General features: G+C 71.0%; 56 protein-coding genes (1 of these 56 cut by a window edge). 30 read left to right on the forward strand and 26 right to left on the reverse strand.

What is annotated here, in order from left to right; genetic code table 11:
* The 3 genes from F9C41_RS37850 to F9C41_RS37860 form a co-directional block, all read right to left on the reverse strand.
* Positions 1-977: ABC transporter substrate-binding protein (locus tag F9C41_RS37850; protein WP_230690316.1), on the reverse strand; the 977-nt coding region annotated here is incomplete at its 3' end.
* A gap of 297 nt (positions 978-1274) precedes the next feature.
* Complete coding sequence (locus tag F9C41_RS37855; protein ID WP_155391672.1) at positions 1275-2327, reverse strand: LacI family DNA-binding transcriptional regulator; 1053 nt, start codon at positions 2325-2327, stop codon at positions 1275-1277.
* 242 nt (positions 2328-2569) lie between these two features.
* The gene (locus F9C41_RS37860; RefSeq protein WP_155391673.1) at positions 2570-6061 is read right to left on the reverse strand and encodes a discoidin domain-containing protein; all 3492 of its coding nucleotides are present in this window, start codon (positions 6059-6061) and stop codon (positions 2570-2572) included.
* Positions 6062-6353: 292 nt separating this feature from the next.
* On the opposite strand from F9C41_RS37860, the gene F9C41_RS37865 reads away from it, so the two are divergent.
* Together F9C41_RS37865 and F9C41_RS37870 are read left to right on the forward strand one after the other, a co-directional pair.
* A complete protein-coding gene (locus F9C41_RS37865; protein ID WP_155391674.1) occupies positions 6354-7760 on the forward strand; it encodes a GH1 family beta-glucosidase in 1407 nt (468 codons plus the stop codon).
* Positions 7761-7965: 205 nt separating this feature from the next.
* The gene (locus tag F9C41_RS37870; RefSeq protein WP_155391675.1) at positions 7966-9228 is read left to right on the forward strand and encodes an FAD-binding protein; all 1263 of its coding nucleotides are present in this window, start codon (positions 7966-7968) and stop codon (positions 9226-9228) included.
* Positions 9229-9298: 70 nt separating this feature from the next.
* On the opposite strand, the gene F9C41_RS37875 is transcribed toward F9C41_RS37870, so the two are convergent.
* Positions 9299-10120 (reverse strand): Sir2 family NAD-dependent protein deacetylase, encoded by an 822-nt coding sequence (locus F9C41_RS37875; RefSeq protein WP_155391796.1) that lies wholly within the window; start codon positions 10118-10120, stop codon positions 9299-9301.
* Positions 10121-10322: 202 nt separating this feature from the next.
* Between F9C41_RS37875 and F9C41_RS37880 the strand changes: the two genes are divergently transcribed.
* The 4 genes from F9C41_RS37880 to F9C41_RS37895 all read left to right on the forward strand — a co-directional run bounded on the left by F9C41_RS37880 (position 10323) and on the right by F9C41_RS37895 (position 14535).
* Entirely contained in the window at positions 10323-12068 is a 1746-nt protein-coding gene (locus tag F9C41_RS37880) for a glycosyl hydrolase family 18 protein (RefSeq protein WP_230690318.1), read from the forward strand.
* Positions 12069-12219: 151 nt separating this feature from the next.
* Positions 12220-12639, forward strand: coding sequence for a hypothetical protein (locus F9C41_RS37885; RefSeq protein WP_155391676.1), 420 nt, complete (start codon positions 12220-12222; stop codon positions 12637-12639).
* 367 nt (positions 12640-13006) lie between these two features.
* Positions 13007-13870, forward strand: a complete 864-nt coding sequence (locus F9C41_RS37890) for a hypothetical protein (protein WP_155391677.1) — start codon at positions 13007-13009, stop codon at positions 13868-13870.
* Between the two features lie 98 nt (positions 13871-13968).
* Positions 13969-14535: a GNAT family N-acetyltransferase gene (locus F9C41_RS37895; protein ID WP_155391678.1), complete on the forward strand. Its 567-nt coding sequence runs from the start codon at positions 13969-13971 to the stop codon at positions 14533-14535.
* Positions 14536-14639: 104 nt separating this feature from the next.
* Here the strand turns inward: F9C41_RS37895 and F9C41_RS37900 are convergent, their stop codons facing one another.
* On the reverse strand, positions 14640-15386 hold the full coding sequence (locus F9C41_RS37900; protein WP_155391679.1) for an alpha/beta hydrolase: 747 nt from the start codon (positions 15384-15386) through the stop codon (positions 14640-14642).
* 54 nt (positions 15387-15440) lie between these two features.
* Positions 15441-16415 carry a GlxA family transcriptional regulator gene (locus F9C41_RS37905; protein ID WP_155391680.1) on the reverse strand — a complete coding sequence of 325 codons (975 nt, stop codon included), beginning with the start codon at positions 16413-16415 and terminating at the stop codon, positions 15441-15443.
* 70 nt (positions 16416-16485) lie between these two features.
* Between F9C41_RS37905 and F9C41_RS37910 the strand changes: the two genes are divergently transcribed.
* On the forward strand, positions 16486-17775 hold the full coding sequence (locus F9C41_RS37910; protein WP_155391681.1) for an APC family permease: 1290 nt from the start codon (positions 16486-16488) through the stop codon (positions 17773-17775).
* Between the two features lie 87 nt (positions 17776-17862).
* Here the strand turns inward: F9C41_RS37910 and F9C41_RS37915 are convergent, their stop codons facing one another.
* The 4 genes from F9C41_RS37915 to F9C41_RS37930 all read right to left on the reverse strand — a co-directional run bounded on the left by F9C41_RS37915 (position 17863) and on the right by F9C41_RS37930 (position 21209).
* Positions 17863-18732, reverse strand: coding sequence for a hypothetical protein (locus tag F9C41_RS37915; RefSeq protein ID WP_155391682.1), 870 nt, complete (start codon positions 18730-18732; stop codon positions 17863-17865).
* A 76-nt stretch (positions 18733-18808) separates the two neighbouring features.
* Positions 18809-19300, reverse strand: a complete 492-nt coding sequence (locus F9C41_RS37920; protein WP_155391683.1) for a ribonuclease FAU-1 family protein — start codon at positions 19298-19300, stop codon at positions 18809-18811.
* Positions 19301-19402: 102 nt separating this feature from the next.
* Positions 19403-20362 (reverse strand): hypothetical protein, encoded by a 960-nt coding sequence (locus F9C41_RS37925; RefSeq protein WP_155391684.1) that lies wholly within the window; start codon positions 20360-20362, stop codon positions 19403-19405.
* A gap of 64 nt (positions 20363-20426) precedes the next feature.
* Positions 20427-21209, reverse strand: a complete 783-nt coding sequence (locus F9C41_RS37930) for an SGNH/GDSL hydrolase family protein (protein ID WP_155391685.1) — start codon at positions 21207-21209, stop codon at positions 20427-20429.
* Positions 21210-21367: 158 nt separating this feature from the next.
* Here F9C41_RS37930 and F9C41_RS37935 point away from each other — a divergent pair, with 158 nt between their 5' ends.
* Complete coding sequence (locus tag F9C41_RS37935) at positions 21368-21967, forward strand: putative glycolipid-binding domain-containing protein (protein ID WP_196280130.1); 600 nt, start codon at positions 21368-21370, stop codon at positions 21965-21967.
* A gap of 7 nt (positions 21968-21974) precedes the next feature.
* Here F9C41_RS37935 and rnhA read toward each other — a convergent pair whose 3' ends face one another.
* Both rnhA and F9C41_RS37945 read right to left on the reverse strand, forming a co-directional pair.
* The gene (gene rnhA, locus F9C41_RS37940; RefSeq protein WP_155391686.1) at positions 21975-22439 is read right to left on the reverse strand and encodes a ribonuclease HI; all 465 of its coding nucleotides are present in this window, start codon (positions 22437-22439) and stop codon (positions 21975-21977) included.
* Between the two features lie 129 nt (positions 22440-22568).
* Positions 22569-23018, reverse strand: a complete 450-nt coding sequence (locus F9C41_RS37945; RefSeq protein ID WP_155391687.1) for a DoxX family protein — start codon at positions 23016-23018, stop codon at positions 22569-22571.
* 288 nt (positions 23019-23306) lie between these two features.
* Between F9C41_RS37945 and F9C41_RS37950 the strand changes: the two genes are divergently transcribed.
* Positions 23307-23585, forward strand: a complete 279-nt coding sequence (locus F9C41_RS37950; protein WP_155391688.1) for a hypothetical protein — start codon at positions 23307-23309, stop codon at positions 23583-23585.
* 116 nt (positions 23586-23701) lie between these two features.
* Here F9C41_RS37950 and F9C41_RS37955 read toward each other — a convergent pair whose 3' ends face one another.
* From F9C41_RS37955 to F9C41_RS37985, 7 genes are all read right to left on the reverse strand, one after another.
* Positions 23702-25027 carry a wax ester/triacylglycerol synthase family O-acyltransferase gene (locus F9C41_RS37955; RefSeq protein WP_155391799.1) on the reverse strand — a complete coding sequence of 442 codons (1326 nt, stop codon included), beginning with the start codon at positions 25025-25027 and terminating at the stop codon, positions 23702-23704.
* 186 nt (positions 25028-25213) lie between these two features.
* The gene (locus F9C41_RS40920) at positions 25214-25450 is read right to left on the reverse strand and encodes a CsbD family protein (protein WP_191840013.1); all 237 of its coding nucleotides are present in this window, start codon (positions 25448-25450) and stop codon (positions 25214-25216) included.
* Between the two features lie 65 nt (positions 25451-25515).
* Positions 25516-25941, reverse strand: coding sequence for a cytochrome c oxidase subunit 4 (locus tag F9C41_RS37965; protein ID WP_155391689.1), 426 nt, complete (start codon positions 25939-25941; stop codon positions 25516-25518).
* A 101-nt stretch (positions 25942-26042) separates the two neighbouring features.
* Positions 26043-26408, reverse strand: coding sequence for a hypothetical protein (locus F9C41_RS37970; protein WP_155391690.1), 366 nt, complete (start codon positions 26406-26408; stop codon positions 26043-26045).
* Positions 26409-26423: 15 nt separating this feature from the next.
* Positions 26424-27206 (reverse strand): metallophosphoesterase family protein, encoded by a 783-nt coding sequence (locus tag F9C41_RS37975; RefSeq protein ID WP_155391691.1) that lies wholly within the window; start codon positions 27204-27206, stop codon positions 26424-26426.
* Positions 27203-27466, reverse strand: a complete 264-nt coding sequence (locus F9C41_RS37980; protein WP_155391692.1) for a BON domain-containing protein — start codon at positions 27464-27466, stop codon at positions 27203-27205. The genes F9C41_RS37975 and F9C41_RS37980 overlap by 4 nt, the downstream gene beginning before the upstream one ends.
* On the reverse strand, positions 27460-28110 hold the full coding sequence (locus F9C41_RS37985) for a nucleotidyltransferase family protein (RefSeq protein WP_230690319.1): 651 nt from the start codon (positions 28108-28110) through the stop codon (positions 27460-27462). Before F9C41_RS37985 ends, F9C41_RS37980 begins: the two co-directional genes overlap by 7 nt.
* Positions 28111-28172: 62 nt before the next feature.
* On the opposite strand from F9C41_RS37985, the gene F9C41_RS37990 reads away from it, so the two are divergent.
* From F9C41_RS37990 to F9C41_RS38055, 14 genes are all read left to right on the forward strand, one after another.
* On the forward strand, positions 28173-28853 hold the full coding sequence (locus tag F9C41_RS37990; protein ID WP_230690320.1) for an NAD(P)H-binding protein: 681 nt from the start codon (positions 28173-28175) through the stop codon (positions 28851-28853).
* Positions 28854-28926: 73 nt separating this feature from the next.
* Complete coding sequence (locus F9C41_RS37995) at positions 28927-29502, forward strand: YdeI/OmpD-associated family protein (RefSeq protein WP_155391693.1); 576 nt, start codon at positions 28927-28929, stop codon at positions 29500-29502.
* A 75-nt stretch (positions 29503-29577) separates the two neighbouring features.
* Positions 29578-29979, forward strand: coding sequence for an OsmC family protein (locus F9C41_RS38000; protein ID WP_155391694.1), 402 nt, complete (start codon positions 29578-29580; stop codon positions 29977-29979).
* Positions 29980-30112: 133 nt separating this feature from the next.
* Positions 30113-30520 carry a DUF1622 domain-containing protein gene (locus tag F9C41_RS38005; RefSeq protein ID WP_155391695.1) on the forward strand — a complete coding sequence of 136 codons (408 nt, stop codon included), beginning with the start codon at positions 30113-30115 and terminating at the stop codon, positions 30518-30520.
* A complete protein-coding gene (locus tag F9C41_RS38010) occupies positions 30517-30795 on the forward strand; it encodes a DUF1622 domain-containing protein (protein ID WP_155391696.1) in 279 nt (92 codons plus the stop codon). Before F9C41_RS38005 ends, F9C41_RS38010 begins: the two co-directional genes overlap by 4 nt.
* Positions 30796-30882: 87 nt before the next feature.
* Positions 30883-31419 carry a hypothetical protein gene (locus F9C41_RS38015; RefSeq protein ID WP_155391697.1) on the forward strand — a complete coding sequence of 179 codons (537 nt, stop codon included), beginning with the start codon at positions 30883-30885 and terminating at the stop codon, positions 31417-31419.
* 150 nt (positions 31420-31569) lie between these two features.
* A complete protein-coding gene (locus F9C41_RS38020) occupies positions 31570-32688 on the forward strand; it encodes a Dyp-type peroxidase (RefSeq protein WP_155391698.1) in 1119 nt (372 codons plus the stop codon).
* Positions 32685-33491 (forward strand): family 1 encapsulin nanocompartment shell protein, encoded by an 807-nt coding sequence (locus F9C41_RS38025; RefSeq protein ID WP_155391699.1) that lies wholly within the window; start codon positions 32685-32687, stop codon positions 33489-33491. Before F9C41_RS38020 ends, F9C41_RS38025 begins: the two co-directional genes overlap by 4 nt.
* Positions 33492-33601: 110 nt before the next feature.
* The gene (locus F9C41_RS38030) at positions 33602-34384 is read left to right on the forward strand and encodes an SDR family NAD(P)-dependent oxidoreductase (RefSeq protein ID WP_196280131.1); all 783 of its coding nucleotides are present in this window, start codon (positions 33602-33604) and stop codon (positions 34382-34384) included.
* On the forward strand, positions 34362-34760 hold the full coding sequence (locus F9C41_RS38035; protein WP_155391701.1) for a hypothetical protein: 399 nt from the start codon (positions 34362-34364) through the stop codon (positions 34758-34760). Before F9C41_RS38030 ends, F9C41_RS38035 begins: the two co-directional genes overlap by 23 nt.
* Positions 34761-34828: 68 nt before the next feature.
* The gene (locus F9C41_RS38040; RefSeq protein WP_196280132.1) at positions 34829-35338 is read left to right on the forward strand and encodes a SigE family RNA polymerase sigma factor; all 510 of its coding nucleotides are present in this window, start codon (positions 34829-34831) and stop codon (positions 35336-35338) included.
* Entirely contained in the window at positions 35325-36524 is a 1200-nt protein-coding gene (locus F9C41_RS38045; RefSeq protein ID WP_155391703.1) for a sialidase family protein, read from the forward strand. The genes F9C41_RS38040 and F9C41_RS38045 overlap by 14 nt, the downstream gene beginning before the upstream one ends.
* A 204-nt stretch (positions 36525-36728) precedes the next feature.
* The gene (locus tag F9C41_RS38050) at positions 36729-38135 is read left to right on the forward strand and encodes a family 2B encapsulin nanocompartment shell protein (RefSeq protein ID WP_155391704.1); all 1407 of its coding nucleotides are present in this window, start codon (positions 36729-36731) and stop codon (positions 38133-38135) included.
* Between the two features lie 92 nt (positions 38136-38227).
* The gene (locus F9C41_RS38055) at positions 38228-39265 is read left to right on the forward strand and encodes a family 2 encapsulin nanocompartment cargo protein polyprenyl transferase (RefSeq protein WP_155391705.1); all 1038 of its coding nucleotides are present in this window, start codon (positions 38228-38230) and stop codon (positions 39263-39265) included.
* Between the two features lie 165 nt (positions 39266-39430).
* Here F9C41_RS38055 and F9C41_RS38060 read toward each other — a convergent pair whose 3' ends face one another.
* The 3 genes from F9C41_RS38060 to F9C41_RS38070 are packed head-to-tail and all read right to left on the reverse strand — an operon-like array spanning position 39431 to position 41287.
* Entirely contained in the window at positions 39431-39970 is a 540-nt protein-coding gene (locus F9C41_RS38060; RefSeq protein ID WP_196280133.1) for a DUF1697 domain-containing protein, read from the reverse strand.
* The gene (locus tag F9C41_RS38065) at positions 39967-40779 is read right to left on the reverse strand and encodes an Fpg/Nei family DNA glycosylase (RefSeq protein WP_155391707.1); all 813 of its coding nucleotides are present in this window, start codon (positions 40777-40779) and stop codon (positions 39967-39969) included. The genes F9C41_RS38060 and F9C41_RS38065 overlap by 4 nt, the downstream gene beginning before the upstream one ends.
* Positions 40780-40831: 52 nt before the next feature.
* The gene (locus tag F9C41_RS38070) at positions 40832-41287 is read right to left on the reverse strand and encodes a MarR family winged helix-turn-helix transcriptional regulator (protein ID WP_155391708.1); all 456 of its coding nucleotides are present in this window, start codon (positions 41285-41287) and stop codon (positions 40832-40834) included.
* Between the two features lie 93 nt (positions 41288-41380).
* On the opposite strand from F9C41_RS38070, the gene F9C41_RS38075 reads away from it, so the two are divergent.
* On the forward strand, positions 41381-42157 hold the full coding sequence (locus F9C41_RS38075; RefSeq protein WP_230690321.1) for a pirin family protein: 777 nt from the start codon (positions 41381-41383) through the stop codon (positions 42155-42157).
* 202 nt (positions 42158-42359) lie between these two features.
* A complete protein-coding gene (locus F9C41_RS38080; protein WP_155391710.1) occupies positions 42360-43109 on the forward strand; it encodes a DUF2071 domain-containing protein in 750 nt (249 codons plus the stop codon).
* Between the two features lie 279 nt (positions 43110-43388).
* Here the strand turns inward: F9C41_RS38080 and F9C41_RS38085 are convergent, their stop codons facing one another.
* The 4 genes from F9C41_RS38085 to F9C41_RS38100 all read right to left on the reverse strand — a co-directional run bounded on the left by F9C41_RS38085 (position 43389) and on the right by F9C41_RS38100 (position 48212).
* Complete coding sequence (locus F9C41_RS38085) at positions 43389-44867, reverse strand: MGH1-like glycoside hydrolase domain-containing protein (protein WP_155391711.1); 1479 nt, start codon at positions 44865-44867, stop codon at positions 43389-43391.
* Positions 44864-45775 carry a carbohydrate ABC transporter permease gene (locus F9C41_RS38090; RefSeq protein WP_155391712.1) on the reverse strand — a complete coding sequence of 304 codons (912 nt, stop codon included), beginning with the start codon at positions 45773-45775 and terminating at the stop codon, positions 44864-44866. The genes F9C41_RS38085 and F9C41_RS38090 overlap by 4 nt, the downstream gene beginning before the upstream one ends.
* Before the next feature lie 27 nt (positions 45776-45802).
* Positions 45803-46771 (reverse strand): carbohydrate ABC transporter permease, encoded by a 969-nt coding sequence (locus F9C41_RS38095; protein WP_155391713.1) that lies wholly within the window; start codon positions 46769-46771, stop codon positions 45803-45805.
* 130 nt (positions 46772-46901) lie between these two features.
* Positions 46902-48212 (reverse strand): ABC transporter substrate-binding protein, encoded by a 1311-nt coding sequence (locus F9C41_RS38100; RefSeq protein WP_196280134.1) that lies wholly within the window; start codon positions 48210-48212, stop codon positions 46902-46904.
* A 394-nt stretch (positions 48213-48606) separates the two neighbouring features.
* On the opposite strand from F9C41_RS38100, the gene F9C41_RS38105 reads away from it, so the two are divergent.
* From F9C41_RS38105 to F9C41_RS38125, 5 genes are all read left to right on the forward strand, one after another.
* Positions 48607-49629, forward strand: coding sequence for a LacI family DNA-binding transcriptional regulator (locus F9C41_RS38105; protein WP_155391715.1), 1023 nt, complete (start codon positions 48607-48609; stop codon positions 49627-49629).
* Positions 49630-49668: 39 nt separating this feature from the next.
* Positions 49669-51099 carry a GH1 family beta-glucosidase gene (locus tag F9C41_RS38110; RefSeq protein WP_155391716.1) on the forward strand — a complete coding sequence of 477 codons (1431 nt, stop codon included), beginning with the start codon at positions 49669-49671 and terminating at the stop codon, positions 51097-51099.
* Between the two features lie 151 nt (positions 51100-51250).
* The gene (locus F9C41_RS38115; RefSeq protein ID WP_155391717.1) at positions 51251-53614 is read left to right on the forward strand and encodes a glycoside hydrolase 5 family protein; all 2364 of its coding nucleotides are present in this window, start codon (positions 51251-51253) and stop codon (positions 53612-53614) included.
* A gap of 172 nt (positions 53615-53786) precedes the next feature.
* Entirely contained in the window at positions 53787-55244 is a 1458-nt protein-coding gene (locus tag F9C41_RS38120) for a GGDEF domain-containing protein (protein ID WP_155391718.1), read from the forward strand.
* Between the two features lie 36 nt (positions 55245-55280).
* Positions 55281-55819 carry the 5' portion of a DUF1345 domain-containing protein gene (locus F9C41_RS38125; RefSeq protein WP_155391719.1) on the forward strand. Its footprint extends 142 nt past the window's final position, so 539 of the gene's 681 nt are visible here — the first part of the coding sequence; its start codon is at positions 55281-55283; its stop codon lies beyond the right edge, outside the window.

Here is a 55819-nt window from a genome sequence, read left to right on the forward strand (position 1 = left end):
TGCACGTTCTTACCCTGCTTGGGCAGCGTCAGGAACGAACCACCCCAGTTACCGCCACCACCAGGAACCGCAGCGATGTCCCACTTACCCGAGGAGTCCTTCGCCTGGCTCTGGATGTAAGCCATCATCCACGACGGGCACGCCAGCGTCACGAACGAACCCTTGGCCATACCGGCGTTCCAGTCCGCCGACCACGGCGCGATCTTCGCCGACAGACCCTTGTTGATCGCATCGATCGTCAGATCCCAGGCCTTCTTGACGCCGGGGTTGGTCTCCACGACGACCTTGTCCGCGTCGTAGATACCCACCGGCTGCTGACCCAGGATCGAACGGTAGATGATCGTCGGGCCGTCCATCCAGGAGGAGCCCTTGATGTTGGCGTTCTTGAACTTCACGCCCGTGGCGATGTACTCCTCCCACGTCGGCCAAAGCTTCGACACGGCCTCACGGTCGGTCGGCAGGCCCGCCTTCTCGAAGATGTCCCGGCGGTAGCACATCGCCATACCACCGACGTCAGTCCCGAGGCCGACGACCTCGCCCTTGGCCGAGGAACCCTGCTGCCACTTCCACGCCGGCCACTGCGACTTGATGTCGTTGGCACCGTAGTCGGTCCAGTTGTAGAACTTGCCCGGGTTGGCCGTGAACTGACCCGCCCAACCCTCCTCGATCGCCTCGATGTCCGCGGCGCCGGTGTTGGTGGCCAGGTGCGCGGCCAGGTTCTTGTGGTGATCCTCAGCCTTCGTGATCCGCTCCACGATCTCCACATTCGGATTCGCGGCCATGTACTCCTTGTACAAGTCCTTGTACCCGAACTCACCGAACGTCGCGATCGTGAGCTTGACCTTCTCACCCGGCTTCGCCGGGTCGTCACTGCCACCGCAGGCCGCGGTGCCGAGCACGAGCGCGGTCGCGAGCAGCGGGCCCGCGACCATGACGGCGCGGCGGCGCAGGCTTCCGCCGTTGAGGGCTGGACGCATGCTTTTCCTCCAAACACAGGAAGGGATGGTGCGTTCTTTTGGGGTAACGTGCTGAGGAGCTTCGTGAGAGCGCTCTATCGGAGAGCGCTCTCCCACGCCAGAGCATCGCCCCGCGGTCCGGTCCTGTCAAGAGTCAGTTGCCGTGCTGTTACAGGAACAGACATCCGCGCAGGTAGCAACAGTCCCATCAATACGATCAACAGAAGTTGATCATGAAGTTGTGGGCGCGACACACCGCCGACCCGTGCCATAAGTTCATGATCGACGGGAAACGGCTTTCCGGTGCGGCGGGGTGGGTCAGGCTGAGGCGCGCTGGACCAGGTCGGGGTCGAAGATGACGCTGGTCGTGCGGTTGGCGCGCGAGTCGATGCGGGTGAGCAGGAGGCGCGCCATCTCGGCGGCCATGTCCTCGACCGGCTGGCGCACGGTGGTCAGCGGAGGGCGGCTGGACAGGGCCGCGCTGCTGTCGTCGAAGCCGATGACGGCGACGTCGTCCGGCACCGACTTGCCGTGGTCGCGCAGCACCATCATCGCGCCCTGGGCCATCACGTCGCTGGCCACGAAGACGCCGTCCACCTCGGGGTGCTCGGTGAGCAGGCGCTCCATCGCGCGCTCGGCGCCCTCCTGGGTGAAGCCGCCGTCGTAGGACGGCACGTACGCCACGCCCTGCTTGGCCATCGCCTCGCGGAAACCGTTGAGGCGGTCCACGCCGGCCGGCATGTCCACCGAGCCGGAGATGGTCGCCACGTGCTGGCAACCGCGCGCGACGAGATGGTCGGCGGCCAGCTTCGCGCCCTGGTAGGTGGCGACGTCGACGTAGCTGATCGGCATCGGCGCGGCCGGGCGGCCGTACAGGACCGCGGGCACGCCCGCGTCGGCGAGCAGCTGCGGCAGCGGGTCGTGCGGGTGCAGCGACAGCACCACGACGCCGTCGACCTGCCCCTGGCGCACGTCCGAGACGACCTTGGCGCAGGCGTCCTCGTCACCGGCCAGCACCAGTGCCAGGTGCACCCCGGACGGCCGCAGCACGCTGAGCACCCCGCCGACCACCCGGCCGAAGAACGGGTCGGAGAAGAAGCGGCCGAGGAACGGGTCGTCCGCGGCGCGGTTCTCCGCCTCGGAGACGACCAGGGCGATCGCGCCCGTACGGCCGGTGACCAATGATCGCGCCGCCCGGTTGGGCACGTAGCCGGTGGCGGTGACCGCGTCCCAGACGACCTTGTGCAGCTGCGGGTCGACGTTGCGGATGTTGTTGATCACCCGTGAGACGGTGGCCCTGGACACGCCCGCCACCTGGGCGACGTCCTCGAGCGTCGGCAGCCGCTGTGCCGGCGTCTGGTCACTGGTCATGAACGTCTTTATAGCACAAAGGGAGAGCGCTCTCCGCTCCCGACCTGCGTGGACTTGAGCCGTTTCCCGGGCCGGGCGCGGCCGCCGGGCATGATCACTCGACATGCCAGGCAGCTGGGCGAATGGCGCTTCAAGATACGCCCAGCTGCCTGGCAAGTCGAGTGATCACGAAACGGCGAGCGGTGATGGTGCGGCGGGCGGGTCGATGCCTCCACCCGCCGCACCCGGTGAGCGGTCCGGCGTCAGCTCTGGTAGACGCCGAACTCCCACAGTGAGAAGCCGTACGCGGTGGCGCGTTCCACGCCGTTCATACGGACATAGCGGCCGGTCGCGGTGACCGGGAGGATGTCGAACCCGCCGTTGCCGGCGGTGGTCGAGTAGACGGTGTTCCAGTTGGTCCCGTCGTTGGAGACCTGGATCTGGTAGGACTTGGCGTACGCCGCCTCCCAGCCGAGCAGGACGTTGTTGAACGTCCTGACCGAGCCCAGGTCCACCTGGAGCCACGCCGTGGTCAGCCACTCGCTGGCCCAGCGGGTGCCGTAGTTGTTGTCCACGGCGTAGGAGGGCAGCTGCGGCCCGTTGGTGCCGGTCGGCTGGTACGTCGACGCGGTCGCCGGGCGGCCCTGGGCGATGTTCGTGCCCGGCACCGTCGGCGCGACGACCCGGATCGACTTCTGCTCGATGCCCACGTTGCCGTGGCCGTCGAACACGTACACGTAGATCTTCCAGACGCCCATCTGCTGCGGCGCGGTCACCGAGAACTCGTTGCTGCCGCCCAGCTGGGTAAACCGCACGTTGTCGAAGCCGCGGTTGCCGTTGATGTGCTTGTTGCTGTACATCAGGTTGTAGCGCAGCAGGTCGCCCTGCGGGTCGCTGGCGCCGACGTACAGCGTGAACTGGCCGCCCGCGGGGACCGAGGTCTGGTTCGACAGGGTCAGGCTGGTGATCTCCGGCGGGGTGTTCGCCGACGGCGTGCCGCTGTAGGCCTGCTTGAGCGCGTGCCACCCGTGCCGGCGCCAGCCGCCGGTCAGCGTGTTGAGCCATACGCCGCCGAAGTCGTTCTCCAGGCCGTAGTGGAACTCGGTGCCACCCAGCGCGACACCCGGGTGGCTGAGCAGCGCGTTCCAGCTCGCCGTGTACTGCGCCCGCTTCTGCAGGTCGGTCGGCTCCAGGGGCACCCCGTTGATGTCGTTGGGCACCTCCCACTCACCGTCCGGGCCGCCCTCGGTGAGCACGTACGGCTTGGTGTAGCCGCCGTCGATCCAGGCCTGCTTGAGGCCGCCGACCGCACCGTAGGAGTTGATGCCGTAGACGTCCAGCGCGGGCGCGTTGTTCTTGTAGTACGGCCACGCGCCGACCCACGCGTCGGTCGAGGTGACCGGGTGGTTGGGGTCCGCGGCGTGGATCGCCACGGCGACCTCGTTGACGAAGGCGGCGTACGCGTTGCGGCGCGCCTCGACCTCCGCGGCCGGCAGCCCGAAGTCCTGCATGGTGAGCAGCACCTCGTTGCCGACGTCCCACATCAGCACGCCCTGGTTGTTCTTGAGCGTGTTGACCCGGGCCACGATCTCGGCCTTGACGCTGTTCTTGTACGCGGTGTCGTTGACGTAGTCCGCGCCCTGGTTGAGCCAGTGCCCGACGATCACCTTGAGGCCCTGCCGGGCCGCGGTGTTCAGCAGCACCGGGGTCTGCGTGTCGTCCACACCCCAGGTGCGGATCGTGTTGACGCCCATGTTCTTCAGGTCCCGCATGTAACCGTCGGCGGCGCCCTGCGGCGGGCCGTAAGTGAGGCCCTTGACCAGGAACGGCGCACCGTTGACCTGGAGCTGCCAGTTGCCCTGCGTGCCGGTGATGCGCACGACGCTCGGGCCGCCCGGGATCGCCGGGTCGGTCATCGCCGGCGCGGTGCTGCCGGTCTGCCTCGACACGGTCACCTTGTCGACGGCGAGCACGCCGCCGGAGGTGGTCTCCGCGGTCGGCACGGTCTCGCCCGCGACGGCGTTCGGGTAGAGGCCGCCCATCGCCAGGTCGAGCCGCAGGTAGAAGCCGTGGTGCACGGCGGCCTGCCAGGCAGCGACGCCGACCTGGCTCTCCCGCACGACCCAGGTCTGCCGGCCGTCGAGGTAGAAGCGGATCTCCTCGTCGGTCTTGGTGCGGTCGATGACCTGCGCGTACTCGTGGAACGCGGTCTGGCAGCCGAGGCAGGTCGCCAGGCCCGAGGTGCGCCCGTTGTACTCCCCGCACGGACCGTCGGGGGCGGTGCCGCAGTGCAGGGTGTTCGACAGCTGGCTGCGGCCGTTGACCCCGCTCATGATGTCGGTCTCGCCGACGCCCGGCCAGTTGTTGAAGTTGCCGCGGTAGGCGGCGCCGGTGGCCCGGAACGCGGGCCAGTAGCCCAGGCCGTTGGCCACGTTGGGCTGCTGGATCACGGCGGAGAAGCGCAGCAGCTCGCCCGGCTGCGGGGCGAAGTCGGTGCGCTGGGTCTCCAGCCGGCCGGAGGTCCACGCGCCCGCGCCGTCACGGATCGCCTTGATGTTCAGCTTGCCGTCACCGGTGAGGTAGACGTTGGCGGTGGAGTTGCTGGCGGTCTCGACCTCGCCGGTCCCCCAGTTCGCCGCGCCGCCCGGATACTGCGTGCCGGTGCGCATGAGCCAGTTCGCCCCGCTCGGCGAGGTGTTCGCCGCGCCGTCGAAGTTCTCCTCCCAGACCGTGGTCCAGTTGCCCGACGGGCTGGGGCTCGGGCTGGTCGGCGTGCTCGGGCTGGGCGACGGGGACGTCACGACACCGCCGGTGAAGACCTTGAACTCCCACAGGGAGTAGCCGTAGCCGTTGGCGCGGGTGGTGCCGTACATCCGGATGTACCGGCCGGAGCCGCCGACGTTGAGGGTCTGCGTGCCGCCGGTGCCGGTGGTGGTGCTGTAGATGTTCGTCCAGCCGCCGGTGCCGGTGGCCGAGGTCTGCAGCTGGAAGGCGGTCGCGTACGCGCCCTCCCACTGCAGCACGACCTGGCAGATGCTCTGCGTGCTGCCGAGGTCGACCTGCAGCCACTGCGGGTCGGCGTACAGGCTGGACCAGCGGGTGCCGGCGTTGCCGTCGACGGCCGCCGAGGCCGGGGTGCCCGCGTTCTCGACCGACGAGGTCGTGGCGGTCTTGCCCTGGGCGACGTTCGTGGTGCCGCAGGCGCCGGGGTTGCTGCTCGGGCTCGGCGCGGGGCCGAACGAGCCGATCACCTTGAACTCGAACAGCGAGTAGCCGTAGCCGGCGTTGCGCACCGTGCCGTACATGCGCACGTACCGGCCGGAGCCGGTGACGTTGAGGGTCTGCGTGCCGCCCGGACCGGTGGTGGTCGTGTAGATCGGGGTCCAGTTGACGTCGTCGGCCGAGGTCTGGATCTGGAACGAGCGCGCGAACGCGCCCTCCCACTCCAGGATCACCTGGCTGATCGACGCGGTCTGGCCGAGGTCGATGCGGATCCACTGCGGGTCGGCCCACTGGCTGCCCCAGCGGGTGCCGGAGTTGCCGTCCACGGCGTTGGCCGCGGCGAGGTCGGCGCCCTGGACCGAGGACGCGGTGACGGGCTTGCCCTGCGAGATCAGCGAGTCGGCGGCGCTGGCGCTGGTGAAGGGGATGACGAGCGCGAGGGACGAGATGACCGTGGTGACCGCGACGGGTATGGCTATCCGCCAGCGGCGGGCGATGTGCCGCGCACCCGGGCGGTGACTGACGGGGGTCATGGGGCTCCTACCTGTTGCAACGGGGAGAGCTCCGGCCGGAGGGCCGTGAGGTGGAGAGCGCTCTCCGAGTGTTACGCCGATATTTCTCCGCTGTCAAGACAGCGACCCTCGACTATGCCGAACTGTCCGCATGAGACTGGTTTGTAAGCCGTCTCGTCGATTCCCTCATCGCCTCGCGGTCATTCGCTCTTGACATCGACGGGCCGTTGCCGGGAGCCTGGGACTCATTCGGAGAGCGCTCTCCACCGCGTTTCCCGTCGCGCTCCCCCGCCGTTTCCACGAAAGGGAACCCATGCCCACCCAGACCGAGGCACCAGCCGCAGCTACCGCGCAGGAGCTGCGGTTTCCCCCCGACTTCTGGTGGGGTGCGGCGACCGCCGCGTACCAGATCGAAGGCGCCGTGGCGGAGGACGGCCGCACCGCGTCGATCTGGGACACCTTCTGCGCCACCCCGGGCCTGGTCGCCGAGGGCCACACCGGCGAGGTCGCCGCGGACCACTACCACCGCTACCGCGACGACGTCGCGCTGATGCGCGAGATCGGGCTGTCGGCGTACCGGTTCTCGGTGTCCTGGCCGCGGGTGCAGCCGGGCGGGCGCGCCGGGGAGAACCCGGCCGGCATCGCCTTCTACGACCGGCTCGTCGACGAGCTGCTGGCCGCCGGGATCAAGCCCGCGGCCACCCTCTACCACTGGGACCTGCCGCAGGAGCTGGAGGACCGCGGCGGCTGGACCGCCCGCGACACCGCGCTGCGCTTCGCCGACTACGCCGCCGTCGTCGCCGCGCGCCTGGGCGACCGGGTGCAGCTGTGGTGCACCCTCAACGAGCCGTGGTGCTCGGCCTTCCTCGGCTACGGCGCGGGCTTCCACGCCCCCGGCCGGCGCAATCCCGCCGACAGCCTGCTCGCCACCCACCATCTGCTGCTGGCACACGGCCTGGCCGTGCAGGCGTTGCGCGCGGCGGTGCCGTCGGCGCAGGTGTCCATCGCCCTCAACCAGGGCGCGGTGCGCTCGCTCACCGATTCGGCCGCCGACCGCGACGCCGCCCGCCGCATCGACGGCCTGCTCAACCGGATCTACCTCGACCCGATCATGACGGGGGTATACCCGGCCGACGTCGTGGCCGACACCGCGTCCGTGAGCGACTGGTCGTTCGTGCGCGACGGGGACCTGGCCGTGATCGCCGCGCCGATCGACGCGCTGGGCGTCAACTACTACGCCCCCGACCTGGTCAGCGCCGCGACAACGCCGCACGAGGAGCCCTCGGTGTATCCGGCCAGCCAGGACATCACCTTCCACCAGACTCCCGGCCCGCGCACCGAGATGGGCTGGACCGTCGACCCGACCGGCCTGCGCGACGTGCTGACCGCCGTGCACCGCCGGTACCCGGACCTGCCGCTCTACGTCACCGAGAACGGGGCCGCGTACGACGACAAGGTCGACGCCGACGGCCGGGTCCGCGACGGCGAGCGCATCGCCTACCTGCGCGCCCACCTGGCCGCCGCACACGAGGCGATGACCGCCGGGGCCGACCTGCGCGGCTACTTCGTGTGGTCGCTGCTGGACAACTTCGAATGGGCGTTCGGCTACGGCAAACGCTTCGGCATCGTCCGCGTGGACTACGACACCCAGCAGCGGCTGCTGAAGGACAGCGCGCACTGGTACCGCGATGTGATCAGCGCCGGCGGCATCGCGGCCTGACACCCTCCCGGGGCTGGGACGGTGTCAGCACCGGGCGGCGTCGCCACCTCTCAGGCGACGCCGCCCCCTTCTCATCGCAACTCTCAAGGAGTCGCGCCTTCAGGGGCGTCCTGACGGCGCGACTCCTTGAGAGTTGCGCCGGGGTGGGGTCGGGATTCCGGGTGGTGGTCTCCGGGGCGGAGGATGTGATCTAGGCTCACGTGTCATGGCGACCGACGGGACCAACTGGGCCGGCAACGTCACCTTCAGCGCGGCACGGCTGCATCGGCCGTCCAGCGTGGACGAGCTGCGGGCGGCCATCGCGGGGGCGCGCCACGTGCGGGCGCTGGGCACCGGGCACTCGTTCAACCGCATCGCGGACACCCCGTACGACCTGGTCACCGTCGCTCGGCTGCCGCGGGTGGCCGAGCTGGACCGGGCGCGCTCGACGGTGCGGGTCTCGGCGGGCACCCGCTACGGCGAGCTCGCGCCGTACCTGCACCGGCACGGTTACGCGCTGCACAACCTGGGTTCGCTGCCGCACATCTCCATCGCGGGCGCGGTCGCCACGGGCACCCACGGCTCCGGCGACCGCAACGGCAACCTGGCCACCGCGGTCCGCGGCATCGAGCTGGTCACCGCAGACGGTGACCTGGTCACCGTCGACCCGGCCGAGCTGCCGGGCAGCGTGGTGTCGCTCGGCGCGCTCGGGGTGGTGACCGCGCTGGACCTCGACGTCGTGCCGACCTTCGACGTGCGCCAGCACGTGTACGAGCACCTGCCGCGCGCCGCCCTGGAGGAGCACTTCGACGAGGTGTTCGGTGCGGCGTACAGCGTCAGCCTGTTCACCCGCTGGCGTGGGCCCGACATCGAGCAGGTGTGGCTCAAGCAGCGCGCCGACGCCGAGCCGCTCGGCGCGGACCTGTTCGGGGCGCGACCCGCCGACGGCGCGCGGCATCCGATCGTCACCATGTCGCCGCTGCACTGCACGGCGCAGCAGGGCGTGCCCGGCCCGTGGCACGAGCGGTTGCCGCACTTCCGGCTCGACTTCACCCCGAGTGCGGGCGACGAGCTGCAGTCGGAGTACTTCGTGCCGCGCTCGCGGGCGTTGGAGGCGTTTGCCGCGCTGGACGAGATCGCCGACCGGATCGCGCTGGTCGTGCAGGTGTCCGAGGTCCGCAGCATCGCCGCGGACGAGCTGTGGCTGAGCCCGGCGCAAGGCCGGGACAGCATCGCGTTCCACTTCACCTGGATCGCCGACGAGGCCGCGGTCGCGCCGGTGGTCGCCGCGGTCGAGGACCGCCTGGTCCCGCTGGGCGCGCGCCCGCACTGGGGCAAGGTCTTCGGCATCGACCCCGACCTGGTCCGCGCCCAGTACCCCCGCCTGGCCGCCTTCGCCGCCCTGGCCACCCGCCTCGACCCGGCCGCCAAGTTCCGCAACCGCTTCCTCGACCGCTACCTGCCGCCAGCTGCTCCCCCCGCCCGTTGATCATGAACTTGTGGCAGCGACACGCCGTCGAACCTGCCCATAAGTTCATGATCGACGCGGGTGGGGTGGGTCAGGCGAGGGTTTCGGTGAGGCGGTGGCCGGCGAGGTGGTGGACGAGGGCGGGGAGGGCCTGACCTAGGGGGGCGTCGAGGGTGAGGGTGGCCTGGGCGTCGGAGCGGGTGGCGCCGCGGTTGACGATGGCGACGGGGATGCCGAGCTTGACCGCGCGGATGACGAAGCGGCGGCCGGACATGACGGTCAGCGACGAGCCGAGGACCAGCAGCAGGCGGGAGCGTTCGACCAGGTCGAAGCACTGCTGCACGCGGGTGGGCGGCACGGTTTCGCCGAAGAAGACCACGTCGGGCTTGAGCATGCCGGCGTCGCAGCCTGCGCAGTCGACGGTGCCGAAGCCGGCCAGCTCGTCGTCACCGAACTCGACGTCGCCGTCGGGGTGCACGGCGGTGATCCGGGCCGAGAAGCCCGGGTTGACGCGGTGCAGCCGCCGGTCCAGCTCGGCGCGCGGGGTGACGTCGCCGCAGCCGAGGCAGATCACCCGATCCAGGCTGCCGTGCAGCTCGATGACGCCCTCGGCCCCCGCGGCCTGGTGCAGGCCGTCGACGTTCTGGGTGACGATGCCCGACAGCAGCCCGTGCCGCTGGAGCGCCGCGACGGACTGGTGGCCGGTGTTGGGCGAGGCGCGCGCGATGGTCCGCCAGCCGAGGTGGCTGCGCGCCCAGTAGCGCACCCGGGACTGCGGTTCACGGGTGAACGCCTGATAGGTCATGGGGGCGTGGCGGCGCTGCACGCCATCCGGCCCGCGATAGTCGGGAATGCCGGACTCGGTGGACAATCCGGCACCGCTGAGGACGGCGACGCCGCCCTCGGCCATCATCGCGGCGAGCTCCGCGACGCGCTCTTTCGTGGCATGCACCCTGCCATGCTGCCTCGGTGCCCGGCCCGCGACCAGCGGCGGGTGTCACGGTCGCAGCGCGGCGCAATAGATCATTGATGACCGTCTTTACTATTAGGTTTGTTTAATTTATGTTGGCGATTACATGAAGTCAGCCTGCATCCCCCAAGGTAGGTGGTAGCTCATGAAACGCCCCGTTCAGAGCCTTCGCACCCGGATATTCGCGGCCGCGGCCGCCACCGTCGTCGCGATGGGCGCATCACTGGCCATCTCCTCTGCCGCCTCGGCGGCCAACCTGATCGCCAACCCGGGCCTGGAGACCGGCAGCCTGTCCCCGTGGAGCTGCAGCGCCGGGCTCGGCAGCGTCGTCACGACCCCCGTGCACGCCGGCACCCGAGCCCTGCAGGGCTCCCCGAGCGCCGGAAACCACGCCCAGTGCAGCCAGACCGTCACCGTGCTGCCCAACACCGCATACGTGCTCAGCGCCTGGGTGCGCGGCGGTGGCGGCTACGTCTACCTCGGCTACACCGGCGGCACCGAGACCTGGAACCCCGCCGCGGCCAACGCCTGGACCAAGCTCAGCCTGAACCTCACCACGGCCGCCGGGCAGACGTCGCTGACCGTCAACGTGCACGGCTGGTACGGCCTGTCCGCGTACCAGGCCGACGACTTCTCCCTGGACGGCCCCGGCACCCCGCCCAGCAACCCGCCGACCCCGACCGTCGCGCCCAGCTCGCCGCGGCCCAGCGCCTCCTCCTCCCCCTCGTCCTCGCCGCCGCAGCCGTCCCCGTCCGGCCCGACCGCCCCGCCCGGCGGCAAGAAGCTGCTCGGCTATTTCGTGAACTGGGGCGTCTACCAGCGCAACTACCACGTCAAGAACATCGCCACGAGCGCGTCGGCCGGCAAACTGACGCACATCAACTACGCGTTCGGCAACGTGACCAACGGCCAGTGCGTGATCGGTGACTCCTACGCCGACTACGACCGCGCCTACACCGCGGCCGAGAGCGTGGACGGCGTCGCCGACACCTGGGACGCGGGCGCGCTGCGCGGCAGCTTCAACCAGCTGCGCAAGCTCAAGCGGCAGTACCCGAACATCAAGGTCCTGTGGTCGTTCGGCGGCTGGACCTGGTCCGGCGGTTTCACCCAGGCCGCGCAGAACCCGACCGCGTTCGCGAACAGCTGCTACAACCTGGTCGAGGACCCGCGCTGGGCGGATGTCTTCGACGGCATCGACATCGACTGGGAGTACCCGAACGCCTGTGGCCTGTCCTGTGACAGCAGCGGGGCGCTGGCCTTCCGCAACGTGTCGCAGGCCCTGCGCAACAGGTTCGGCAGCAGCTACCTGGTCACCGCCGCGATCACCGCGGACGGCACCAACGGCGGCAAGATCGACGCGACCGACTACAACGCCGCGGCGCAGTACCTGAACTGGTACAACGTGATGACGTACGACTACTTCGGTGCGTTCGCCGCGCAGGGCCCCACCGCCCCGCACTCGCCGCTGACCTCGTACTCCGGCATCCCGACGCCCGGGTTCTACTCGGACGCGGCCATCCAGAAACTCAAGAGCAAGGGGGTGCCGTCGGCGAAACTGCTGCTCGGCATCGGCTTCTACGGCCGCGGCTGGACCGGCGTCACCCAGGCCGGGCCGGGCGGCACGGCCACCGGGGCGGCGCCGGGCACCTATGAGGCGGGCATCGAGGACTACAAGGTCCTCAAGAACAGCTGCCCGACCACCGGCACCGTCGCGGGCACGGCATACGCCAAGTGCGGCAGCAACTGGTGGAGCTACGACACCCCGTCGACCATCAACGGCAAGATGTCGTACGCCAACAGCCAGGGCCTCGGCGGCGGCTTCTTCTGGGAGCTGTCCGGCGACACCACCAACGGTGAACTGATCACCGCCATGCGCAACGGCCTCGGCTGACGCGTTTCGTCCCACCACATCGGAGCGGCAGGCGCCTTTCCCACGGGGCGCCTGCCGCTCTCCCGTCCCCGGTGGACGGACCACCTGGCCGAACGGTCGGCGCAGGCGCTTGCGTACCATCTCGGCAGCCCTTCGTCACCAGGAGTAGCCGATGTCGACCGCGGAATCCCCGGCCCCGCTGAAGCGCACCAGCACGATCGTCACCATCGTGGCCACGGTCCTGGGCACCGTCCTGGCGTACCTGTCGCTTGCCGCCGCGGTGAAGTGGCCGCCGTTCTCACCGTCCCCGTCGGTCGCCGTGGTGAAGGGCGCGCACCCGCGCAACGACAACTGCCCCGGATCGTCCTGCGCCTTCGTCAGCGTGCGGCTGGAGAACTTCGCGCCGGGCAGCGTCGTGCGGTGCACCTTCACCAGCGCGGAGGGTGCCGAGTTCTTCGGGCCCTATGATGCGCTGATCGACGACGAGGGCAACCACGCCGGTCAGAGCACGAACTACTACGGCCAGCCCGCCGGCTGGGTGAGCGCCATGTGCGGCGAGGCGACCGGCTCGCTCAAGCCCTGGGGCAACTGACCGGTCCGGACGGTGACCGCTTGATCCGCCGTGGGACCGGCGTCCCACGGAGTGGAAGAAACCGACCTGCATCACGTGATCTCTGACACTTTTCGCCAGCTCCGCGAACCACGGTCAGGAACAGTGCCGACGGGTCGAGCGGGCATGTCCCATCTCGACCGAGCCGCGTGTGCGGCAAGCCGATGACCTGTGCATGCACTGCCGCTGAGGAGGGCGTTCCGGTGGCATGCCGGGCCGGTCGCCGCCGCCCTCCCCCCGCGACCGCCCGCCGCGGCGACACCTCCACCGCATCGCGTCGATGGCGCGCGGGGCCTACGGTGCTCAGTCGTTGGTTTGAACCCCGCAGATCAGGTGAATGGATCCACACGTGAGCGACCCCTACGCCCAGCCTCCCGGCCAGCCCGACCCGTACGGCCCCCCGAGCGACCCGTACGCGCAGCCGGTCTCTCCTCCGCCCGCGCAGCCGTACGGCGCGCCGGGGCACCAGCCGTACGGCGGCCAGCCGGCCTACGGCCAACAGCCCTACGGGCAGCCCGGCTACGCGCAGCAGCCGCCGGCCAAGTCCAAGAAGGGCCTCATCATCGGCATCGTCGCCGGTGTCGTGGTGCTGCTGCTGCTCCTGTGCGGGGTCGGCGTCGCACTGCTCGTCAACGCCGACGACGACCCGGTCACCCCGACCACGCCCACGCGCTCCTCGGCACCCGGGACGTCCGCGGCGGCCCCGCCGCCGGGCAACAACAACGCGATCACCGCGGACTCCTCCAGCGACTTCGGCGACGTGTGCCAGGGCGGCGCGATCCTCAACGCGGCCGAGTACACCACCCCGGCCTCGGCCAAGGCGTACGTCTTCGGCAACAGCCCGACCCGGCTGACCAGCTGGAGCTCCAAGTCCCTCGACTCGCGGGCGTCCTACTACGCGAAGTCCGCGGACTACGCGCAGGTGAGCGTCGTCGGCTGCCTGAGCTACGTCGAGGGCAGCGAGGCCGCCGGGCAGAAGTGCCCCATCAAGGCCAGCGACGGCACGAAGCTGACCGTGGACTACCTGTCCTCGCGCTACTCGCTGACCTTCCACAACGCCAGGACCGGCGAGAAGATCGGCGACGGCGGCACCGTCAACGCACCGGCCAACCGCTGCCCGTCCTTCCTGACCTACAGCAAGGAGACGCTGAAGTCGTACGCGTCGCCGGACAGCGCCTCGATCGACGCCGCGGTCAAGAAGATGCTCTCCTGATCATCCTGCCCGGCCTGGACGGCCGCGTCCCGCCACCGGGACGCGGCCGTCGCTATTTCTCGAGGCGCGTCATGCCGCGCGTATGCGAGGATGCGCCGGTGGCGAGCTACCTGGAGACGTCGCGGCTGATCCTGCGCCGGTTCACCGCCGATGACGTGGACGCGCTGTACGACCTCGACGCCGACCCGGCGGTCACCCGGTTCATCAACGGCGGCAGGCCCACGCCCCGCGCGGAGATCCGCGACGAGCTGCTCCCCCGGTTCCTCGCCCAGTACGACGAGGTCCCCGGTTTCGGCCGGTGGGCGGCGATCGAGAAGGCGACGGGGGCGTTCCTGGGCTGGTTCGCGCTGACCGCCGAACCGGACGAGCCGGGCACCGCCGAGCTGGGCTACCGGCTCCGGCGGGAGGCCTGGGGCCGCGGATACGCCACCGAGGGGTCGCGGGCGCTGGTCGACAACGGCTTCACCGAGCTGGGCATGCGCCGGGTCACCGCGAACACGATGACGGTCAACACCGGCTCGCGGCGGGTGATGGAGAAGACCGGCCTGCGCTTCCTGCGCACGTTCTTCCTCGACTGGCCGGACCAGATCGAGGGCGGCGAGCACGGCGACGTGGAGTACGAACTGCGCCACGAGCAGTGGGCGCAGGACCGGGCCGCCCGCTGAAGCACCGCCCGCCGCGGGCTCCCGTCCCCCGGGCGGCCCGGTCCGAGCCGGCAGGGCCGGTGGCGGCCGGCCGGTCCGCCGATCCGGCCGGCCGCCTGCCGGTGCTACGCGGTGGCGGCTGCCGGGTCGGTCAGGAAGGCCAGCAGCAGCGTGTTCATGGCGTCGTCGAGCAGTCCGACGCCGTGGTAGGAGGACGCCGGCAGCAGCAGCTTCTTGTTCGTCGAGACCGACAGCCCGTGCAGTTCCCGGGCGGCGTCGGCGAACCGGGCCTCGTTGGCCCCGGCCGCGATGATGACCGGCACGGCCAGCTTGGCCACGGCGGTGCGGGCGTCGGCGTCGTACACGGTCGGCGCGGACAGGCTGACCACGCCGTTCACCGGCGGGGTCACCCCCGCAGCCGCGGCCAGGGCGATGGTGCCGCCGCGCGACGCCCCGACGACGAAGACCCGCTTGGCTCCGGTGGCGCGCAGGTGTGCCACCGCCGCCTGCGCGAACTCGACCGCGTCGCGGGAGTCGACGTCCACCGCCAGCGCCCGGTGGCCCTTGCCGGTCACCAGCGCGGCGAAGCTCGACCACTGGCACAACCCGGCGTCGGCCTGGTGCAGCAGCACCACGCCGGTCTCGCCCTGCCCGGTCTGCCACGCGGCGGTCAGGTCGTGCTTGGCGTTCTCGATCGCGACGAGCTGGCCGCGGTCGCTGACGCAGGGCGCATCGGCGTCGTCGATCACCCGCTGGCGCGCGGCCGCGGCCGGGTCGGGCGGCGACGCGGGCTGCTCCCCGCCACAGGCGCCAGTGCCGATCACCATCGCGGCCAGCGCCACCAGCGCGGCCGTTCTCCACGTTGTCCTCATACCCACCTCGATCCGGTGGGTACGTGATCCCGTGGGGTCCTTTCCTAAAGTTTCCTAACTGTTATCTGCGCACGCCCGGCGGCGGAACGTCTGGCGGTAGGTCTGCGGGGAGATCGAGGTGAACCGGCGGAAGTGCTGGCGCATGTTGACCGCCGAACCGAAGCCGGTGCGCCAGGCGATGCGCTCCACCGGCTCGTCGGTGGTCTCCAGCAGCTCCTGTGCCCGGCGGATGCGCTGCTCGAGGACCCACTGCAGCGGGCTGACCCCGAGGTTGTCGCGGAACCGGCGGGCGAACGTCCGCGGGCTCAGCTGCGCCTGCCTCGCCAGGTCGGCCACGGTCAGCGGCTGGTCGAGGCGGTCGCGGGCCCAGTCGAGCACGGGCGCGATCTCCGACTTGGCCTCGCCGCGCGCCAGCGGGTGGGCGAACTGCGCCTGGCCGCCCTCGCGGTGCGGCGGCACCACCATGCGCCGGGCCACCTCGTTGGCCACCGCCGCGCCGAAGTCGTTGCGCACCAGGTGCAGGCACAGGTCGATGGCGGATCCGGTGCCCGCCGAAGTGAGCACGTCGCCCTCGTCGACGTAGAGCACCTCCTGGTCGACCTTCACCTCGGGGAAGCGGTTGGCGAAGTCGACGATGTTCATCCAGTGCGTGGTGGCCCGCCGCCCGTCGAGCAGGCCGGCCGCGGCCAGCACGTATGCGCCGCTGCAGATGGAGGCGATGCGCGCGCCGCGGGCGTGCGCCCGGCGCACCGCCTCGACGACGGCCGGCGGGGGCCCGCACTGCACCATCCGGTTGCAGGCGGGAATGATCACCGTGTCGGCGTCGTCGAGCCCTTCCAGGCCGTACTTCGGCTGCACGGTCAGCCCGCCGCGCACCGACAGCAGGCCGGGCTCGGCGGCACACAGGCGTAGCTCATACCAGGGATCCACCAGGTCGGAGCGGTCGATGCCGAACACCTCGCACGGCACCGCCAGCTCGAACACCGGGATGTCGTCGGTCAGGGCCAGGGCGACCACGTGCCGCTTCATGGCAGGATCCTATCGCACTGCGGCATTCCTGCCACTGTTGTGATCACCCCGGACAGGACACGCTCTAACCATGACCGAGACCCTCCACCGGCCGCAGGCACCCACTGCAGCCACTCACCCGCACGCCGGACGGCTCACCACGGCCCAGGGCGCGGCGCTCTACGTCGGCGCGGTGCTCGGCACCGGCGTCATCGCGCTACCCGCGCTGGCCGCCCAGACCGCCGGACCCGCCTCGCTGATCGCCTGGCTGGGCCTGGTGCTGCTGTCCATCCCGCTGGCCATGACCTTCGCCGCGCTCGGCGCCCGCCACCCCGACGCGGGCGGCGTCTCCACCTACGTCCGGCTCGCCTTCGGACCCCGGGCCGCCGGGGCGATCGGCTGGTGCTTCTACTTCGCGGTGCCCGCCGGGGCCCCCGCCGCCGCCATGTTCGCCGGGGCGTACGTCGAGGCCGCGCTCGGCGGCGGGCAGCGCACCGTGCTGCTCACCGCGGCCGTGCTGATGCTCGCGGTCACCGTCACCAACGTCTTCGGGGTCACCGTCTCCGGCCGCGTCCAGCTGGTGCTCGCGGTGCTGCTGGTCGCGCTGCTGCTGACCGCCGTGATCAGCGCCGCTCCGCACGGCGACACCGCCAACCTGCGGCCGTTCGCGCCGCACGGCTGGCTCGCCGTCGTGCCTGCGGCCGCGCTGCTGGTGTGGAGCTTCGCCGGCTGGGAGGCGATCACGCATCTGGCCGCGGACTTCCGGCGGCCTGAACGCGACCTCCCCCGCGCCGCCGCCATCGCGGTCGCGGTCGTCGGCGTGCTGTACCTGGCCGTGGCCGGGGCGGGCATCCTGGTGCTCGGCCCGGACGCCACCGCGGACGCGCCGCTGGCCCGGCTGCTGGCGATCGGGCTCGGCGGGCCGGCGAGCGCACTGGCCGCGGCGGCCGCGCTGCTGCTGACCTTCGGCACCATGAACGCCTACTACGGCAGTGCCGCCAAGCTCGGTGCGGCGCTGGGCCGCGACGGTGCGCTGCCCGCCTGGCTGGCCCGCGGCGCGACCGCCGGTGACGTGCCCCGGCGCAGCCTCGCCGTCATCTCGGGCCTGTCCGCGGTGTCCATGGCCGTGGTCGCGCTGACCGGCACCGGAGCGGAGCCGCTGGTTCTGCTGTCCACCGGGGCGTTCGTCGCGGTGTACGCCCTGGGTGCCGCGTCGGCGCTGCGGCTGCTGCCGCGCGGCTCGGCCGCCCGCAAGCACGCGATGGTCGCGTTGATCGCGGTCGTCGGCCTGCTGGCCACCACCGGCTGGTATCTGCTCTGGCCCCTGGTCCTGACCGCCGGTGCCCTCCTCTACCACCGCCACCGCATCACCCGGCCTTGACGGCCGACCGCCCACCTGGGCGAAGCTCCGTCCGCGCCGGGGAGGCAGCGTGGACGGAGCTTCGTCATCGGGCCGCGGGCGGCTCGGTCACTTGCCGAGCGACTCGCAGCCGGTCTCGTCGGGCAGCAGCGGGCGCAGGGTGACGGTCCAGTCCTTGCCGCCCGAGGTCCACTTGGTGATCGCGGTCGCCTTGGCCGCGGCCGCGAGCACCGCGGGTGCCTCCTTGTCGGCCACCACACAGCCCAGGCTCAGGCCCTCGCCCAGCGAGGCGCCGGGCAGCGCCGGGCCGGGCCAGGCCACAGCGGGGCCGGCGTCGACGCCCGCGCCCGGGTCCTGCCACGCGGCGGCGACGGCCGCGACCTTGGTCGGGGTGTACTGCTCGACCGGGCCGACCTTGCCGGCGCCGAGCGAGGTGTCCAGGTCGGTCAGCTCCTTGATCAGGTCCAGCAGCTTGCGCCGCGCCTGCTCCTGGGCGGGGGTCAGCCCGGCGTTGGTCATGTCGTCGAGCAGCGCGTACGCCTCGGTCTTCTTGACGCCGTCGGCGGTGGTGACGACGATCCGGGTGTTCGGCAGGTCGGTGACGCCCGGGGTGCCGAGGTCGGTCGGCTGGCCGACGCCCGCCCGCAGCGCCTTGGCGACCAGCGACTGCACGTCGCCGCTGGAGATCCGGCGCACCTGGATGTTGGGCAGCGCGCGGCCCGGATACTCCATGGTGGTGGGACCCTGGGTGATCACACGGCCGTCCGCGTACACACTGACCGCCGGGAGCCGGGTCAGGTTGACCGTCGCGGGCACGAAGCCGCCGACGTGGTCCACGCGCAGCGCGACCGTGTCGCCACCGGGGAACGAGAAGCCGCCGCCCTCGCCGTCGGCGGCGTCGGTCGGACGCCCACACCCGGCAGCCAGCAGCACGAGCGACGCGAGCGCCACCCGCAGTCCTAGAGTCGTAGCCTTCATGCCCCTGTGACCGCGCCGGTCGCGGTTCGGTTCCCGACCCTCGGGCAACTTTTCGCCCACACCCGCCGGCGCGGCGTCAGCCCAGGTCGGCGAAGCCGCCGGCGGCCAGTTCCGCCAGCTCGTCCAGCGCCTGCCAGGCCCGCGCCGCGGTATCGGGTTCGCGTTCGGTCAGCCCGCTGGCGAGGAACTCGTCCTCGTCCAGGCGCAGCGGCGCACTGCCGTCCGCGGGCACCCACAGGTCGAGGTCGAGGTCCTCGACCTCCAGCACGCCGCCGCGGAGCACCGCCGGGCGGGCCACGTCGCAGTACCAGCCTTTGCGGACGCCGGACGCGTCACGGACCTCCTTGACGGCGTACCAGCGGTCGCGCCAGAAGTGCTCGGTGAAGACGTCACCCTGCCCGAAGCGTACGAAGCCGAAGTCGCGGGCCTGCGTGCCCGCCCACGGCGCCCGGACCACGAGGTGCGCGCCGTCGTCGGCGAGCACGTCCGCGGTGTAGCGGATCTTCTCCCGGCCCTCCTTGAGCAGGAGCACCTCGATCCGGCCGCCCGCGGCCAGCGCCTGCCCCATGGTCCTACTCCCCTGCCCGCCGCGGGCCGGTTCCCGAGCCCGCCAGAATGATCTCCAGCTGACGCAGCGTACCGGGCACACGGCGGCGCGCACCGGGGTTTTTCACCGTCCCATCACGGCGTCCACGGTCCGGGCCAGCTCGTCGGCGGTCAGCCCGACGTCCAGCATGGCCCGCATGCCGCCGACGTCGCGGACGTACAGCTGGTCCACGTCGAGGCCCGCCTCGGCCAGCGCGGAGCGCACCGGCCACAGGTCGACCAGCCGCCGGGCCAGCTCGCGCAGGCCGGGCTCGACCAGCACCGGCGGCACCTCGTCGAGCACGTCGGGGCACAGCGCCACCTGCCGGGTGTGCGCGTCGCCCCAGAAGTCGAGCGTCCACCCCGGCCAGAGCGCCGGCCAGTCGTCCCGCAGCCCGCGCAGCGGCCGGATGCTCCACAGCCCGGCGGTGCGCTTCGCCGGGTCCAGGTGCAGCCCGGCGCCGGGGATCTCGTCGCACCACTCCAGCGGCTCCCCCGCGGCGAGCCAGTCGACCAGTGCCGGACCCGCCCGGAACGGCTGCTCGCCGGCCAGGTCGGGGCTCAGGCCATACGCCCGGCAGCCCTGCTCGCCCGCGACGGTCACCAGCGCCGCCAGCGGCAGCTCGGGGTCGTGGCCGGCGTAGTGCGGCAGCCGTGGCGCGTCGTGCGGCACCCGAACCGCAGTGGGGTCGCCTCCGGTGAAGGCGATCAGGTCGGCGAGGCCGTCATAGGCCCAGCGGATCTCCCAGCCGGACCAGGTGCGGCGGAAGGCGTCGAGGACTGCGGCGCGGTAGGCGTAGTCGCCGAGCAGGTCGGCGAACAGCAGCAGCACGCGGCGGTCGGTGTCGATCAGCACGCCGCCCGCGCAGAGCGGGTCGGTCAGCCACTCGCCGGTCACGTGCTCGCCCAGCTGCGCGAGCCACCGCAGCACCACGTCCGGGCCCGGCACGAACAGGTAGTCGAGGCTGTCCCCGGCGCCGCCGCCGTGGAAGTAGAGCGTGTGCGAGCCGTCGCGGATCACGACGTAGTTCACCCTGGAACCCACCCGCGCAGGTTAGTGCGGCATCGACGACCGCACCAGCCTGCGCGAGGACACACTTCGACGAACGTCAGGCGCGCAGCGCGGTCTCCACGACGCCCGCGTACCCGACGTGCCCGGCCTTGTTGGGGTGGTAGGACTCCCCTGTGGGCCAGGACGTGCCGTTGATCCACTCGACGTCGTCGCAGACCGCATGGCCGGTGAACGGGCCGCGGGCGTCGACGAAGCCGAAGCCGCGGGCCGCGGCGCGGGCCTTGATCGTGGTGGCCAGCAGGTCGGCGGCGGCGTTCAGTTCGGCCTGCTCACCGGGTGAGATCCGAGCGATGGCATTGCACTCCTCCCCGTTGAACAGCCGCGGGTAGCCGACCACGACCACGGTCGCGTTCGGGGCGAGGTCGCGGATGCGGGTGTAGAGCTGGTCGAGCTGGCCGGGCAGGGTGTTGCGGATGTAGGTCTCGGCCTTGTCGATGTCGCCCCAGCAGGTGTACGGCCAGGGCTTGGCGCACTGGACGATCACCGCGGACCAGCCGATGTCGTTGCCGCCCGCGCTCACCGTGACGTAGCGGGTGGCGGCGTTGAGGCTGCCCAGCTGTCCGCTGAGGATGGCGGGGATCTTCGCCCCGGCGCAGGCGGCGAAGGTGAGGGTCGCGCCGAGCCGGGCGGCGTCGAGCACCGGGTAGGCGCTGTTCGAGCGCTGGCAGGTCGCATCGAAGTAATCGCGGGTGCCGGTGCCCGAGGCGTAGGAGTCGCCGAGGGCGGTGTACGCCGGGGCGGCGGCGTGGGCGGGCGTGCCGAGCAGGACGAACGAGAGCGCTGCCAGCATGGGTACGGCGGCGCGGAGCGGGAACACCATGTGGGCTCCATCACGGGGGTGTGGGTGGGTGCGCACATGCTGTCAGAAACATTCAGGAACGTGAAGATACCTTGGTGGAAATCTTCGCCGGCCGAGCACTGTGGACGCGAACGGGCGAATTCGCCCTACGAGCGCCGCGGCGTGACTAACCTCAGGGCATGAGCCCGTTGCCGCGCGCCCTGCTGTGGGACCGGATGGTCGAGGTCGGCACCGACATCGCCCTCGTCGATCTGCGCCCCGAAAAACTCCTCGCCCACGGCCAGGTGGTCGCCGCCGAACCGGTGCCGCACGCCTGCCGCTACACGCTGACCACGGTGGACGGTTTCGCCACCGACACCATGACCGTCGAGTCCGAGGGCGCCGGCTGGCAGCGCGAGGTGCGGCTGGAGCGCTCCGGCAACTCGTGGCGGGTCATCACCAGCGAGCAGGGCAAGTTCGGTTCCGTGCAGCTGCCCGGCATCGTCGACCCGGGCCGGCTGGCCGGGGTGCTCGACGTGGACCTGGAGGCGACCGCGCTGACCAACACGCTGCCGATCCGGCGGCTGGGGCTGCTGGGAGCCGAGCCGGGCACCACGCACACCGTGCCGATGGCCTGGATCCGGGTGCCGTCGTTGCAGGTCATCCCGGTGGAGCAGACGTACACGGTGATCGACGCGGACACCATCCGCTACTCGTCGGGCAGTTTCACCGCCGACCTGACCGTCGACAAGGACGGCTTCGTCGTGAACTACCCGGGTTACGCCAGCCTGGTGGTCTGAGGGGCGGTCAGCGGGCCGTCGCGCGCGCCTCGGTCATGCCCTTGTTGGCCAGCGCGTCGGCGCGCTCGTTGCCGGGGTCGCCGGCGTGCCCGCGCACCCACCGCCACTCGACGGTGTGCCGGGCCACCGCCTCGGCCAGGCGCTGCCACAGGTCGGCGTTCTTGACCGGCTTGCGATCCGAGGTCAGCCAGCCGTTGCGGCGCCACCCGTGCATCCACTTGGTGATGCCGTCGCGCACGTAGGTGCTGTCGGTGTGCAGGTGCACGGTGACCGGCCGGGTCAGCGCCTCCAGCGCCGAGATGGCCGCGGTCAGCTCCATCCGGTTGTTCGTCGTCGGCCCCGGGTCCCCGCCGCACATCTCCCGCTCGTGCCCGCCGTACCGCAGGATCGCCCCCCACCCGCCGGGCCCCGGATTCCCCGAGCACGCCCCGTCGGTATAAACCACCACAACCTGCCCGTCACCCTCGCCCACCCCGGCACCGTACCAGCCCCCACCCCCGACGATCTTGCACGAACGGTGGGGACGACACGCGTGTACCAGTCATATGGGCAACAGTTCACGCAAGATCGTCGCGATCTTGCGCGGGCCCGGGGGGCCGGGTTACGGGATGGTTTTGGGGCCGTGGGCGGCGGGGGTGCGGTTGGCGGCGATGGCGTGGTCGATGCTGTAGAGGCCGGCGCCGACGGCGGCGAGCAGGAGGCTGCCGACGCCGAGGGCGATGACGAGTTCGGCGCCGCCGGAGTTGACGAACAGGCCGTGGCCGATGTGCACGGTGAAGAACGCGCCCAGCATGTCGAGGAAGAGCAGCACGCCCGCGATCGGCACGGCCAGCCCGACGATCAGCAGCGCCCCGCCGAAGAATTCGACGATCCCCGCGTACCAGGCGGACAGAGTGGGCAGCGGCACACCCATCGCCTTGAAACCGGCTGCGGTGGGGCCGAGGCCGATGGTGAACAGCTTCTGCCAGCCGTGGGCGAAGAAGACGATGCCGATGCCGAGCCGGGCGATCAGGATCGCCAGGTCGCGGATCTGCGCGGGAAAGACGAACATCACGCCACCTCCGGCCGAACACGTGCGATGTATGGCATGAACATCACTTTTTCATACCTATGACGGTGTTGACGGTGATATCGGCGATCGCCGAGGGCGAACGACACGCGCGTCGACCACGGATGAGTCGCCCGGGTGCCCGCCGCGTTCGCGGGCATGGTGAGATGCGGTGGTGCGTACGGGTCGTCAGGATCGCGCCCGGTTCGCGGAGCCTGTTGGCATCGCTGCCGTTTCGGCTTACCCTGACGTGGCTGTATGAACATCAACCTGGGGAGAACGGAGGACCCGATGTCGTCCGATCGTCTGATCAACCGGCGCTTCGAGTACAACGGTCACCACTGCACGGTGGCCGACTACGACGGCAGCAAGCGCCTCGCGATCGTCATGGACGACCAGCCGCATGTGGTCTACTCCGTCAACATCGACCTCAGCGATCGCAACATCGGGCGACAGCTCGACCTCTACCTCTCCGACGGGCAGTACTACGCCTGGCCGGCCCGCGGGCGCGGCACGCCCCCCGCGCTGCTCACCCCCGACGCGATGGTGGAGCGCACCAAGGACCTGTGACGGTCGCGCACCGTTCGGACGGCTCGAACAACGCCATCCTGCGCTTCTCTCGCAGCGCTGCTAACAAGGGCACCTTCTAAAACGCGGAGCGTCAAGAGGGCGCCCTTGCTTGCTTTTCAGGCGTCGAGTTCGGCGAGGGCGATGGGGAGGGCTTCGGTGAGCTTCTCCATGTCGGGCAGGGCCGCGCCGTCGGCGTAGAGGCCGATGTGGACGCCGTCGCGGTAGCGCGACAGGCCGATGGCGAGCGCGTGGCCGCTGGCCAGCGGGGCGATCGGGTACAGCTCCTCCAGCCGTGCGCCGCCCAGGTGCAGCGGCAGCGGCGGCAGCGGCACGCTGGTCACCACGATGTCGAACAGCAGCGGCGCGGCGTGCGCGGCGAACGGGGCGGCGAGCCGGTTCAGCGCCGACGGCAGCATGCCCGCCAGCACCGGGATCGCGCCCGCGCCCCGGCGCGGACCGGCCGCCTTGTTGCGGTCCATGGCCTCGCGCACCAGGGTCAGCCGGCGGGCCGCGTCGGGCTCGCCGACCGGCAGATCCAGCAGGTACGCCGAGAGCTGGTTGGCGTCGTCGCTGCCGCCCGAACGCACCCGCTGGCTGGCCGGGATCAGCGCGCGCAGCACGTCGACCGGACGGTCGTGCCCGATCAGCCAGTGCCGCAGCGCCCCGGCGACCACCGCCAGCAGCAGGTCGTTGAGCGTGCCGCCGTGCTTGCGGCGGATCCGCTGCAGCTCGCGGGTCTCCAGGCTGACGAACGCGGCCCGGCGGGTGCCCGACGGGGCCGCCAGCAGCGGGCTCGGGGCCGGCGCGCGCATCCGCCCGACGATCGCCGACGCGATGTCGAACATGGTGCCGGCCCGCCCGACGACGTCACCGACGACGTGCTCGGGACGGCTGATCAGGTCGGCGCCGTGGCGCGCCAGCGACGACAGCGCCGACGGCGCGCTCTCGCGGGGCCGCGGCGGTTCGGCGGCGAGCAGGTCCCCGCCGTCGAGCAGGCCGAGTCCGATCCCGACCGCGCCCTGCCCGTCGCACAGCGCGTGGTGCATCTTGGCCAGCAGCGCGAAGCGGCCACCGGCGAGCCCGCTGACCAGGTGCAGCTGCCACAGCGGGCGGTTGCGGTCCAGCGGGGCGGTCATCAGGTCGGAGACCAGCGCGGCCAGGTCGTCTCGGCCGCCGGCCTCCAGCCGGTGGTGCAGGATGTGGTTGCGCGCGTTGAAGACCGGGTCCTCGCTCCACGCCGCGCCGCCGAGCACGGTGGGGCCGACCTTGCGGCGCATCCGGGGCACCCGGCTCGCCCGCTCGACCAGCAGCGCGACGAGTTCGTCGGGGCGCACGGATTCGGCCGGGTGGAACACCGCGACCGCGCCCAGGTGCATGGGCGAGGCGGTGTTCTCCAGGCACAGAAAAGACATGTCCAGAGCGCTGAGCCGCCCGTCCTCCATGGTCACCCTCGCGTCGTCGTCGTGGGACGTGGTCGGTTCGCCGAGCGGCAGCTCTGCCGCTTCGAGGCGACCTGACCTTGATACAACGTCTGAGACCACGTTAAGGCTGCGGTTTGTCGACGGTGTTACAGGCCTGTATGAAGGTGTCGCCGGACACCCCCGGAATGCATCACCGCTGGTGGATTGCTAGGCGTCGTCGCGGCGCTCCAGGCGCAGCCGCTCGTCGTGGGTGATATGTCCCGTGGCTTCCTGTGCCTTGGCGACGTCCTTGGCCCGCTGCCGGGCCTCGTCCTCGTCGACCGCGGCCACCCGGGCCCGCCCCTCCTGCTCCCAGCGCTGGTTGTGAGTGACCTTGCCGGCTACCTCCTCGGCCTTGCCGACCACCCGTTGCGACATGTTGTGGATCTTCTCGTCGAATCCCATGGCCCCCCGCCCCCGCTCCGCTGGGCGCGACTGCGTCACACCTCGATTGTCGCGCGATCCGCGCGTCAGTGCTCGGCTGTCCGCCGGGTGCCCGTGTAGTACTCGAACAGCAGCGCCGACGCCGCCACGATGGTCGCGATGATCCCGAGACCGATCAGCCACCACATCCAGAACACCAGCCCCAGCGAGGCGATCAGGGCCGCGAGCGCGATGCCGAACGGCCAGTAGCTGCCGGGGCTGAAGAAGCCGATCTCCCCCGCCCCCTCGGCGATGTCGGCGTCGCCGCGGTCCTCCGGGCGCAGGTCGATGCGGCGCGAGACGAACCAGAAGTAGCCCCCGCACATCAGGCACAGCAGGCCGCTGAGCGTCAGCGCGGTGGTGCCGATCCAGTCGTACTGCGGCAGCGCCGCCCCGCTCCAGAACCAGTACACCGCGGCGGTCACGAACAGGAACGCGGCCACCCCGAGAAACAGCCGGTACTCGGTCTTCATCGCGATCCCCCGGTCGACGGAAACGGTGAGGCGGGTGCGGGGGGCGTCTGCAAACTAGCATCGGCCCTGCGCACCCGCCCGGGTTCCGGCGGTTCGGCGTGTCAGCCGACGAAGTGCTCGGCCTGCTCCTTGCTGTGGCCGAGCTGGCGGCGCAGTGAGGAGACCGCCTCGTCCACCGGGTGTCCGCGCAGCAGCTCCGCCACCGCGAAGCCGGCCAGCGCACCGAGCCCCGCCGCGGCCACCACCCAGCCCCAGCGGACCGGGGCCGGCCGGCCCGCGAGCGCGTCGAGGGCCAGCGAGGCCCGGTGCCGCGCCTCGGAGCCGGTGTCGGACAGCGCCCCGCGCACGCTGCCCGCCTTCTCCCTCGCCCGTTCGGCTGCCACGTCTCGGGTGCTGCCCAACCCGTGCAGGAACTCGTTCCATGTGGCCGAGGCGACACTGTCGTTGTTCCGGGTACGGAGGAACATCATGATCTCCTGACGTCAGACGTCGTGCGACAGCGAGTCGATACCCCGCCCGGCACCCTGCGAAACGGGCGTTCGCCCCGGTGAGGCCGCATCCAGCTGGTAGACGCTGTACGCCTGGCGGATCACCGGGTGCGCCACGTTGCGCACGCGCACCCCGCCCGGGGTGACGCCGCGCTCCACGCCCGCGTGCGCGTGCCCGTGCACGGCCAGCGCGGTCGGCGCCGAGTCGATCGCCTGGCCCAGCAGGTAGGAGCCCAGGAACGGGTAGATCTCCAGCGGCTCGCCCAGCAGCGTGTCCGGCACCGGCGCGTAGTGCGTCAGCGCCACCAGCACGTCCGCGTCCAGCGACAGCAGGGCGGCCTGCAGGCGGGTCGCGGCCTTCTCCGTCGTACGCACGAAGTCTTTGATCTCCTGCTCGCCGAACATGGACGCGCAGCGCCCCGCGAAGCCGCCGCCGAAGCCCTTGATCCCGGCCACGCCGAACTTCACGTCGCGGCAGCTGATGGTGATGCCCTCGCCCTCCAGCACGGTGATGCCGCCCGCGGCCAGCACCTTGGTGACCTCGTGCTGCTGGTCGCTGTGGTAGTCGTGGTTGCCCAGCACGGCCACCACCGGCACCGGCAGGTCGCCGAACTCGCGGGACACGCACTCGGCCTCGTTGACGGTGCCGTGCCGGGTCAGGTCGCCGGCCAGCAGCAGCACGTCGGCGCGCTCGCCGAGCTGTTCCAGGGAGGGGCGGTACCGGCCGAGCACGTCGACGTCCATGTGCACGTCGCCGACCGCCGCCACCCGGATCACGTGATCACCTCCGGTTCGGACGGACCGGCCACCGCCGTAACCACGATGTCGTTGCACACGTGCTTGTCCGGGAACATCGCCGCCACCCGCTCGCCGATCGCGTCCCGGCGGTGCGCGGTCTCGACCTGGCCGCGCAGCAGCACCGCCCCGTCCCGGCGGATCACCTCGATGCCCTGTTCGCAGATCGTGCCGTCCTCGGTCAGCATGCGGTGCACCTCGGCGTCGGCGTACTCGTCAACCACCCTGGGCTCGCTCACCATGCCCCCGTCCTGTCGGCTCCGGCAGGCACCGACGCCTGCCCGTTCTCGGGTTGCTCCGGCCGCGGCTTCTCGTGCGGCCCGCCCTCGCCCGCCGGAGGGATGATCTCCAGCAGGCTCAGCAGGTAGAGGCACGCCTCGGCGTACACCGAGTGGGCCGTGTCGCGCCGGACCTGGTCCCAGTCGATCTGCTCGCGCAGCGAGCGGGCCAGCGGCAGCGCCCGGGAGTAGTCGCAGTGGTGCTGGGAGAAGGTCAGCAACTTGTGCTCCATCAGCATGGTCGCCGACAGCACGGGGATGTGCAGCGCGCCGACCGGCACGATCGAGCTCTCCGCCAGCACCTCCTCGGTCACCTGACGCTGCACCGGCCGGAAGATCAGATCCACCAGCCGGTCCTCGTCGTACACCTTCACCAGCCAGTCCTCAGGGGGGCGCTCGGTGCGGAAACCCTCCTCGGCGTACGCCTGCAGCGTCCGTTCGACGTCCTCCTCGCGGATCACGAAGTCCACGTCGTGCTCGCTGGAGGTGCCACCGCGGGCGTAGACGGCGAAGCCGCCCGCCAGCGCGAACGGCACCTCCGCGCGGCGCAGCACGCTGGCCGCACGCTTCATCGTCTCCAGGAGCTCTGCACTGATCTCGCTGAGCATGGGGTCGCTATACCCGACGTGTGTTCGTCTCACACATCGCCGGGCACGTTAACCTCACGGACGTGACCGAAGAGGCCGGGACCGGCATGAAGGTGATCGTTTTCGGGGCGACCGGCATGGTCGGCCAGGGCGTGCTGCGCGAGTGCCTGCGCGACGACCGGGTGGCGCAGGTGAGGGTGGTGGGCCGCACCCCCATCGGGCAGCACCACCCCAAGCTGACCGAGATCGTCCGCGACGACCTGTACGACCTGTCTCCCGTCGCCGCCGACCTGGCCGGCTACGACGCCTGCTTCTTCTGCCTGGGCGTGTCCGCGGCGGGCATGAGCGAGGCCGACTACACCCGCATCACCTACGACCTCACCACGGCCGTCGCCGGCACCCTCGCCGAGGTCTCCCCCGGTATGCGCTTCGTCTACGTCTCCGGCAGCGGCACCGACAGCACCGAGCACGGCCGGATGATGTGGGCCCGGGTGAAGGGCCGCACCGAGAACGCCCTGCTGGCGATGCCGCTCGACGCGTACATGTTCCGACCCGGCTTCATCCAGCCCCGCCACGGCATCACCTCCAAGACCGGCTGGTACCGCACCCTGTACAAGATCACCGGCCCCCTCTACCCCCTCCTCGCCCGGATCCCCGGCCTGGCCACCACCACCGACCAACTGGGCCGCGCCATGATCCACGTCGCCATCGCGGGCGCCCCCACCCGCACCCTCACCAACCGCGACATCAACGCCCTCCCCTGAACCGCCCCGCCTTGCCTGACCAGGCGCCGCCCAGCCGGCGCAAACTGTCGGACGGGCGTGTTTGACTGGCCCGATGGCCGCTGACGCCCCCACCCTGACCTTCGCCGACGCCGTCGCCTTCGAGCAGTGGCTCGCCGCCCAGCCCGCCGACAGCGCGGGTGTGTGGCTCAAGCTGGCGAAGAAGGCCTCCGGCGTGCCGTCGGTCGACTACTCCCAGGCCCTCGACGTGGCCCTGTGCCACGGCTGGATCGACGGGCCGAAAGCCGGCGTCGACGAGGTGTACTGGCTGCAGAAATTCACCCCGCGCCGGGCCCGCAGCCGCTGGTCGAAGATCAATCGCAACCGGGTGGCGGCGCTGATCGAGCAGGGCCGGATGCGGCCCGGAGGGCTGGCCGAGATCGAGCGGGCGCAGGCCGACGGGCGCTGGGAAGCGGCCTACGACGGCATGAAGACGGCCGAGGTGCCAGACGACCTCGCCCAGGCACTCGCCGCCGACCCGCAGGCGCAGCGCTTCTTCGAGACCGTCGACCGGCAGAACCGGTACGCGATCCTGCACCGGATCCAGGAGGCGAAACGCCCGGAGACCCGGGCCAGGCGGATCGCCCAGTACGTCGCCATGCTCGCCGAAGGCAAGAAGATCCATCCCTGAGCCGGCCTGCCGCAGCGGCACATCCCGCAGGCCGACGCGCACCCGGCCCACGGGCTCGCCGGTAGCATGGCGATCATGGGAACGGTAAGGGTCGAACGCACTGACGACGGTTTCATCGCCACCAACGAGCGCGGGGCCTCGGTCGCCGTGGGCAGCTCCGATCAGGACGGCGTGTTCTCGCCGGTCGAGCTGCTGCTCGCGGCGCTGGGCGGCTGTGAGATCGTCACCGTCGAGCCGCTGACCGCCAAGCGCGGCCACCGCCTCGTCAAGCTGGCGGTACGTGTCGACGCCGAGAAGGTCGCGCCGACGAAGCTCGGGCCGATCACGACGACGTACGAGATCGAACTGCCGCCCGGCGACGACAAGGCCGCCGAGGTGTTCGAGTCGGTCGCCCACCGGGTCCACGAGAACCACTGCACGGTCGGCCGCGCGCTGCGCGAGGGCACCGAGACCCTCCAGATCCTGCCGCCCCGCTGACCACCGCGCCCCCACCCCGGCAGGACGGGCGACCGGGGCGGGGCGGATGTCCGGTTCCGGGGTTCTCGTCCTGGGATGCGGCGTAGCGTGAGAGCACAAGGGACCGGCGACGCCGGTGGGGGCGGTCACCGACATGGAGCACCCGTGGGGGCAGGCCGCGCTGGCCAACCTGGTCGATCTGCTCGTCATGCTGGTCGAGGCCGCCGGCGCGGTGGTCATCTTCATCGGGGCCAGCGTCGCCTTCGTCCAGTTCGTCGGTGCGGCGATCCGCGGGCGGCATACCGTCGACTTCGTACCGATCCGGCTGGGACTCGGCCGCTTCCTCACCCTCGGCCTGGAGTTCCAGCTCGCCGGTGACATCCTGCGCACCGCGGTCTCGCCCACCCTGCGCGAGATCGCCGAGCTCGCCGCGATCGCCACCATCCGCACCGCGCTGAACTACTTCCTCACCAAGGAGATCCAGGAGGCCCGGGCCGAGCTGCGCGGCGTCGGCGAGGTCATCACGCCCGGCCCGGGCGGCACGGCGCGGGGCACGCCGTGACCCTGCTGCCGGAAGAGGTGGTACGCGGCGCGGCCCAGCTCTGCGTGGCGGCGGGTTTCGCCGCCGGGGCACTGGCGTTCGCGCGGTGCCGATCCGGCCGGATGGCCGTGTCGGTGGCGCTGGATTTCTGGCTCGCGGCGGGACTGCTGACCCTGTCACTGGCCACGACCTGGACGGCGATCCTGGCCGCGGCGGCGATCGTCGGATTGCGCCGCATGCTCACGCTGGCCCTGGCCCAGGGTACGCACCGGGCCGCCGGAGACCGGCCGGGGTGAGGCGGGGACCCACCGGGTGCCGGGCCGGGCTTCCGGCATGTGCCGCGCGAATGCAGACTGACGGGGGTCGCCGGTACGGTGCCACGCATGCGTGATCAGGACCTGCTGCGGCAGATAAAGGACGAGCGGTGGATCGCCGAGTTGCTCGTCCGTTTCGACTTCGACCTTCAGCGCGCCGAGAACGGACCCGTCGAGGCGGTGCGGCTGCCTGACGGCGGCGCGCTGGAGATGATCGCCGGTGACGCCTCCGGCGGCGCGTTCCTGCTGGCCGGGCCACCGGCCGACAACCGTCCGGTCGTCTACGCCGGTTCCGAAGGTGAGGGCGGGCTGATCGCGGCGGATCTGCGTACTGCGCTGGCGCTGGTGGTCGGCCTGTCCAGCCTGCACGACGCCACCTCGATGCCGTTCGGCGACGGAGCGGCGCTGCGCGAGTGGCTGGCCTTCGCCGACGACGAGATCCGAGAGGACTGGCCCGATCTGGACGACGACCGGGCCCGGCTGCGTGATGCTCTCGGCCTTCCCGAGGCCGCCGGCCTGCTCGCGGGGCTGCACGCCGCCGCGGCCGACGAGCGCTACCTCCCGGTCAGCGACCTCGGCGACGTCTACGAGCCGATGACCAGCTAGGCCGCATCCTGCCTGGCCACACGCCAGGAAGCGTGCGGAAGGGCACCTTCTACAACACAAGGCGATGTGAAGGTGCCCTTCCCTCATTCCAGAGTTGTGCGGGCGGGGGACGTGGCACGATCCGGGGAGGAGGCTTCCGGGAGGTTCATCGTGGGCAGCGTCGAGTCGCAACCGGTGCTGACGGGCATCACCGAGGCCGCCGTCTTCCTGATCGTGACCGTGCGCGACGGGGCCGAGGAAGACGTCCGGGACCTGCTCGGCGACGTCTCCAGCCTGGCCCGGGCCGTCGGGTTCCGGGTGCCGGACGGCCAGCTCCAGTGTGTGGTCGGCATCGGCTCGCTGCTGTGGGACCGGCTGTTCGGCGGCCCGCGCCCGGCCGGGCTGCACCCGTTCCGCGAGATCGCCGGCCCGCGGCACGTCGCCGTCGCCACTCCCGGTGATCTGCTGTTCCACCTGCGGGCCCGGCGCATGGACCTCTGCTTCGAGCTGGCCAAGCAGTTCATGGCCCGGTTGGCGGGCCGGGTCGACGTCGTCGACGAGACCCACGGCTTCAAGTACTTCGACGAGCGGGACCTGCTCGGATTCGTCGACGGCACCGAGAACCCGACCGGCAACGCGGCCGCCAGGTCGGCCCTGATCGGCGACGAGGATCCCGGCTTCCTCGGCGGCAGCTACGTCATCGTGCAGAAGTACCTGCACGACATGGCCGCCTGGAACGCGATCTCGGTGGCCGAGCAGGAACGGGTGATCGGCCGGACCAAGTTGGACGACATCGAGTTCCCCGACGAGGCCAAGCCCGCCGACTCGCACCTGACGCTGAACACGATCACCGACGACGACGGCGTCGAGCACAAGATCGTGCGCGACAACATGCCGTTCGGCTCGGCCGGCGAGGGCGAGTTCGGCACCTACTTCATCGGGTACGCCGGCCAGGTCGAGATCACCGAGCAGATGCTGCAGAACATGTTCATCGGCAAGCCGCCCGGCACCACCGACCGCATCCTCGACTTCTCCACCGCGGTGTCGGGCAGCCTGTTCTTCGTGCCGTCGGCCGACCTGCTCGACGACCTGCCGCCGCCGGCGGGGTCCGCCGTGCCGGCGGCCGAACCGGCGCAGGCAGAGCCGGTGGCAGCCACGCCGGTGGAACTGGGCCCGGTGGGGATTCCGGGCGCCCTGGCCGTCACGCGGGGCGAGGCGCCGGTGTCGGCGGAGATCGGGCCCGGCGACTCTTCGCTGGGCATCGGGAGCTTGAAGGGGAGCCGGGCATGAACAACCTGCATCGCGAACTCGCCCCGATCTCGGACGAGGCGTGGGAGAACCTGGAGGCCGAAGCACGGCGCACGTTCACCCGGCACGTGGCCGCCCGCCGCGCGGTCGACGTGATCGGCCCCGCGGGCCTGGACCAGGCCGCCGTCGGCACCGGTCACCTGCACCCGGCCGGCGACTCCGGCGGCGCGGTCCAGGCGCGGGTGCGGGAGGCCCGCCCGCTGGTCGAGTTCCGGGCGCCGTTCACGGTGAGCAGGCAGGCGGTCGACGACGTCGCCCGGGGGGCCAAGGACCCGGACTGGCAGCCGGTCAAGGACGCCGCGAAACAGATCGCCTTCGCCGAGGACGGCATGGTCTTCGACGGTTTCGCCGAGGCGGGCGTGGTCGGCATCAAGCAGGCGGCGTCCAACCCGCCGATCGCCCTGCCCGCCGACGCCGCCGCCTACCCCGACGCGGTCGCGCAGGCCATGACCGAGCTGCGCCTGGCCGGTGTCGCGGGGCCGTACACGCTGCTGCTCAGCGCCGACGCGTACACCGCCGTCGCGGAGACGACCGACCACGGCTATCCGATCCGCGAGCACCTGTCCCGGGTGCTGGGCAAGGAGAGCCACATCATCTGGGCGCCCGCGCTGACCGGGGGGCTGCTGCTGTCGACCCGCGGCGGCGACTACGAGCTACACCTGGGCCAGGACCTGTCGATCGGCTACCTGTCCCATGACCCCGACTCGGTGCGGCTTTACTTCCAGGAGTCGCTGACCTTCTTCGTGCAGACCACCGAGGCCGGGGTCGAACTCACCGCCGGATGACCGCCGGACTGCCCGCATTCGGGCCTGCCGAGGGCGCTTGACGTGGCACGATTCCGGTGAGGAGGCGTGCGGTGACGCGCCCGCCGGACCGCCCGCGTGAGGGGATGAGGATGATGCTCTCCGGCAAACGGGCCCTGGTGTTCGCCGCCGACGAGCGGCTCGCCGAGACCGTGGCCCGCCACCTGGGCAAGCAGGGCGCGCAGGTGTGGGTCAGCGGCCTGGACACCGAGGCCGTCGAGGCGCTCGCCGAGAAGATCAACGCCGACGGCGGCGAGGCCCATCCGGCCACCGTCGACCCCAGCGATCCGCATCATGTACGCGAATACGTAACCGCCGTCGCCTCCAAGGGCCCGGTCGACGTGTGCTTCAACGGCTTCGAGCTGCCCACGCACGCCGCCGGGGTGGGCGTGCCCTACCGCGACCTGGACCCCACCGTGCTCACCGAGGCCCTCGGCGAGGTGATCGGCGCGCATTTCCTGACCGCGCGGGAGGCGGCCCGGGTGATGGTCCCGGCCGGGCGCGGCTCGATCATCACGGTCGCGTCGACCAACGGGGGCAGCGGCCGCCCGCACACGGGCGCGCTCGGCGCGGTGGCGGGCGCGCTGGAAGCCCTGGCCCGCAGCATGGCAACCGAGTACGGCCCGTCCGGCGTACGGGTCAACCACGTCCGGGCCACCCGGCTGTCCAGCGGCCCGATGTACTACGAGAACGCCCTGGGCCGACCGGTGACCGTGGACGAGGTCGCCGCGGCCGTGGCCTGGCTGTCGTCCGACGCGTCCGGCGGCGTCACCGGACAGGTGATCGAGGTCAGCGGCGGGGAGCACGGGCTCAGCGAGGCCGTGGCCGCCCGCGGGCCGAGGAGGGAGCGACATGTCGAACTCGATCTACCATGACGAATACGGCACGATCAGCCGCGACGACGACCACGGCCTGCTGGCGCTGACCTGGTCCCCGGCGACCGACCACATCAGCGACGACGATTTCAAGGCGCTGATGGCGCGCTTCGCGCAGACCGCCGAGCAACTGCCGACCCGCTACCTCGTGGTCGACGCCCGGAACCTGCACCACCGGCCGGACGCCGGCTTCGACAACTGGTGCGACCAGAACGTCATCCCCTGCTACAACCGCGCCGGGGTGGCCAAGCTCGCGTACCTGATGCGGCCCGCCGAGGCCGCCGAGGCCGAGCCGGCGCCCGAGGGACCGGCCACGTTCCCGACCGCGTACTTCGACTCGATGGAGTCGGTGCACGATTGGCTCAAGACCGGCTGAGAACGATGGTGTGACAGTGCAACAGACCGCCTCCGTCCGGCGTACATACCGGGTGGAGGTGGCGACTGGTGCCGGATCATTCGTTCGACGACTTCGTCCATGCCGCCCTGCCCGCGCTCGGCCGGTACGCGTACGCCCTGACCGGCGAACGCGCGGCCGGTGAGGACCTGATCCAGGACACCCTGGTCAAGGTCGCCGGAGCGTGGCGGCGGGTGCACCGCGACGGCAGCCCCCTGGCGTACGCGCGCACGACGATGCTCAACACGTACCTGAGCGCGTGGCGGATCCGCCGCAGGCGGCCGGCCAGCGTGCCACTGGAGGTCGACTGGCCCGGCCCTGATGAGTACGGCCCGGTCGATGTCCGTGATCAGTTGCGCCGCGCCCTGGACGCGCTGCCGCGGGCCCAGCGGGCGGTGCTGGTGCTCGGTTTTCTCGACGATCTGTCCGATGAGGAGATCGCCGGAATGCTGGACCGCCGCCCGGCCACGGTGCGCTCGCTGCGCCACCGCGGCCTGGCGGCGCTACGCCGGCAACTCGACGGCGACCAGGTGGAGGGCGGTCCGTATGCACGACGTTGAGCGACTCCTGCGCGAAGAACTCAGCCGGCGGTCGCAGCTGCCGCCCCCCTCGGCGGCCGCGGTCGTCACCGCCGTGCACGGCCTGCGCCGCCGACGGCGGATCACCGCGGTGGCGGCGCTGGGCGCGGTCGCGGTGCTGGTCACATTGGCCGGGACGATCACCGCGCTGCGGCCCTCGGCGGGCTCCCTGCCACCGGCGTTCCCGCCGCCGGCGCACGCCGGATCAGTGTCGTTGACCGAGCCGCCGGAGATCTGGTTCGCCGACGCCGACCACGGGTTCGCACTTGCCCAGTCGTGCCTGGCGGATCCGTGCCAGCTCTACGTCGCGCAGACCACGGACGGCGGCGCCTCCTGGCAGCGGCACGCCGTGCCGGGCGAGACGTTCCCCGCCGAGCAGCGCAGCCCACGGGTCACCCTGCGCGTGCTCAGCGCCACCACGCTCGCGCTCGACGGCTTCGACGGTGACCGGCGCAGGTTCACCACCGACGGTGGCCGCACGTGGACCGAGAAGCCGATGGATCCGCAGGGCACAGTGGCGGAGATCCCCGACGGCGGCCTCGCCCAGGTCCGGTCGAACACCGGGCGGCCCATCGACATCGTGGTGCTCCGGCCGGACGGGACCTCGGCGCTGCTCGCCACGCCGCCGCAGACCCGGCCGCTGACCTCGATGTGGACGAACGTGGTGCGCGGCGACGACGGCAGCGCCTGGGTGTACGGCGGGGACGACACCAGGACCTGGCTGTGGCTCAGCCGGGACCGCGGCCGCACCTGGCGGGAGGTGCCGCTGCCGGGTGACGCGGCCGGGCCGCATGCCGGTCGGGGGCCGCTGCTCGAACACGGCCGGATGCTGTACGTCGTGGAGACGTTCCCGAAGCGCCGGGTGTGGCGTAGCACCGACGACGGCGCGCACTGGGCGGACCTGGGCAAAGACCTGCCACCGGATCCCGGTGGAGACGCGGGACTGGCCTCAGTGGTCTGCTTCGACGGCACCCTGCTGGTCTATGAGCCGACGTCCGGCGCCGTCTACCGGGCGATGCCGTCCGAGGACAAGCTGGGCCGGGTGGGCGACGCACCGATCTGGCAGCGGATCGGCGGCCGCTACCTGCGGGCCGCCGGACCGAAGGCGTCCGACCCGCCCGTCCAGCACTCCCCCGACGGGCTGACCTGGACCGAGTTGCGCCTGTAGTCCCGTACGCCGATCAAGGCTCCGTTCACGCCGCTCACCCGGCGAGGACGGAGCCTTGGTCATGTCCGGGGGCGACCGCACCCTAGCAGAGGACGATCACCACTTCCAGACCTTTCGTTCATACCACTTGAACACTAAGAATTAGTGCGAACCGGACACACCGGTGGGAAGACTCCCGCCGGTTCGTACTACCAGAGGTGGGTGATGGTGGTGTCTGTGGATTCCTCCGCGGAAGTCGAGAGTGGACAGGCACGGTCGAGTCTGGCCACGGCGGCGGCCCGCAATCTGGCGACGACGACGAAGTCGGCGCCCCAGATGCAGGAGATCTCGTCCCGGTGGCTGCTGCGCATGCTGCCGTGGGTGCAGGTCAAGGGCGGCACGTACCGGGTCAACCGGCGGCTGAGCTACGCGGTCGGCGACGGGCGGGTCAGCTTCACCACGATCGGCGCGCAGGTGAAGGTCGTGCCGCCGGAGCTGTGCGAGCTGCCGCTGCTGCGCGAGTTCGAGGACCTCGGGGTGCTCGGCGCGCTGGCCGACCGGTTCACGCAGGCGGAGTACGCGCCCGGCGACGTGATCGTGGAGGCCGGCCACCCCGCCGACAAGGTGCACCTGATCGCCCACGGCAAGGTCAACAAGCTGGGCACCGGCAAGTACGGCGACCGGATCGTGCTCGGCGTACTGGCCGACGGGGAGTACTTCGGCGACCAGTCGCTGGTCAAGCTCGGCAGCACCTGGGACGTCACCGTCAAGGCGGTGACCAGCTGCATCGTGATGTCGCTGAGCCGGGCCGCGTTCGACGACGTCGTCGGGCAGTCCGAGCAGCTGCGCGATCACGTCCGGCGCCACCAGGCCAACCCGGTGCCGCCGCAGAACAAGCACGGCGAGGCCGCGATCGAGATCTCCGCGGGCCACATCGGCGAGGCGCAGCTGCCCGGCACCTTCGTCGACTACGAGCTCACCCCGCGGGAGTACGAGCTCAGCGTCGCGCAGACCGTGCTCCAGGTGCACACCCGGGTCGCCGACCTCTACAACGAGCCGATGAACCAGATCGAGCAGCAGCTGCGGCTCACCATCGAGGCCCTCAAGGAGCGCCAGGAACACGAGCTGATCAACCACCGGGAGTTCGGCCTGCTCCACAACGCCGACCTCAAACAGCGGATACACACCCGCACCGGGGCGCCGACCCCCGACGACCTCGACGAGCTGCTCAGCCGGCGGCGCAGCTCGCACCTGTTCCTCGCCCACCCGCAGGCCATCGCCGCCTTCGGCCGCGAGTGCACGCGCCGGGGCATCTACCCGCAGGGCGTGGAGATCAACGGCAGCACCGTGCCCGCCTGGCGCGGGGTGCCGCTGCTGCCCTGCAACAAGATCCCGGTGAGCCCGAACCGGACCACCTCGATCCTGGTCATGCGCCTCGGCGAGGCCGAGCAGGGCGTCATCGGCCTGCACCAGACCGGCCTGCCCGACGAGTACCAGCCGAGCCTGTCCGTGCGCTTCATGGGCATCAACGACAAGGCCATCCTGTCGTACCTGGTCAGCGCGTACTACTCGGCCGCGGTGCTGGTCCCCGACGCGCTCGGGGTGCTGGAGAACGTGGAACTCGGCCACTGATTCCGCCGCCGGGCACCTTGCCGGCGTGTGCGCACGTTGGACAGGGTGCCCGGCGTCTTTGTCGTAGGCCCTTCGGGAGAGGTGGTACCACCATGAGCACTGTGGAGATGGCACGCGGTCAGTCCGCACGGGACGTGCTGGCGTGGAGCCGCACCCTCGTCGACCCCGCGTTAAGAACCGCGGTCGGCACGCTGCGGCCCTCGATGCGCCGCATTTCGGGGTATCACTTCGGCTGGTGGGACGCCGACGGCACGCCCGCCACCGGCGACGCCGGCAAGGCGATCCGGCCCGCGCTGGCGCTGGTGGCGGCCGAGGCGGTGGGCGGCGACGCGGCCCAGGCGGTGCCCGCGGCGGTCGCGGTCGAGTTGATCCACAACTTCTCGCTGCTGCACGACGACATCATGGACGGCGACGTCACCCGGCGGCACCGGCCCACCGCGTGGACGGTGTTCGGCCAGGCCCCGGCCATCCTCGCCGGTGACGCCCTGCTCGCACTGGGCTTCGACGTGCTGGCCGGCTGCGGCCACCCGGCCGTGCCCGAGGCGGGCCGGCTGCTCAACACCGCGGTCCAGGAACTGCTCGACGGGCAGAGCGCGGACCTCGAGTTCGAGGAGCGCGACGACGTACGCCTCGCCGAGTGCCTGTCCATGGCCGAGTCCAAGACGGCCGCGCTGCTGGGCGGGGCGTGCGCGCTCGGCGCCCTGCTCGGCGGCGGCACGGCCGAGCAGGTGGCGGCGCTGACCGAGTTCGGCCGCCGGATGGGGCTGGCCTTCCAGTTCGTCGACGACCTGCTCGGCATCTGGGGCGACCCCGCGGTCACCGGCAAATCGATCCACTCCGACCTGGCCAGCCGCAAGAAGTCGCTGCCGGTCGTCGCCGCGCTCACCTCCGGCACCCCCGCCGGCCACGAGCTGTCCCTGCTGTACCAGCGCCAGGGCCCGCTCGACGGACCGGAACTGACCCGCGCCGCCGAACTGGTCGACGCCGCCGGCGCCCGCGCCTGGGCCCGAGCCCGCGCCGACGCCCTCCTTGCCCAGGCCCTACGCCGCCTCCACGCCGCCGACCTGGCCCTGTCCCCCGCCTCCCAACTCCACGCCCTCGCCCGCCTAGCCACCCACCGCCAACACTGACCTGGGTGGGTTCGCGTTCGCGCTCGACACCGCTCTTGCCATAGACATTGGCCTATCTGGTTGAGTTTGATCTCTCTTTTTTCAACCAGATAGGCCAACGTCTATGCAAAACGGGGTGGGGCGGGGCGGGCTCCGAGGCGGCGCGGGGCTCGGGGCGGGATCGGGTCAGGTGAGCAGGGTGCCCAGTTTGGTGACCGTGTTCCAGTTGCGGGCGGTAGCGACGGTGACGCCGAGGCGCTTCTGGAAGACGAGGTGGGTCAGTTTGGTCTCGGCTGCGCCGTCGGGCAGCCACATGTGCACCTCGCGCTCGCCTGCCGCGATCCGCTCCCCCGGTTTGGCCAGCGCTTCGACCTCGGCCAGCTTCGCGGGGTCGACCGGGCCGGACAGGAACACCACGAAGTGGCGGGACGGATTGTCGGCCACGTCGCCGAGCGGGTCGTGCGCGATGATCCGGGCCAGGTCGGCCGCGTCGCGGACCAGGCAGCCGACGGACATGCCCAGCTCGGCCTCGATGGCCCGCTCCAGCTCCGCGGCCAGCGCCGCCTGGTCGGACTTCGCGCTGCCGAACACCACGTTGCCGCTCTGCAGCAGGGTCTTCACGTCCTCGTGGCCCAGGCCCTCGACCAGCTTGCGCAGGTCGGCCATGGAGATCTTCTTGTTGCCGCCCACGTTGATCCCGCGCAGCAGCCCGGCGTATCGCTTCACGAGGCACCCTTCTGACAGGTCGCGCACCAGTACGAGTTGCGCCCGGCCAGCGCGCCGCGGCTGACCGAGGTACCGCAGACGAGGCAGGGCTGGTCGGGGCGGCGGTACACGTAGACCTCGCCGCCGTGCCGGTCGACCCGCGGCGGGCGGCCCATCGCCTCGGGCTCGTGCTCGGGGCGTACCGTGTCGATCCGGCCGCTGAGCACGGCCTTGCCCATCAGGTCGACCAGGTCGGCCCACAGCTCCCGCCAGCCGTCGGGAGTGAGCGCGCGGCCGGGCGCGGCCGGCGCGAGGCCGGCCCGGAACAGCGCCTCCAGCACGAAGATCAGGCCGGTGCCGGCCACGATCGACTGGTCGAGCAGCAGCGCGGCCAGCGCGTTGTTGCTGCGCCGGATGCGCTCGTACGCCTGCTCGGGTTTGGCGTCGGCCCGCAGCGGGTCGGCGCCCAGCCGGGCGCGCAGCGCGTCGACCTCGGGCGGGTCGAGCAGCTCGCAAGCGGTCGGGCCGCGCAGGTCGAGCCAGTGCCGGGTGTTGGCCATCCGCAGCCGGATCTGCCCGACCGGGGGCGGGACCGGCAGGTCGCCGTCGGCGAACTTGCCGTAGAGCCCCAGGTGCACGTGCAGGGTGAGATCGCCGTAGTGGTGCAGCAGGTGCTTGCCGTACGCCTCGGTGTCGAGCAGGACCGCGCCGCTGATCCGGGCCGCGCCCTCGGCGAACCTGCCCTGCGGGCTGGTGACGGCGGCCGGCTCCCCCGCGAACAGCTCACGGTGCCGGTCGGCGAGCCGGCGTACGGTGTGTCCCTCGGGCATCGGTACACGATAGTCGGCGGGCCGCGGCCGCGTGGCGTCCGCCCGGCCGGACTCAGCCGAGCAGGTGGGCCCGCATGCGGGTGTACGCGTCGCGGATGTGCGCGCGGTCGGCCTCGCTGAGGTGGTCGAACATGTGCTCGCGCACGGCGCTGACGTGGCCGGGGGCGGCCTCGGCGAGCTTGGCCGCGCCGGCCTCGGTGAGTTCGGCGTGCATGCCGCGCCGGTCGTCGTCGCACTCGACCCGGCGCACCCAGCCGGCGTCCTCCAGCCGGGTCACCGCGCGGGTCACCCCGCTGCGGGAGGTGAAGCTGGCGTCGGCCAGGTCGCGCATGCGCAGGCGGTGGCCCGGCGCCTCGGACAGCAGCACGAGCAGCTCATAATCGGCGAAAGAGACCCCGGAGTCCGTTTCGAGCTGCCGGTCGAGCGCGTGGATCAGCAGCCGGGTGCCCTCCAGGTATGCCCGCCAGGTCGCCTGCTCGTCGTCGTCCAGCCACCGCGTCTCTGCCATGCCTGCAGTCTACCGGGAATAGTTGACCGCGCAACAATGTCGTGTATGCTGAACTCGTTGACAACGCAACGACCCGATCGAAAGGCAACGGCCGTGAAGACCTCCACCGCCAAGCCCCGCCGCGAGCTCATCGACGTCCGGTACGCCGACGAGCGGGCCAAGACCCGCATCGGCTGGCTGGACTCCAAGCACTCGTTCTCGTTCGGTCGGCACTACGACCCGCGCAACACCCACCACGGGCTGCTGCTGGTCAACAACGACGACATCGTCAAGCCCGGCTTCGGCTTCGAGACGCACCCGCACCGGGACATGGAGATCGTGACCTGGGTGCTGCGCGGCTCGCTGGTGCACCAGGACTCCACCGGCCACTCCGGCGTCATCTACCCGGGGCTGGCCCAGCGGATGAGCGCGGGCAGCGGCATCATGCACTCGGAGAAGAACGACTCCTGGCGGCTGCAGGGCGACAAGCACGCCGACCCGGTGCACTTCATCCAGATGTGGGTGGTGCCGGACACCGACAGCATCACGCCCGGCTACGAGCAGCTCGAGATCGACGACGAGCTGCTGCGCGGCGGCCTGGTGACGGTGGCCTCAGGCATGAAGCAGCACGTCGGCGCGTCCGCGATCCGGATCAAGAACCGGCACGCGGCGCTGCACGTCGCGCGGCTGCAGGCGGGCGACAGCGTCGAGCTGCCGAACGCGCCGTACCTGCACCTGTTCGTGGCGCGCGGCTCGGTGTCGATGGAACGGGCGGGCAGCCTGGCCCAGGGCGACTCGGTGCGACTGACCGGCAGCGGCGGCCAGCGCATCACCGCGAGCGCGCCGGCCGAGGTCATGGTCTGGGAGATGCACGCCACCATCGCCGGCTGACCGGCCCCACAACCGCCGGATCCCCGACCTGCGCCCCAATCGCGGCCGGGGGTCCGGTACCCATAAGCACTGCCAGGCGGCGGCGCCCCTTTGAGGGTGGCCGCCGCCGTCGTCATTTGCCCCATAGGCATCTTGAGCATTTGCTCAAACTGGCCTACCCTTTCAATTGAGCAGATGCTCAAATGCTGAAGGAGCTGCCGAGATGCTGCCGCGCGTACAGAGCGAGATCCAGCGCCGCCTGCTGGTGAACTACCGAGCCGACCCCGACCTGGTCGCCCGGCTGCTGCCCGAGCCCTTCCGGCCGCAGCTGGTGCGCGGCGCGGCCGTGGTCGGTATCTGCCTGATCCGGCTCGCCGGCACCCGGCTGCCCGGCATGCCCCACGTCACCGGGCTACCGGCCACCGAGAACGGCGCGCACCGCCTGGCCGTCGAGTGGGACACCCCCGACGGGGTCCGCAGTGGCGTCTTCATCCCCCGCCGCGACAGCCACTCCCGGGCGACCGTCGCGCTCGGCGGGCGGCTCTACCCCGGCTGGCACCACCGCTCCGTCTTCACCGTCGCCGAGACCGACACCGACCTGCGGGTGTCCTTCCGGTCCACCGACGACGAGGCGTACGTCGACGTGCACGCCCGCATCACCGACCGCCTGACCGGCAGCGCGCTCTTCGCCGACCTCGACGAGGCCGCGCGCTTCTTCCGCACCGGCGCGGACGGCTACTCGGTGTCCCGCCGCCCCGGCGTCTACGAAGGCCTGCGCCTGGTCTCCTCGCGCTGGGACGTCGAGCCCGCCCAGCTCCTGCACGCCCACTCCTCCTTCTACGACGACCGCCGCCTGTTCCCCACCGGCTCCATCGAACTCGACGGCGCCCTGCTCATGCGCCACCTCCCCGTCACCTGGCAAGCCCTCCCCCCTCTGGAAAGGAAGGGCACCTTCACATCGGTTTCCGTATAGGAAGGGCACCTTCTTAACACGACGCCCACGGTGAGCTGCACCGGAGCGCTCAGGGGGGCGGGGCGACAAAGTGAAGATCTGTTTTTGTGGACGCTGGGTGTCGTCATGACGACGTCAGGCGTCCACAAAAACAGATCTTGTCGCGTCACGCCCAACGGCGGCGATCTGCACGGCCGGCACGCCCATCGCGAATACCGGCAGACACGCACATCGCGGGCCGCCGCGCACAACACCGCAGCTCCGCCCCAACGCCACGTTGAGAAGGTGCCCTTCCGCTACCTATAGCGATGTGAAGGTGCCCTTCCTTTCGAGGGTGTGGTGGCCGGGGGGCAGGGGGATGGTGCGGTCGGGGAGGGCGAGGGTGATCGGGCCGTCGGTGTCGACGGTGAAGGTCGTGTCGTCGGCGATGAGGGTCAGCCGGGTGTCGGCGATGCGGAGGTTGCGGATGCCGGTGCGGCCAGGCAGGTGGGGGCGGTAGTGGACGGTACGGGTGAGGGCGTCGACGCGGAAGCCGAGCACGTGTTCGATGAGCATGGAGATCGGGGCGAGGGCCGACCAGCCACAGAAGTCGGGGCGGACCGGGGTGCGGTCGTCCTTGGCGGTGGACGGCGCCGGGCGGGTGGGTGAGTAGGCCTCCCAGATCGTCGGGGGCGAGTACGACGACCAGGTGTCGGCCATGTGGCGGATGAGGTCGAGCGAGGCACGGTGGGCCAGCTCGGCGTGTCCCGAGTCGGCCAGGGCGCGGGCGCTCGCGTAGGCGACGGGGATCCACACGCCGCCGCGCCAGTACATGCCGTCGGGGCGGAACTCCGGGTCGTCGCGGGCCACCGACGGCCAGGGCACCGGCCCGCCGAAGCACTTGGGGTCGGCCAGAGCCGCGGCCAGCGCGTCGGCCTGGGTCGCGTCGCAGGCGCCGGCCAGCAGCGGCCAGTACACCGCGGGTGTGCGCACCCGGTGGAAGTTGTACGGCTCCTCGGCGAAGCGGTCGAAGTAGGAACCGTGCTCAGCCGACCAGAAGTCGTTCACCAGCGCGACGAGCCGGGCGTGGTGCGCGTCGTACTCCTCGGCCAGTTCGTCGGAGCCGATGAGCCGGGCCAGCGTCGCGATGGACCGGGCGGACAGGGCCTGCTGGGCCGCGACGTCGAACCACAGGATGCCGCCGGAGGTGCCGTGCTCGCCCTGGATCGGCGCGCGGGGCGTGTTGTCCATGCCGCTGGTCACGCCCTCCCACAGGTAGCCGCGGGGCACGCGCTCGACCGTGGTCGCGATGTTGCTGTGCGGGAAGCGGCTGCCCGCCGGGGTGCCCTCCATGAACGCGAAGTGCTGCTGCAGGTAGGCCCTGTCGCGCAGCAGCCAGCGCACCCGGTCGAGGTCGCCGGTGTGGCGGACGTACTCCTCTTCGGACCAGGCGAACAGCGGCGGGTTGTCCGGGTGGTGGATCTTCAGGGACGTCGGCTCGGCGTCGTACATCGGGCGGTAGAAGTTGTCGAAGCTCTCCACCCCGGGGAACAGGTCGGGGGCGTACTTGCAGAAGTGCGCCATGAAGCACGTGTCCCAGATCCAGATGGTGTCCGGGTCGAAACCCTCGTCCATGTACGGCGAACGCGGCGCGCCCTCCCGCGTCACGACGTGCTGGTACGCCAGCTCCCAGGCGGCCCAGTACAGCTCGACGAGCCCGGGTTCTGCGTCGAGGACGGGCGAGGGCAGCGCGGACCGGTCCAGCGGGCGGCCGACGGCGACAGGCTGGGGCAGGTTCATTTGATCTCCGCGATGGCGACGCCCTTGTCGATGTACTTCTGCCCGAGGGCGTACAGGACGACGGGTGGGATGAGCGAGATGACGATGGCCGCCATGAGCATGGGCAGCGATGAGCCGAACGGCGAGGTGAAGTAGAGCAGGCCCAGCGGCAGGGTCCGGTTCTCCTCGCCGGTGAGGTAGATCAACGGGCCGAACAGCTCGCGCCAGCTGCCCAGGAACGTGAACACCGCGACCACGATGATGACCGGCTTGGACTGCGGCAGGATGATGTGCCACCAGGTGCGCAGGGTGCCGCAGCCGTCGATGCGGGCGGCCTCGTCGACCTCGCGCGGCAGGCTGAGGAAGAACTGCCGGAACAGGAAGATCTCGAACGCCGCCCCGAACAGCTTCGGGATCAGCAGCGGGTAGAAGGTGTCGATCCAGCCGATCTCGCGGTAGAAGCGGTACAGCGAGATCGTCATGACCTGGCCGGGCAGCATCATCGTGGCGAGCACGACCATGAACAGCGCGTTGCGGCCGGGGAAGCGGAACCGGGAGAAGCCGTATGCCACGAACGACGACGACAGGATGTTGACCACGACGGCGTACACGGCGAGCCACAGGCTGTTGCCGATGTAGTGCAGGAACTCGTACTTGAAGATGACGTCGGTGAAGTTCTCCCAGCGGAACGGGCTCGGGATCCACTCGAACGGGGTGGCGAAGTACTGGTTGGTGTCCTTGAGCGACTGCGACACCAGCCATACGAACGGGAACAGCAGCAGCAGGCAGAACAGGCTCAGTGCCGCGATCCGCGCGGTCAGCTCCCAGCGCGCCCGGCTGTTGCGGCGGCGGCGCACGGTGGCGGTGCGCGCGGCCGGGGCGGCGGGCGGCACGTCGCCGCTGCGCGGCTTGTCCAACACGTCTTGCATGGCAATCCTCCGGTGGGTGGGCCGCGGTCAGTTCTGGTCGGCGTCGCCGTACGCGGTGAAGCGCCGGGCCAGCCAGAGCACCAGGCCGGTCAGCACCAGGGTCGCGGCGAACATGATGAACGCCAGCGCCGACGCGTAGCCCATGTCCTGGTAGACGAAGCCCTTGACGTACAGGTAGGTCACGAACGTGCCGAGGCTGTTCTCGTAGCCGAGCGGGTTGCCGGTGGCGACGCCGCCGCTGTTGGCGAACGCGAGCGGGGTCTCGAAGACCTGGATGTGCCCGATCAGCGCCATGACGGTGTTGAACACGATGACCGGCGACAGCAGCGGCAGGGTGACCTTGCGGAACATCTGCCACGGCCCGGCCCCGTCGACCCGGGCGGCCTCGAAGTAGCTGGCCGGGATGCCTTTCAACCCCGCCAGGAAGATCAGCATGGTGCCGCCGGCGAACCACACGTTGACCAGGATCAGCGCGACCAGCGCCAGCCAGGGCTTCTCCGAGTTGCCGAGCCAGTTGACCGGCTCGGTGCCGAACAGGCTGAGGAACATGTTGGCCAGGCCGACCTCGCCGCCGCGGAACACCTGCTTGAACAGGTACGCGGTGGCGATGCCGACGAGCAGGCTGGGCACGTAGATCAGGGTGCGGAACACGTGGTTGCCGCGGAAGTCCTTGAACAGCAGCAGCGCCAGGATCAGGCCCAGGCCGATCGAGATGATCGTCGAGCCGATCACGTAGATCAGCATGTTGCCGGCGATGGTGGCGAACACCGGGTCGTCGGTCAGGATCTTGGAGTAGTTGTCGGTGCCCACGAACCGGATCGTGCGGAACACGTTGGCCTTGGACAGGCTGGTCATGAACGCGGCGATGAGCGGCGCGACGCCGAACATCAGGAAGCCCAGCAGCCACGGGCTGATGTAGAGGTAGCCCTGCACGCCCTCGCGCCGCCACCAGCGCCGCTTCAAGCGCGGCCGCTGCTCGGCCGAAACCATGCTCATGATGTACGCCTCCGGTCGGAACCTGTGGAACGGCAGTGAACGGGCGGAACGCGGACCGGCAGTCCCCGTGGCGGCCGGTCGGGCCGGTGCGACCCCGCGTGCATCCGCGGGGCCGCACCGGCGGGTCACGCTACTGCGACAGCAGCGCGTTGCCCTTCTTCTCGATCTCGCCGGCGGCCTGCTCGGGGGTGAGCTTGCCACGGCCCAGGTCGTCGATGATCAGACCGACGTCCTTGCCCAGCTCCTCCTTGACGGTCAGCAGACCGGGGCGGAACGCGGGCACCGAGGCCAGCAGGGTCGGCGCGAAGTCCTTCGGGGTGATGAAGTCCGGCAGCTTCTTCAGCGCCTCGACGTCGACCGGCACGTCGCTGAACTTCGCGAACTCGACCTGGTTCTCGGTCTTGAGCATCCACTTGAGGAACTCCCAGGCCTGCTTCGGGTGCTCGCTCTCCGCGGAGATCGCGTACCCGTTGGCACCGGAGTAGAGGGCCAGGCTGTCGCCGACCTTCGGCAGGGGGAAGACGCCGATGTTCGGGGACTTGGCGGCGATGTCGGCGAAGTTCCAGGGACCGACCCGGGCCATGGCCACCTTGCCGGTACGCAGGCTGTCCAGGTCGCCGTTGAGCCACTGGTTCTCGCGCTGCTCGTCGATCGGCGGCACGATCTTGTCGGTGAACAGGCTGGCGTAGTCGGCCAGGCCCGCGATGCCCTGCGGGCTGTTCACGGTGACCTTCGTCGGGCTGACGAAGCTGTCGTACAGCGAGCCGCCGCGCATCGCGATCAGCGACTCCCAGAAGTTGAGGCTGCCCGGGTGCAGGGCGTACTGGGTGACCTTGCCGGAACCGTTGACCTTGGTGAGCTTCTTGGCCATCTCCTTGAAGGCGTCGAAGGTCATCGGCACGGCCGGGTCGGGCGTGGCCACGCCGGCGGCCTTGAACAGGTCCTTGTTGTAGCCGACCAGCGGCACGGAGATGCCGACGGGCATCGCGTACTGCTTGTCCTTCCAGCCGAACACCCCGACCGGGCCGGGCTGGGCCCCCGCGATCGCGCCGGAGTAGCCGTCCATCTTCTTGAGGTCGGCGAAGACCTCGTTGTCGAAGTACGACGCCGCGAAGCAGGAGCACAGGCCGACCACGTCGTAGGCGTTGCCGCCGGCGGTGGTGGTCTTCACCTTGTCCCAGTACGCGTCCCAGGGCAGGAACTCAGACTTGATCTTGATGTTGGGGTTGGCGGCCTCGAAGCCGTCGAGCCACTTGCGGTAGAGCGCGTCCTTCTCGGGGGTGTTGCTCCACCAGCCCCAGCTGATGGTGACCGGGCCGCTTTCGGCCTCGGGTTCGTCGGCAGTGCCACAGGCCGCCGTGACGAGCGAAGCGGCCAGCAGCAGCGCGCTCAGGACGACGCCGGGCCTCCGGCGGGACTTCCTGGATCGAGCATGCTCCATAGTGAACTCCTGTGAGGTGCGATGCGCGTGGAGAGGTGCGGAAGCGTTGCGTCCGGCCGGCATCGTGCGGGCCCCCGGAGCGATCCCCCGGCGGTCCTGTCGCGATCCATCTAGACGCGATGGCGAACTAAATCGAAACAGTGACCGGGACCATAGCCCGCCCTCGCAAGTACGTCAACACCGTGTTACGCCGGAAACTTTTGCGCCATGTCCCCAGAGGAGTATCACCGCAGATGAGACCGCATCCCCTCCTGCTTCAGCGATCAGCCAGGTTCCGCCTCGGATCGACCGGGGTCTTCCGCACGACGGAGCGCACTGCTACTGTCCCGGTCCGTAACGAAATCGGTTTAGTAGCAACGACCAGGGAGCTGCCCATGCGGAACGGAGGACGGCCGTGAAGCGCCCGACCATCGCCGACATCGCCGGCCGCGCGGGGGTGTCCCGGTCCGCGGTCTCGTTCGCGCTCAACGACCAGCCCGGCGTGTCCGAGGAGACCCGGCAGCGGGTCCTCGCCGTGGCGTCCGAACTGGGCTGGCGGCCGCACAGCGCGGCTCGCGCCCTGCGCGGCGGCCGGGCCGGCGCGATCGGGCTGGCCCTGCAACGGCCCGCGCGGCTGCTCGGCGCCGAGCCGTTCACCATGGAGCTGATCAGCGGCCTGGAGTCCGAGTTGTCGGCCCGCTCCTGCGGGCTCAACCTGCAGGTCGTCGAGGACACCGAGGCCGAGATCGCCACCTACCGCCGGTGGTGGGCCGAGCACCGGGTCGACGGCGTCATCGTGCTCAACCTGCGCGACGACGACCCGCGCGTCGGCGTACTGGAAGACCTGCACCTGCCCGCGGTCGTCATCGGCGGGCCCGCCGGCACCGGCACGCTGCCGAGCATCTGGTCACAGGACGCGGCCGGCATGACCGACGTCGTGGAATACCTTGCGGCGCTGGGCCACCGGCGGCTGGCCCACGTGTCCGGCGACCCGAACATGCGCCACATCGTGGACCGCGCCGACGCGTTGCGGGAGGTGTGCCGCCTGCGCGGCCTGCCCGAGCCGACCACGGTGCGCGCCGACTACTCCGACGAGGACAGCGCGCAGGCCACCCGGCGGCTGCTGGCCTCGCCGGACCGGCCGACCGCGATCATCTACCACACCGACCTGACCGCGGTGACCGGCCTGGAAGTGGCGCTGGAGATGGGCCTGTCCGTGCCGGACGAGCTGTCCCTGGTCGCCTTCAACGACTCCCGGCTGTGCCGCCTGGTCAACCCGAAGCTCACCGCGCTGGCCCACGACATCCCGGGCCGGGGCGCGCAGGCGGCGCGCATGCTCTTCGCCGCCATCGAGAGCGGGCCGGGGGCCGACTCCCAGCCCGCCGAGCCCTACCGGCTGCTGCCGCGCGGCAGCACCGGGGTCTACCGCACGCGCTGATCCGCCCGACAGGGCCCGCACCCGCAAGGAGAGCCGCCGATGACCGCCCCCACGGAGACCGCGCCCGACCGCCGCCACGCACCCCCGGAGTTCCCCGCGGGATTCCGCTGGGGCGCGGCGACCGCGGCGTTCCAGGTCGAGGGCGCCCTGGACGTCGACGGGCGTACGCCGTCGGTCTGGGACACCTTCACCGCCGTCCCCGGCCGGGTGGACAACGGCGACCGGGCCGACCTGGCCGTCGACCACTACCGCCGCTACCGCGACGACGTGGCGCTGATGGCGCAGCTCGGCCTGAACACGTACCGCTTCTCGGTGTCGTGGCCCCGGGTGCAGCCCGACGGGCGCGGTGCGGCCAACGGCAAGGGGCTGGACTTCTACTCCCGGCTGGTGGACGAACTGCTGGCCAACGGGATCGAGCCGATGCTGACCCTCTACCACTGGGACCACCCGCAGGTGCTGCAGGACGCGGGCGGCTGGGCCGACCGGGACATGACCGAACGCTTCGCCGACTACACCGCGCTGGTCGCGGCACGGCTCGGCGACCGGGTGCCGCTGTGGGTCACCCTGAACGAGCCGTGGTGCACCGCGTTCCTGGGCCACGCCTCCGGCATCCACGCCCCCGGCATCGCCGACGACGCCACCACCCTGACCGTGGCCCACCACCTCAACCTGGCCCACGGCCTGGGCGTGCAGGCACTGCGAGCGGCCCTGCCACGCACCGCGCAGGTGTCCGTCGCGCTCAACCCGGCCCCGGTGCGCACTCCCGTGGACACCCCGGAGAACCGGGACGCGGTGCGCCGGGCCGACGCGCTGCGCAACCGGATCTTCCTGGACCCGCTGCTGCGCGGGGAGTATCCGGCCGACCTGATCGCCGACACCGCGCACATCACCGACTGGGGCTTCGTGCGCGACGGGGACCTGGCCACGGTCACCGCCCCGATCGACGTGCTCGGCGTGAACTACTACACGCCGCTGTACGTCGCCGCCGGTCCCGGCCCCGCCGACCCGTACAACCGCTGGGTCGGCAGCGACGGCCTGGTCCACATCGCCCCCGCCGACGGCCCGTCCACCATCCACGGCGTCGTCGACGCGGGTGCGCTGCGCGAGCTGCTCAACCGCATCCGCCACGACTACGGTCCGGTGCCGATCGTCATCGCCGAGAACGGAATGGCCTCGGCCGACACGGTCGGCCCGGACGGGCGCGTCGACGACGCGGGCCGGGTCGCCTACCTGCACGCCCACCTGGCCGCACTGCACGACGCCATCACCGACGGCGTGGACGTGCGCGGCTACGTGATGTGGTCCCTGATCGACAACTTCGAGTGGGTGTACGGCTACAGCCAGCGCTTCGGCCTCATCCACGTCGACCGGGACACCCAGCACCGCACGATCAAGAACAGCGGCCACTGGTTCCGGCAGGTCATCGCCGCGAACGCCATCCCACCCCTGGACCCGCCCGCAGCCGGCTGACGGGCGTAGCAAGGAGCGGACCCGGGGACGCCTGCGTCCGTATTGGTTCAAAGATGCGCATTAATCGAAGCACGTCGCGTTCGGGGCGCCCGGCCCCGGACGCGGCGCTCCCCCCCAGAGCACCAGGAGAGACACAGGTAGGAGACCTGGCATGAAAGCTCTTCGGCTCAACCGGCTCACCATCCCGCTCGTGATTGCGATGGTCCTCGCCGTGCTGTTACCACTGATGGTCGGCAACAAGGCGAACGCCGCCCCCGGCTTCGTCACCACGTCGGGCACCAAGTTCATGCTCGACGGCAAGCCCTTCTACGTGGCGGGCACCAACAGCCACTACCTCGGCTGGGGCACCCGCGCCGAGGTCGACTCGGTGCTCGGCTACGCCGACGCGAGCAACTACAACGTCGTGCGCGGCATCCTGCACTCGGTCACCGGGTCGCTGGACGGCACCACCAAGCCGCACATCTGGAACCCCGCCAGCACCGGCGACGCGTCCAACATGGGTATGCACGGGACGTACCTGATCTACTGGGACACCGCCACCAACACCTACGCCTTCAACCCCAGCACCACCAACGGGCTGGGCCGCTGGGACTACGTCATCGCCAGGGCCGCGCAACTCGGCCTGAAGCTCAACATCGCGATGATGGACTTCTGGCAGTGGGCGGGCGGCACCCAGCAGATCAACTCGTGGTACATCCCCGGCTACAACGGGTCCAGCCACGCGCAGCGCTACACGTTCTTCTACAGCGACCCCCGCACCAAGCAGCTGTACAAGGACTGGGTCAACTTCGTGCTGAACCGCACCAACAGCATCACCGGTGTGAAGTACAAGGACGACCCGACCATCTTCGCCTGGGACCTGATGAACGAGCCCGAGGTCAGCTCGGTGTCCCTGGCGCAGGGCTGGTACCAGGAGATGGCGTCCTACATCAAGGCGCAGGGCGCCCAGCAGCTGGTCACCACCGGCAGCGAGGGCTTCTACGGCGGGCAGGCGGGCTCCGACCCGAACACCGAGGCCGCCAACGTGCCGGCGATCGACTTCCAGACCTGGCACACCTACCCGACGTACCACAACATCACCCCGCAGCAGGTCAACAACCTGATCAACCAGCACTGCGCGACGGCGGTGGCCAGCGGCAAACCTGTGCTCATGCAGGAGTTCGCCTACCCGGCACGCAGCGCGGCGGAGAAGGTCACCCGGTCGAACATCTACAGCGGCTGGGCCGACACCATCTACAACAACAACGACTGCGCCGGCTGGCTGTCCTGGCGGGTCGAGGGCAAGGTCGTGCCCCCGGCGACCAAACCGCACCCGCAGGACGACAACGTCAACCCGGCCACGTTCATCTGGCCGCCCGACAACGGCGAGGGCTTCTCCATCTACGGCGAACCCGACACGTCCAAGGTGCAGTACGACCCGGCGTACCAGATGTTCGCGACCCAGGCCGCACGCCTGATCGCCAAGAACGGCGGCGTCCTGCCGTCGTCGCCGCCACCGTCTCCCCCGGCCTCGCCGTCGCCGTCGCCGTCTCCTTCGGCCAGCGCCTCGCCGCAGCCGCCGGGCACGGTCAACGTCGACGACTCGGTCCAGGGCACCGGGCAGAACCAGTGGAACTACAGCGGCTGGACCCACTGCACCGCCTGCAACGAGACCGCCCCGGCGGTGTTCTACAACGCCAGCCAGAGCTGGAGCCTCAACGCCGGTGAGACCGCGACCCTGGCCTTCAACGGCACCCGGGTCGTCTACCGGGGCGTCACCGGCGCGACCCACGGCATCGCCGCGGTGTCGATCGACGGCGGCACCGAGGTGAACGTCGACCTCTACGCCGCCACCAAGACCGGCGACGTGGCGGTCTGGACCAGCCCGGTGCTGTCCGCGGGCAACCACACGCTGCGGATCCGCAACACCGGCACCAAGAACGCCAGCGCCTCGGGCACGGTCGTCACCCTCGACCGGGCCGTCGTCACCGGCGGGTCCACCACCTCCCCGTCGCCGTCCGCGCCGCCGGCCTCGCCGTCGCCGCAGCCGTCGACCAGCCCGCCGGCCACCGGCTTCGTCAAGGGCATCAACCTCAACGGGCCCGCGGTCGTCATCGAGGGCAACCAGTGGGTCAGCCAGACCACGGCCCAGTCCACCGGGTTCACCGTCTCCGGCGGCACCGCCCACACCAACACCGTCACGCCCAGCCCGCTGCCCGACGCCGCCACGGTGGACATGCTCCACACCGGGCTGCTCGGCACGGACCTGGGCACCATCACCATGAGCCAGACCGTGGCCAACGGCACCTACCAGGTGTACGTCTGGGAGATGGAGTCGGTGCAGGGCAACACCCGCCGGTTCAACGTCACCCTGGAGGGCATCCTCAAGGCCAGCAACCTCGGTGACCTAGCCCTGAGCCACTGGCGGGAGAACGGCGCGTACACCGTCACGGTGTCCGACGGCGTCCTCAACATCAACGTCACCGGCGCCTACGGCAAGCCCGCCATCATGGGCCTGGCCATCTACCGCATCTGACCGCTCCCCCGCCGGCCCGCCCACGCGGGCCGGCGCCTTACCCGAGATCGCCGTCTCGTGTCGGAACCTGAGGACTGACCTCGTTCTCCGATACGAGACGGCGATCTTTCCTGCGGCACTAGGCTGGGATCTGGTCCGCGATGTCGGGATGGACGTGGTACGGCGGGATGTGATGGTTCGCCACCTCAGTGAAGACGTCATCGCCGACGTGGCCGAGGTCGCCGCCGGCTGCGACTCGGTGGTGCGCGCCTGCAACGCCGCCGTGTCGGTGCTGCACGGCCACCTCGACGCCGCGGTCGACGTGCTGCTGCTCAGCCCCGGTCAGCTGTCGGTCGTCGCGTTCAGCGGCGCGTGGCAGGCCCCCACCGCGGTGCCGAGCCACTACGGCGTGGTCGGGCACGTGCTGGCCACCGGCCGGCCCACGGCGATCGACGACGCCTCCATCGCGTACGCGGGCCTGCACACCGGACGCCCCGTCGGCTCCGTGGTCTGCGCCCCGCTCAGCGAACCCGCCGACCTGCCCATCGGCGTGCTCAACATCGAGTTCGACCACGTCGTCGCCGAACCAGCCCGCTGGGCGGACGAACTCGCCGAAGTCGGCCGGCGGCTCCGGCGGCGCATCGACGAACTCGGCGGCCTGCCCCCCGAGTCACGGGCCGAGCTGCTGCTGCGCCACACCCTCGGCTTCGCCACCGCGCACAGCGGGGTGCAGCTGGCCGAGATGGCCTGCCGGGCCGCCGTCGAACTCACCGGCCTGGGCAGCGCGACCGTCCTCACCCGGCGGGTCGTCCCGGCGGGCCAGCCGCGGTATCCGCTCCGGCAGACCGCCGCCCACACCGCCACCGGCGCACACGACCTGCCCGTGCGCGTCGCCGACCTCCCGTCGCAGACCCTGGCCGCGCTGGTGGACGCCGTATGCCGGCACGGGGCCTCGCACACCCTGGGCGACCCGGCCGGCGAGGACGTCCGCGGCTTCGAACCGCTCGTGGAAGCCGGGGTGCGCACGCTGCTCGCCTTCCCGGTGCGCGCAGCGGCCCCCGAGCCCCGGCTCGACGTCGCGATGCTGGTGCTGGACGAGCTGGCGATACGCGTCGATCCGAGCACCGTCACCGTGCTCGAACTGCTGATGGCCAACGCCGCCGAATGCTACGAGCGCCTGGGCACGCTGCAGCAGATGCAGACCCTCGCCGAGACCGATCCGCTCACCGGCCTGCGCCACCTAGGCCCGTTCACCGAGCGGCTCGCCGCCACCCGGGCCGGCCGCACCGCCCTGCTCGTCATCGACGTCGACAACTTCAAACAGATCAACGACCGGCTCGGCCACGCCGAAGGCGACCGGGTGCTCATGGAACTGTCCGCCGCGATGCGCGAATCCCTGCGCCACGGAGACGAGCTGTTCCGGGTCGGCGGCGACGAGTTCGTCGCGGTGCTCGACGTGCCCGACGTCGCGGAGGCCGTCCGGGTCGCCGACCGGCTGGTCGCCGCGGCGCGCGACAGCGGCAGCGCGGTCAGCGTCGGCATGGCGCTGCGCCGGCCCGGCGAGCCCGCCCAGAGCACCCTGCGCCGTGCCGACCAGGCGATGTACACCGCCAAGCAGGACACGCAGTACTCGGTGTGGTCCGCGGAATGACCTGGTGTCCACGGGTATGCCGTGGAGACTGGGTGCATGGCCGACGTCCCGTCCCCCACGCTGTACCACCGATGGCTCGGCTGGCACGCCCCCGCGCTGCGCCGCGCGGCCGTGGTGGCCTGCCTCGGACTGCTCGCGGCGGCCGGGCTGGCCATGGTCACGACCTGGGAACTGGCCGCCATCGGCGGCTGGAACGTGATGGCGCTGACCTTCCTGTTCGCGACCTGGCCGATGATCATCAGGGCGAACGGCGCCACCACCCGCAAGCTCGCCGTACGGGAGGACGAGAGCCGGGGCTCCGCCACGCTGCTGCTGCTCGCGGCGAGCGTGGCCAGCCTGACCGGCGTCTTCGTCGCGCTCCGGCTGGCCGGGCTGAACAGCGGCTCGCTCCGCGGGCTGTTCGTCGCCGTCGCGGGGTCGACGGTGCTCGTCTCGTGGGTCGTGGTCAACACCGTGTTCACGCTGCGCTACGCGCACCTGTACTTCCGCTCGCCGGGCGGGGCCGTCCAGTTCGGCGAGCCGCAGCAGGAGCAGCCCGACTACCGCGACTTCGCGTACCTGGCGTTCACCATCGG

The organism is Catellatospora paridis, assembly GCF_009720365.1.
Classification (GTDB): Bacteria; Actinomycetota; Actinomycetes; order Mycobacteriales; family Micromonosporaceae; genus Catellatospora; species Catellatospora paridis.

Excerpts from the sequence above, each read along its gene's own strand:
- F9C41_RS37865 (WP_155391674.1), top strand. The coding sequence starts at position 6,354 with ATGCCCACCCAGACCGAGGCACCAGCCGCAGCTACCGCGCAGGAGCTG.
- F9C41_RS37985 (WP_230690319.1), bottom strand. The coding sequence starts at position 28,110 with ATGCTCAGCGAGATCAGTGCAGAGCTCCTGGAGACGATGAAGCGTGCG.
- F9C41_RS38055 (WP_155391705.1), top strand. The coding sequence starts at position 38,228 with ATGAGCACTGTGGAGATGGCACGCGGTCAGTCCGCACGGGACGTGCTG.
- F9C41_RS38025 (WP_155391699.1), top strand. The coding sequence starts at position 32,685 with ATGAACAACCTGCATCGCGAACTCGCCCCGATCTCGGACGAGGCGTGG.
- F9C41_RS38045 (WP_155391703.1), top strand. The coding sequence starts at position 35,325 with ATGCACGACGTTGAGCGACTCCTGCGCGAAGAACTCAGCCGGCGGTCG.
- F9C41_RS38015 (WP_155391697.1), top strand. The coding sequence starts at position 30,883 with ATGCGTGATCAGGACCTGCTGCGGCAGATAAAGGACGAGCGGTGGATC.
- F9C41_RS38115 (WP_155391717.1), top strand. The coding sequence starts at position 51,251 with ATGAAAGCTCTTCGGCTCAACCGGCTCACCATCCCGCTCGTGATTGCG.
- F9C41_RS38095 (WP_155391713.1), bottom strand. The coding sequence starts at position 46,771 with ATGAGCATGGTTTCGGCCGAGCAGCGGCCGCGCTTGAAGCGGCGCTGG.
- F9C41_RS38030 (WP_196280131.1), top strand. The coding sequence starts at position 33,602 with ATGATGCTCTCCGGCAAACGGGCCCTGGTGTTCGCCGCCGACGAGCGG.
- F9C41_RS38050 (WP_155391704.1), top strand. The coding sequence starts at position 36,729 with ATGGTGGTGTCTGTGGATTCCTCCGCGGAAGTCGAGAGTGGACAGGCA.
- F9C41_RS37995 (WP_155391693.1), top strand. The coding sequence starts at position 28,927 with ATGGCCGCTGACGCCCCCACCCTGACCTTCGCCGACGCCGTCGCCTTC.
- F9C41_RS38065 (WP_155391707.1), bottom strand. The coding sequence starts at position 40,779 with ATGCCCGAGGGACACACCGTACGCCGGCTCGCCGACCGGCACCGTGAG.
- F9C41_RS38080 (WP_155391710.1), top strand. The coding sequence starts at position 42,360 with ATGCTGCCGCGCGTACAGAGCGAGATCCAGCGCCGCCTGCTGGTGAAC.
- F9C41_RS37980 (WP_155391692.1), bottom strand. The coding sequence starts at position 27,466 with ATGGTGAGCGAGCCCAGGGTGGTTGACGAGTACGCCGACGCCGAGGTG.
- F9C41_RS37945 (WP_155391687.1), bottom strand. The coding sequence starts at position 23,018 with ATGTTCGTCTTTCCCGCGCAGATCCGCGACCTGGCGATCCTGATCGCC.
- F9C41_RS38005 (WP_155391695.1), top strand. The coding sequence starts at position 30,113 with ATGGAGCACCCGTGGGGGCAGGCCGCGCTGGCCAACCTGGTCGATCTG.
- F9C41_RS38100 (WP_196280134.1), bottom strand. The coding sequence starts at position 48,212 with ATGGAGCATGCTCGATCCAGGAAGTCCCGCCGGAGGCCCGGCGTCGTC.
- F9C41_RS37910 (WP_155391681.1), top strand. The coding sequence starts at position 16,486 with ATGACCGAGACCCTCCACCGGCCGCAGGCACCCACTGCAGCCACTCAC.
- F9C41_RS37970 (WP_155391690.1), bottom strand. The coding sequence starts at position 26,408 with ATGTTCCTCCGTACCCGGAACAACGACAGTGTCGCCTCGGCCACATGG.
- F9C41_RS37880 (WP_230690318.1), top strand. The coding sequence starts at position 10,323 with ATGAAACGCCCCGTTCAGAGCCTTCGCACCCGGATATTCGCGGCCGCG.
- F9C41_RS37855 (WP_155391672.1), bottom strand. The coding sequence starts at position 2,327 with ATGACCAGTGACCAGACGCCGGCACAGCGGCTGCCGACGCTCGAGGAC.
- F9C41_RS37935 (WP_196280130.1), top strand. The coding sequence starts at position 21,368 with ATGAGCCCGTTGCCGCGCGCCCTGCTGTGGGACCGGATGGTCGAGGTC.
- F9C41_RS38090 (WP_155391712.1), bottom strand. The coding sequence starts at position 45,775 with ATGCAAGACGTGTTGGACAAGCCGCGCAGCGGCGACGTGCCGCCCGCC.
- F9C41_RS38070 (WP_155391708.1), bottom strand. The coding sequence starts at position 41,287 with ATGGCAGAGACGCGGTGGCTGGACGACGACGAGCAGGCGACCTGGCGG.
- F9C41_RS37930 (WP_155391685.1), bottom strand. The coding sequence starts at position 21,209 with ATGGTGTTCCCGCTCCGCGCCGCCGTACCCATGCTGGCAGCGCTCTCG.
- F9C41_RS37915 (WP_155391682.1), bottom strand. The coding sequence starts at position 18,732 with ATGAAGGCTACGACTCTAGGACTGCGGGTGGCGCTCGCGTCGCTCGTG.
- F9C41_RS38120 (WP_155391718.1), top strand. The coding sequence starts at position 53,787 with ATGGTTCGCCACCTCAGTGAAGACGTCATCGCCGACGTGGCCGAGGTC.
- F9C41_RS38000 (WP_155391694.1), top strand. The coding sequence starts at position 29,578 with ATGGGAACGGTAAGGGTCGAACGCACTGACGACGGTTTCATCGCCACC.
- F9C41_RS37870 (WP_155391675.1), top strand. The coding sequence starts at position 7,966 with ATGGCGACCGACGGGACCAACTGGGCCGGCAACGTCACCTTCAGCGCG.
- F9C41_RS37885 (WP_155391676.1), top strand. The coding sequence starts at position 12,220 with ATGTCGACCGCGGAATCCCCGGCCCCGCTGAAGCGCACCAGCACGATC.
- F9C41_RS38085 (WP_155391711.1), bottom strand. The coding sequence starts at position 44,867 with ATGAACCTGCCCCAGCCTGTCGCCGTCGGCCGCCCGCTGGACCGGTCC.
- F9C41_RS40920 (WP_191840013.1), bottom strand. The coding sequence starts at position 25,450 with ATGGGATTCGACGAGAAGATCCACAACATGTCGCAACGGGTGGTCGGC.
- F9C41_RS38110 (WP_155391716.1), top strand. The coding sequence starts at position 49,669 with ATGACCGCCCCCACGGAGACCGCGCCCGACCGCCGCCACGCACCCCCG.
- F9C41_RS37905 (WP_155391680.1), bottom strand. The coding sequence starts at position 16,415 with ATGAAGCGGCACGTGGTCGCCCTGGCCCTGACCGACGACATCCCGGTG.
- F9C41_RS37965 (WP_155391689.1), bottom strand. The coding sequence starts at position 25,941 with ATGAAGACCGAGTACCGGCTGTTTCTCGGGGTGGCCGCGTTCCTGTTC.
- F9C41_RS37860 (WP_155391673.1), bottom strand. The coding sequence starts at position 6,061 with ATGACCCCCGTCAGTCACCGCCCGGGTGCGCGGCACATCGCCCGCCGC.
- F9C41_RS37875 (WP_155391796.1), bottom strand. The coding sequence starts at position 10,120 with ATGATGGCCGAGGGCGGCGTCGCCGTCCTCAGCGGTGCCGGATTGTCC.
- F9C41_RS37920 (WP_155391683.1), bottom strand. The coding sequence starts at position 19,300 with ATGGGGCAGGCGCTGGCCGCGGGCGGCCGGATCGAGGTGCTCCTGCTC.
- F9C41_RS38035 (WP_155391701.1), top strand. The coding sequence starts at position 34,362 with ATGTCGAACTCGATCTACCATGACGAATACGGCACGATCAGCCGCGAC.
- F9C41_RS37955 (WP_155391799.1), bottom strand. The coding sequence starts at position 25,027 with ATGGAGGACGGGCGGCTCAGCGCTCTGGACATGTCTTTTCTGTGCCTG.
- F9C41_RS37950 (WP_155391688.1), top strand. The coding sequence starts at position 23,307 with ATGTCGTCCGATCGTCTGATCAACCGGCGCTTCGAGTACAACGGTCAC.
- F9C41_RS37900 (WP_155391679.1), bottom strand. The coding sequence starts at position 15,386 with ATGAGGACAACGTGGAGAACGGCCGCGCTGGTGGCGCTGGCCGCGATG.